The following is a 56,784-nucleotide window of genomic DNA, read 5'->3' as shown; positions in this document are numbered from 1 at the left end:
ACATTGGCGGCCATCTGGCGGCCGGCGTCGAAGGCGTCGCGCGCGCCCTTATAGATGAAGCCGTAGGTCGGATAGACGGTCGTGCCCAGGCCGTTGATCGGATTGTACCAGACCTTGACCTGGGACCAGTCGTTGGCGGGCGAGACGTCCACGACGGTGACGTTTTCCTCGACCTTGCCGCGGCTGCCGCCCCAGTTGGCGTGGGTCACGCGCACCACCCGGTCGGTCAGAATGTCGGAAACGACGGCGACATGGCCGCGGCTCATCCGGCCTTCCGGGCGGAAGACCAGGACCGAACCGGTCTCGGGCGCCTTGCCCGTGCGGAACTTCTCGGCGGCCTGACGCCACCAGGTCCAGGCGTCGCCGAAGATGTTGATGCCCGAGAACATGCGGGCGAAGGTCACGCACTGCCAGTACGGCTCGTCAGCCTTTGCATTGGAGGGAACTGCGCCCAGTGCAAAAAAACCGAGGGTCGCCGCAACCGCGGCGGCTTTGAGCCGTTTTGTCATGCTGAGGCCGTATCCCGACTGCCGATGGTGTTTTTAGAACACAGGCTCTCAGGATTCGACAACCGTTTTCGACATACCGCCGTCAGGCGACGGACGGTCTTCTGTAGCGCTTGACACGGATTTCGGCCGCTCGGCCAACCCCCTCAAAGCCTGTCGCGCCGGGCGTTCGACCAGGTGATAGGAGACCGCCGCCACGACGGGCAAAAGGGCCAGAATCGCCAGCCACACGAAAATTTGAAGTTGCTTGTCAGCGGCGCCCGTCAGCTTCGCCGCCAGGCCGACGGCCAGCAGATTCCACGGCACGCAGACCATATAGACCGAATAGCTGATCTCACCCAGATAGACGGCCGGGCGCGAGGCCAGCCAGCCGGCGCTTGCATTGGGAAGGACAGCCAGGGCGAGGATCAGAGCGCCGGCGCACAGGACAGTGATCCCATCCCACAGCCCCAGGGCCGCACTGCCCATCATCAGGACGAAGGCGATCGCCGCGCCTGCCCCCGCCGCCGGGGCGGACAGCTGCGCCCCGGCCTTGCGATAGACCAGATAGAGGGCGCACCCCAGGGCGAAACAGGGGACGATCCGAAGCGCGCCCCAGCGAATGGTGGCCTCCGTCAGGGGAAAGCCCGCCGTCTGTTCGAACACGAAATAGAGCACCGTCAAAAAGGCCGCCGCCCCAACCACGGCCGCGACCGGCTTGTCGCGCAGACGCCAGAAGACGAAGGCGAACAGGGGAAAGCACAGATAGGCGAACCATTCCGCCGAGATCGACCAGGACGGATGGTTCCAACCGGCCACCGGCGCCAAGCCCCAGGCGTGGAGCATCAGCAGATTGGCGGGAAGCGACGACCAGGACAGGACGTTGGCGTCCACGCTCATTCCCGCGATCAGAGCCGCCGCCGCCAGCCCTCCGACCCCGATCAGGGTGGCGAGATGCAGCGGATAGACCCTGGCGATCCGCGCCCACAGGAAGCCGCGATAGGAAAACCGCTTCTCGCCCGCCGCCTGAAGATAGACGTGGCTCAGAATGAAGCCGGACAGGACGAAGAACAGTTCAACGCCCAGATAGCCTTTGGCGACCACGGCCGTCTGCGGCGCCCCGGCCAGATTGGGCCAGAAGGTGTAGACGGCGACCCACAGGGCTGCGGCGAACCGCAGGGCGGTCAGGGGACGAAGGTCGGCAGGCGTCTGAACCGGGGTCATGGTCTCACCTTGGCACGTCAGGCTTTGCGAACCATGAAGGGCGCAAGAACGGCGCCTGCCGCCTTTTGGCCCGGCCGGGGCACTAACCGACCCATGCCCCGTGGAAGCCGGCGGGCAGGGCGAAGTCCGCAGCCCAGCTGACCACCGGACCCTCCTCGATCCGGGCGGCGTCGAACACATGCAGTTCGGTGCGACCGGCGTCCAGATTGACGGAGGGTCCGATCAGCCAGGCGTCCCGCTCGGCCGTCGCGCCGGGCTTGGGCGCGAACAGCACCTCTTCGACGACCTGATGGCGGCCGAAGGTGAAGCCTTCGGATCGACCCGTCTCCCAGTCCTGCAAGGCCAGGCCGGTGGGCAGAGGCCGACCGCGCGTTTCTCCGCCCGTATGGACGGTCAGGCGGCGCCTCAGCCCCCGACGGCGCGGATCGCTTTGGGGAAACTCCCCGACCGCGTTGGAGCGCGTCATTTCGGCCCGCCCGTCAGGTCGAAGGGTGATCAAGGCCAGGGTCGCCGGATCCCCTGGAACTGTGCCCTGCCCCTCCACCAGCACCCTCGCCCCATCGACGGCGAAGCGCGGATCCTCGCCGGCGGCGACGTCGAAGCGAATGGTCCCGTCCGCCTCCGCCCAGGCGTCGCCCAGGTGGAAGTGGAAGAAGCCGGGCAGTTCATAGATCCTCCGCCGGCTCAGATCGTCCTTGTCCAGCACCATGACCTGGGTTCCCGCCTCAGGCCGCCAGACCAGGCCGTTGATGATCGGCGTCGCCTGGGTCTCGAACAGCCAGGGCTGCATCACCAGGATCAGATGCCGGTCCGTCGCCGTGAAATCGTGCATATAGCTGGCGCGCGGCAGACGCAGGACCTCCGCCTGATTCAGTCCCCCGTCGGGATTTAGCCGCCAGATCACCGCCCGATCGCCTGCCGCGCCGACGTTCCAGATCGAGCCGTCCGGTCCCCGACGCGGGTGGGCCTGGAAGGGCATGCCCTTCAGATCGCTCCGCAGGGTGACGAACGCCTGAGTGGACAGGTCGGCGGCGTCCATGGCCAGGGGCGACCCGCCCTCCCACAGGGCCCAGATCCGATCGCCCGCGGGCATGACCCCTGTATTGGCGGCGTTGGCGTCGTCATTGGAGCCGACGCGCGCGCGGGCGTCGCCGCGCGTGCCGAAGCCGGGAGTGACCACGGCGTCCAGCTCCGTCTCGGTTCGGCGCTTGGGCGTATCGGCGAAACGGGCCTCCAGCGTGGCCTGACCGTCCTGAATCCGAAAGGCCCGCATCAGTCCGTCCCCGTCGAACCAGTGGGTCACCGATCCGCCCGGCCGACGGAAGCGCCCCGGCCCATTGCGATAAAGAACGCCCTCCAGACCCGCCGGCGCGCGGCCGTGGATCAGGCGCAGGGCGTGACGGGGCGCGTCGGCGGCGACGTCGCGCGTCGCCAGGGCCCAGTCGGCCTTCAGCTCGGCGACGGCGTTCAGGGCGGCGGCCGCGCGCGTCATTTCGGGTGTGGCCACGGCGGCGGACAGGGCGGCGGCGCCCATCAGAAAGGCGCGTCGGGAGTGGATCATGATCAGGCTCCTGAATTTGAAACGGAGGAGGGCGGCGGGATCTACTTCAGGGTAATCGTCTGTTCGACCGACCCGGCCGCCGGGAAGCGGGCGCGGTCCCAGGAGGCCGGGCCCATATTGCCGACCGCATTGTTGGAGAAGGCGAAGGGCTCGGTCGGCATGCCGAAGGGATTGGTGTTCATCCGCCCGTCGGCGTTCAGATCGTGGAAGGCGCGCACCGCATAATCGCCGTCGGGCAGATCGTCGAAGGTGATGCGGGTCTCGCCTGCTGCGGCGTCCAGCTGGGCCGCCTTGACCGGTCGGCCCGCCTGATAGGCCTCGGCGCTGTCGAAGACGGCGACCATGATCCGGCCTTCTGCGGCCGCGTCCGGAAAGACGACGGTCAGGTCGGCGGCGAAGGCGGGCGCGGCGGCGAGAGCGGCGACGGCGGCGGAAAGGATGAGGGCGGAGAACTTCACGGCGGCGATCCTGTTGGGTGAGAACCGACGGCCGGCTCTCGATGACCGGACCGTGCCGCCCGTCCGCAGCCGCCGCCAGCGGACTTGCGGCGCTGGACAGTCCGTTTTCGCCAGTGACCGTGCGCCGCCGCCGGCGAAGCGTGAACGCCCGTGTCGGATCCGCCGCGCAAAGAAAAAGGCCCGGAACCTGGGTTCCGGGCCTGTCTCTCTGTGCGCCTGCGAACGCCGGACCTAGTCCAGGGTGCGCTTGATCTCTTCGACCGTGAAGCACTCGATGTAGTCGCCTTCCTTGATGTCCTGGAAGCCCTGGAACTGCATGCCGCACTCCTGGCCCGAGGGCACCTCGTTGACCTCGTCCTTGAAGCGTTTGAGCGTGTTGAGCACGCCCAGCTCCAGCACCACCACGTCGTCGCGGATGATGCGGACGCGGGCGCCCTTGCGCACGACGCCTTCGGTGACGCGGCAGCCGGCGATCTTGCCGACCTTGGAGATGTCGAAGACCTGAAGCACCTGGGCGTTGCCCAGGAAGGTTTCGCGTTGCAGCGGCGCCAGCATGCCCGAGAGCACGCCTTTCATGTCGTCCAAGAGGTCGTAGATGATCGAATAGTAGCGGATCTCGACCCCCTCGCGGTCGGCCAGATCGCGCGCCTGTTTCGAGGCCCGGACGTTGAAGCCGAGGATCGGCGCGCCGGCCGACTTGGCCAGGTTGACGTCGCTCTCGGTGATGCCGCCTGCGCCGGAATAGACGATGCGGGCGCGGACCTCGTCGTTGCCCATCTTCTCCAGCGAGGCGGCGATGGCTTCGCCCGAACCCTGGACGTCGGCCTTGATGACCACCGGCAGCTCGTTGATCTTCTTGGAGCCGAGCTTGGCCATCATGTCGACCAGCGAGACCGAGCCGCCCGAAACCTGGGCCTTTTCGCGCTTCACCCGCTGACGATATTCGGTCAGCTCGCGGGCGCGGGCTTCGGAATCCACCACGGCGAAGACGTCGCCCGGCGACGGCGCCTCGTCCAGACCCAGGATCTCGACCGGGACGGAGGGGCCGGCGTCGGTCAGCTGTTCGTTGCGCTCGTTCAGCAGGGCGCGAACCTTGCCCCAGGCGCCGCCGGCCACGACGATGTCGCCGCGCTTCAGCGTGCCGCGCTTGACCAGGACGGTGCCGACGGGGCCGCGGCCCTTGTCCAGCTTGGCCTCGATGACCACGCCCTCGGCCGATCGGTCGGGGTTGGCGCGCAGGTCCATGACCTCGGCCTGGACCAGGATGGCTTCCAAGAGGCCGTCCAGGTTCATCCGCTCCTTGGCGGAGACCTCGATGATCTGGGTGTCGCCGCCCAGGCTCTCGGCGATCACTTCGTACTGCAGCAGCTCGTTGACGACCTTCTGCGAGGTGGCGCCGGGCTTGTCCATCTTGTTGACGGCGACGATCAGCGGCGCCTCGGCCGCCTTGGCGTGCTGGATCGCCTCGATCGTCTGGGGCATGACGCCGTCGTCGGCGGCCACGACCAGAACCACGATATCGGTCACATTGGCGCCGCGCGCCCGCATGGCCGAAAAGGCGGCGTGGCCCGGGGTGTCAAGGAAGGTGACCTTCTGGCCGTCTTCCAGACGCACCTGATAGGCGCCGATATGCTGGGTGATGCCGCCGGCTTCGCCGCCCGCCACATCGGTGGTGCGCAGCGCGTCCAGCAGCGAGGTCTTGCCGTGGTCGACGTGGCCCATGATGGCCACGACCGGGGCGCGGACTTCGGAGGCATCGGCGTCGTCCGCCTCGCCCAGGAAGCCGGTTTCCACGTCGGACTCGGACACACGCTTGACGGCCATGCCGAATTCCTCGGCCACCAGTTCGGCGGTGTCGGAATCGATCACGTCGTTGATCTTCATCATCATGCCCTGCTTCATCAGGAACTTGATAATGTCGACGCCCCGCACGGCCATCCGGTTGGACAGCTCCTGCACGGTGATGACGTCGGGGATGACCACTTCACGCGGACGGTTCGGCGTATCGGTGGAGCCGCCCTTGCGCTTTTCCTTCTCGCGTTCGCGGGCGCGGCGGACCGAGGCCAGCGAGCGCATCCGCTCGGCGGCGTCGCCGTCGCCGACCACGGACTGGATGGTCATCCGGCCTTCGCGGCGCTTGGGTTCGCCGCGGGTGCGGCTGACCGCCTTGCCGGCGTCGGAGAAACGCTTCTCACGATCGTCGTCGCGACCCACGGGACGGCCGAAGCCGGCGCCGGGCGCGCGGCTGGGGCGCGCCACTTCAGGGGTGGCGGGCGGGGCGTTCGGGGCCGCACGGCCGCCGGGGCCGGTGCGCGGACCGCCGGGACGGGCGGCGCCGGGAGCCGGGCGGGGGTTCAGGGCCGAATAGCGGACCGGCTCGGCCGGCTTGGCGCCCTGGGGACGCTGGCCGCCGGGGCCGGGGCGGCCGCCCTGGGGACGGTCGCCTTGCGGACGCTCGGACGACTGGGGACGATCTGAATAGGACCGGTCGCCGCCGCCCATGGCCTGTTCGCGGGCCGAACGGCCGCCGAAGGCGGGGCGTTCCGGCGCCGCACGCTGCGGATTGCCGGGCTTGGGCGCGCGTTGGCCGAAGTTGACGGTCGGACGCGCCGGGGCGGCGGGACGGGCAGGCGCCGGCGTCGGAGCGACCGGCGCCGGGGCGGGCGCGGACGCAGCCGGCGTCGGAGCTGGGGTCGGCTTGGGCGCAGTCTTGACCGGCTGAGGCGCGGCGGCGGCCAATTTGGCGGCCTCGGCGCGGGCGGCCTCGGCTGCGGCCTTGGCGGCGGCGGCCTCTTCGCGCGCGGCCTGGGCGGCGCGTTCATTGGCGGCGGCGCGCTCACGCTCGGCGGCTTCGCGCGCGGCCTTTTCAGCGGCGGCGGCGCGTTCGCGTTCGGCGTTGGCCTGGGTCGCCAGGGCGATGGCGCGGCGACGGGCCTCCTGCTCCTCAGGCGACAGACCCCCGCCGGCGGGCTGGGCCGGGCGCTGGCCCTGCGGACGCGGCGCCTGTCCCGCCTGCTGCGGGCGAGCGACATCGAAGCCTTGCGGGCGTTGCGGCCCGCCGGCGCCGGGGCGTCGCTTGGTCTCGACCACCACCGTCTTGGATCGGCCATGGCTGAAGCTCTGCTTCACGGTGCCGGTCGAAACCGATCCCGCGGCGCGCGGCTTCAGGCTCAGCGGCGCCCGCGGCCCCGTCTGGGACGGCGTTCCGCCGGTGTTCGAACCCTGGCCTTGGTTGGTCTTGTCGTTTTCGTCGCTCATCCGGTCGCTTTACTTGGGGCGGAAAAGCCCGCCGTCGTCTCAATACCCATAAACGGCCGTGAGCCCGTCTCCGCCCCTGGAGACAGGCCCTCGGCCGCCAAAATCCTCAGCTCGCCCCACCGTGATCAAAATCAGTCGGGGGTGCGCCCGCCGGTCCGTCCTCGACACCGGAAATCTCCCAGTGAGGGGGGCGAAGCGGCCGAAATCCAGCCAGTCGTTCGACCTCTAGGGTCCACCGATCGGCGCGTCCGCCCGCAAGCAGGACGGCGTGTATCGCATTTTCCAGCCCAAGGGCCAAACTCAAATCGTCCGCCGTAAAGGCGCCGCAGACCTTGGCGGTCTGATGGCGGGCCAATGCGAGGATTTTGCCACGGCCGTCGATGGCCCCGTCAGAGGCCTCGATCACCCAGGCGGCCTTGCCGGACCGCAGGGCCGCAGCGGACTTTTCGAAGCCTGAGATAAGCACGCCTTCGCGCCGGGCAAGACCCAGCTGGTCCAAACAACGCCGGACCAGCAGCCGCTCGACCAGATCCGCCAGATCGGCCGGCGCGGTCAGCTTCGTCTTTGCGGCGCGCGTGAAGCCGTTCTTCTTGACCGCCGCCTCGACCGAGGCGCGGCGGGCTTCGACCCACAGGCCGCGACCGGGCAGTTTGCGCCCCAGGTCGGGAACCACCTGACCTTCAGGCCCGGCGACGAAACGGATCAGACGAGATTCGTCCATGACCTGGTGGCTGACCAGGTCCCGGCGTTCCCTATCGATCGTCGCGTCGCGCAAGCTCATGAAGGGCCAGGTCTCCCATCACGTGTTCGACGGTTCGGCGTCGTCGGACGCCTGGCCTTCGCCACCGGCCTCGCCGAACACCTGGTCGGGATCGTACTCGCCCTCGGCGTAGTCGCCCTCGTCCTCATACTCCGGCTCGGGCTGCGGCAGTTCCGAGGCGTCGATCCAGCCGGCGGCCACACGGGCCTGTAGGATCAGCAGTTCGGCCTCTTCCTGGGCCAGGTTGAAGCTTTCCAGAACGCCCGGGACCTTGACCCGTTCGCCGTTCTTCACCTCGTAGCCGCCGCGAATTTCGTCGGTCGCCAGATCGGCCAGATCCTCGACGGTCTTGACCCCGCCTTCGCCCAAGGCGACCGCCATGGCGAGCGTCACGCCCGGCACGTCCAGAACCGCGTCCTCAACGCCGAGTTCAGTGCGCTTGGCGTCCAGTTCGGCGGCCTTCTTGTCCAGATATTCGCGGGCGCGGGTCTGAAGCTCCTCGGCCGTCTCCTCGTCGAAGCCCTCGATTTCCGAGACCTCGTAGGGGTCGACATAGGCCAGGTCTTCCACCGTGGCGAAGCCTTCGGTGACCAGCAGCTGGGCGATGACCTCGTCCACGTCCAGGGCTTCCTGGAACAGGGCGGTGCGCTCGCCGAACTCGCGCTGGCGACGCTCGGAGTCCTGGCTCTCGGTGATGATGTCGATCTGCCAGCCGGTCAGCTGGCTGGCCAGGCGCACGTTCTGGCCGCGACGGCCGATGGCCAGCGACAGCTGTTCGTCGGGCACGACCACTTCCACCCGGCCGGCTTCTTCGTCGAGCACGACCTTGGAGACTTCGGCCGGGGCCAGGGCGTTGACGATGAAGGTGGGCTCGTCCGGGTTCCACTGGATGATGTCGATCTTCTCGCCCTGCAGTTCGGCGACGACCGCCTGAACGCGCGAGCCGCGCATGCCGACGCAGGCGCCCACGGGGTCGATCGAGCTGTCGTTCGACAGGACGGCCATCTTGGCGCGCGAGCCCGAGTCACGGGCGGCGGCGCGGATCTCGATCACCCCGTCATAGACTTCCGGCACTTCCTGGGCGAACAGCTTGGCCATGAAGCCCGGGTGGGCGCGCGACAGCATGACCTGCGGGCCCTTGGCCTCGGGCCGGACGTCGTAGATGTAGGTGCGGATCCGGTCGCCGATGTTGAACACTTCGCGCGGGATGGACTGGTCGCGGCGCATGACGCCCTCGCCCCGGCCCAGGTCGACGATGGTGTTGCCGTATTCGACGCGCTTGACCGTGCCGTTGACGATCTCGCCGACGCGGTCCTTGAACTCTTCGTACTGGTTGGCGCGTTCAGCCTCGCGGACCTTTCCGGTCACGACCTGGCGGGCCATCTGGGTCTGGACGCGGCCGAACTCGAACGGCGGCAGCTGTTCGACATATTCCTTGCCGACCTCGGCCTCGGGGTCGCGCTTCAGGGCGTCGCGCAGACGCACCATGGCGCTGTCGTTGAACTCCTCCAGCTCGTCTTCCGGCTGCCAGTCGTCCTCGACGATGGTGACGTGACGGGTCAGGGACAGTTCGCCGGTCTTGTGGTCGATCTTGGCGCGGATGTCGTGATGGGCGCCGTAGCGCGACTTGGCGCCCTTCTGGATCGCCTCCTCAATCGCCTCGATGACGATTTCGCGGTCGATGTTCTTCTCGCGGGCCACGGCCTCGGCGATCTGCAGCAGTTCGAGGCGGTTGGCGGAAATACCGGTGACGGCCATCAGGCTTTGTCCTCAGAAGGGGTCGTGGTGTCGGTGTCAGCGTCGTCGGCTTCCCCTTCGGGCAGGCCGTCGTCTTCAGGTTCGCCGCGAGCGGCGCGGATGGCGGCGCCCCGCTTCATCAGGGCGTCGGTCAGGACCAGTTTCGCATCGCTCAACCAGTCGAAGGGGATCAGGGCGGTGTCCTCCTCGCCCTCCAGGTCGATCAGGACATTGCCGTCCTCGAACCCGGCCAGCACGCCCTTGAAGCGTTTGCGGCCCTCGATCATCCGGTCCGTCTCCAGCCGCGCCTCCTCGCCCTCGAACAGGTCGAAGTCGATGGGACGGGTCAGGGGCCGGTCGATGCCGGGGGAGGAGACCTCCAGCAGATATTCGCCACTGATCGGATCGGCGGCGTCGAACACCTCCGACACGGCCCGGCTCAGCTTGGCGCATTGCTCCACCGAGATGTCGTGGTCGGACGGGCGTTCGGCCATGATCTGCAGGCGCTGGCGCTTGGAGCCGCTCATCAGACGAACGCGCACGACCTCGAGCCCGAGCGACTCCGCGATCGGGTCGATCAGCTCCAGCAGTTGGCGGTCCTGGGCGGTCTTTGCGCGCAAGCGGCGAATATCCAAAACAAAAGCGGCGGTCCGTCCGGGCCGCCGCTTTGAACGACGCCGTTGGACGCCGGTCTAACGATGTGGAGCGCCATATAGGCCTTTCACATTCGCTTGTCAGCCCCAATCGGCGCCCCCCGACCGCGACAGAGGCGGAAATAGAGGGCGCCGGCCAGAAACCCGCCCGTCAATATGCCGGCCACGCTGGCCGCCAGCATCATGTCGAGGGCGCCGAAAACGCCCTCGGCGCCGGGCGTGAGCCCGGCCCGAAACATCCAAGGCGCCATCAGAAATCCCGCAGTCGGTGCGAAAGAGCGGCAGATCAGCGAAGCGACGACATAGACGCTCGCGCTTGCACTTCCGGCCAGGCCCCAGGCCCACCAGGCTCGCGCTTGCAGGCTCCGCTCCGCGAGCCAGCATCCGACGCCGCCGAACAGGAGGGCGGGGATGAGGCCCCACAGGGTCACAAGAATGAACAGGGCGATGAGGCTGACGACGCCCGAGAAGATTGCGTCGATCGACACGCCGCCGCCTTCGACGCCTCCGGTGAGCGCCTGCGGAATGGAGGCCAGCAAAACACAGGCGAAAAAGGCGATCAGGGAAAGACCCGGCGCGTAGAGGACGCAGGCCGCCAGGTGATGGATGTTTGGTCCGGGACTGCTTCGCTTCATTTCGCATTCCCCGGCGCTCGACACAGCCGACCGAAGAATGCCGTGCTCACCTCAGATTGCAACCTTCCCTACTCGATCAAAGTAAGTCGCCCCAGATAATCCGTCTTGCCCAACGGCACGCCCGCCTTGCGCAGGATGGCGTAGGCGGTCGTGACGTGGAAATGGAAGTTGGGCAGGACGAAACTGGTCAGATAGCCCAGGCCGTCGAAATTCAGTTCGCGGCTGGGCGTCTTCAGGCTGATCGGTCGGGTCTCGGCGTCGGCGAAGGCGGCGGGGTCCACGCCCTCGATGAAGGCCAGGGTCCGCGCGATCCGATCCTTCAGTTCGGCGAAGGTCGTCTCCGTATCGGCCATGGACGGATTGTCGACGCCGGCCAGCCGCGCCACGGCGCCCTTGGCCGTGTCCGAGGCCAGCTGCACCTGGGCGGCCAGGGGGCGCATGTCGTCGTGCAGCCGGGCCTGGATCAGGATGGTTTCGTCGAAGCCCTCCGCCAGGGCCTTGTCCAGGAAACCGGACAGATTGGTGAGGCCGCGCGCCAGAACGGGCGTGGCGAAGTCGTAGATCGAGAGGGTCATTCAAGGGCTCCGGTGAAGACGGCCTAAGCTGGGCGGTTCATCGCCGCCGCGCCAGACCGTCCTCGACGAAGCCGCCTAGAATTCCTCCCAGCCGTCTTCGGCGGGAGCGGCCTGTTGGGCGGGCGCGGCGCCGCCGCGGCCCAGGGTCTTGAGAGCCTGGACCATGCGATGGGCCGGCTTGGCCGGTGCGGAAGACGCAGGCGCGGGCGCAGGGGCGCGGGCGGGGGCGGCGGCGACCTGGGCCGCTGAGCCGACCTTGAACCGGGCCACCGAGGCCTGGAGCGACTGGGCCTCCTGGGCCAGAGAGTGGCTGGCGGCGGTCGACTGTTCGACCATGGCCGCATTCTGCTGGGTGACCTGGTCCATCTGGTTGACGGCGGTGTTGACCTCGGCCAGGCCGATCGCCTGTTCCTGGGCCGAGGCCGCGATTTCCGACACCAGTCCGTCGATCTCGGCCACACGGTCCACGATCCGCTGCAGGGCCTCGCCGGTCTGGCCGACCAGTTTCACCCCCGAACCGACCTGGGTGCTGGAGGTCGAGATCAGGGTCTTGATCTCCTTGGCGGCTTCCGCCGAGCGCTGGGCCAGGGCCCGGACCTCGGAGGCCACGACGGCGAAACCGCGACCGGCCTCGCCCGCCCGGGCCGCCTCGACCCCGGCGTTCAGGGCCAGGAGGTTGGTCTGGAAGGCGATTTCGTCGATGACGCCGATGATCTGGCTGATCTGGTCCGACGAGCCCTCTATGGCCTGCATGGCCTGGACGGCGTCGCGAACGATGACGCCCGAGGTCTCGGCGTCGCCCTTGGCGGCCTGGACCACGTCCGAGGCCTGGCGCGCGCCTGACGCCGTCTTGTTCACCGTGGCGGTGATCTCGTCCAGAGCCGCCGCCGTCTCCTCCAGCCCCGCAGCCTGCTGTTCGGTGCGGCGCGACAGGTCGTCGGCCGCCTGGCTGATCTCGCCGGCGCCGGCGCGGATGCCGGCGATATTGCCCACCACCACCGACAGGGCCTGCTGGAGCTGAGCGATGGCGGCGTTGAAGTCCGTCTTCAGCTGCGCCGCCTTGGGCGCGAATTCGGTCTCGATCCGATAGGTCAGGTCGCCGTCCGCCATGGCCGCCAGACCCCGGCCCAAGGCCTCGATCGTCACCCGGTCGGCCTCGGCCTCCGCCGCCTTCTCGGCCTCGCGGGCGGCCCGCTCCTGCTCGCTCATCGAGCGTTGCGAAAGCGCCTCCGCCGCCAGACGCGCCTTCTCAATGGCGGCGTCGCGGAAGGTCGCGAGCGCCAAGGCCATCTTGCCGATCTCGTCGCCGCGCGCGACGCCCGGAATCTCGGAGGCCGTATCTCCCTCCGCCAGGCCGCGCATCCGCCGCTCGAGCGCCACCACGGGCCCCGACACCGACCGGCCGATGAACCAGCCCGCCGCCCCGACCGCCAGCAACACCAGCAGGGCCATGGAGCCCAGGGCCAGGGCCGACTTGCCCACGGCCGCCGCGATCTGGTCGGTATAGACGCCTGAACCGATCACCCAGCCCCAGGGCGCAAAGCCCTTCACATAGGAGATCTTCGGCGAGGCCCCGTCCTGGTTCGGCTTGGCCCACTGGTAGTGGACGAAGCCCTCGCCGTCCTTCTGCACCACGGCGACGAATTCCTTGAACATCAGCACGCCGTCAGCGTCCTTGTTCTCGCTCAGATCCTTGCCGTTCAGCGCCGGCTTCATCGGGTGCATCACCATGGTGGGATGCATGTCGTTGATCCAGAAATAGTCGTCCTGGCCGTACCGCATGGCCCCGACCGCCGCCTTGGCCGCCGTCTGGGCCTGATCCCGGCTCATCCGTCCGGCCGCCTCCTCGCCCTGGTAATAGGCGACCACGCTGTGGGCGATCTCGACGGACTTTTTAGTGCGGTCGGCGATGTCGTCACGCATGACCGCATCCAGCCGGAAAAGGGCCAAGGCCGTCACCACCAAAAGGCCCACCACCGTCACAAGCGCCAGCAGATTAATCCGCCCGCCGATCGTCAAAGCCTTCATGGTTGTTTCCCTAAGCATCGGACCATGCCTAAAGAACGAGGTTAAACGGGGGGCTATGAGGGGGCTAGGTAGATACCCTTATGCGACAATCAGCCCCGCACAAGTTCCCTCAGGCCGCCTTCTGATATTCCAGGAAGATCGGCGCGGTGTCGCCCAGTCGCTTTTCCTCATAGCGGGTGATCACATGGTCCGACGGGGCGACATGCCAGTCGGCCTCGGCCGCTCCGATCCGCTTCAGCCCCGGCGCCCTCTCCAATCGCTCCAGCGTCCATTCCGCATAGTCGCGCCAATCGGTGACGAACCGCAGCGTCCCGCCGGGCTTCAGAATGCGGGCGAAGGCCTGGGCCGTCTCGTCCTGCAACAGGCGGCGCTTGTTGTGCCGGGCCTTGTGCCAGGGATCGGGAAACAGGATCAGCACCCGATCGACCGAGGCGTCGGGAAGGACCTCGACCAGGTCGCGCGCGTCGTCGGCGTGGATGCGGACGTTCTCCAGCCCGCCTTCCTCGACGTGGCGCAGGGCCGAGGCGACCCCGTTCAGAAAGGGTTCGCAGCCGATCACCAGAACGTCCGGCCGCCGCGCCGCCTGGGCCGCCATATGTTCGCCCCCGCCGAATCCGATCTCCAGCCAGACCTCGGCGGCGTTGGGCATCAGAGTCTGCGGGTTCACCGGTCCCGCCTTCGGGTCCGGCACGGCGATCCGTGGGAGCAGCGTCTCCATCAGGGCGGCCTGACGCGGCTTGATCGGGCGAGCCTTGATGCGGCCGAACGACCGCAGCGGCCGCTCCAGATGCGGATTGTCGTCCTCGGGGGGCAGGTCGGTCTTCATCCGCCTGCCGTTAGCCGTCCGGAACCCCGGCGTCCATAAGCGACGCCTCAGCGCGTGGCGCCCGGCTTCCACTTGACGTCATTGGCGCCGTTAGCGTTGGCGCGGCGCCCGGCGACGAACAGATGGTCCGACAGCCGGTTCAGATAGCGTAGGGCCGCGCCGTTGACCGCCTGCCCCGCCTCGACCAGACGCACGGCGTCCCGCTCGGCGCGACGGCACACGGTGCGCGCCACATGCAGATGGGCCGACAAGGGCGAACCGCCGGGCAGGATGAAACTGTCCAGCGGTTTCAGGCTCTCGTTCATCCAGTCGATCTCCTGTTCCAGCCGCTCGACCTGGCTGTCCAGAATTCGCAGCGCCTCCCAGGCCGGGGGCGGGTCCAGCGGCGTGGCCAGATCGGCCCCCAGGTCGAACAGTTCGTTCTGGATCCGCCCCAGCATGGCGTCGATCCGGTCGTTCTGGCCGCTGCTGAGCCGGGCCACCCCCAGGACGGCGTTCAGTTCATCCACCGCCCCATAGGCCTGGACCCGCAGATCGGTCTTAGACACCGGCGCACCCGAGGCCAGCCGCGTCAGGCCCTCGTCCCCAGTCTTGGTGTAGATCTTGTTCAGCGTCACCATGGACGACCTCCGGTCAAGACGCCGTCGCCTTCCACAGCATGCCGATCACCAGAAGCAGGACCGCCAGGGCCTGAAACCCGACCCGCCAGCGCATCAGCCGGTTGGAATGGCTGCGCGCATAGGCGCCGCCGCGAAACAGGGAATACAGCCCCAGGCCCAGCGTCACCGTCACGGCGGCGATGGCGAGGAGGATCAGAATGTCCAGCATCTGCATGGACATCCTTTTAGGCGTGTCGCGCTTCCGGCGCCAGCATCGGTCGAATTGGCCGCCAGCTAAGCCATTGGTGACGATTTGTGGTGCAAGGTGCCGGGCATGACCGATCGCGCCGTCCGAAATCTCGATCACCTGAGGGGCTCGGCCTCCACCGCCCGCGTGCTGAACCTGCTGAAGGTGTGGGAAGAGAACGGCGACAGCCGGGCAGACGGCGCCCTGCGCAATCCCGACTGGGCCGCACGCCCGATCTTCCGCACCCCGGTGCTGAACCGATCCCTGATCATCAAACACCGGCTCCGACGCAACGAGACGGACCTGTTCACCGGCCGTCGCCATGTGGCGACCAAGGTGATCATTCCGATCGACGACGAGGATCTGAAGACCGGCGGCCGCTATGTCTTCGTCAATCAGATCGGCTTCGAACGGATGATGATGGAATCGTTCGGCGTCCCCGCGACCCACGCGGACATCGTCACCCTGCGCCAGATCGACCGCCTGCCGTCGCTCGACCCCTTTTTGCTTCGCGAACAGCTGCGCCGGTGCGGCCTGGAGCCGGCGCCCTGCTATTTCTCGATCAGCGAGAGCGATCTTCAGCGGATGACCACCTTCGTCCGGGGCGAGATCGAACCCCTGGTCAGCCTCAGCCTGGGCGCAGGCAACAGCGAAGCCGCCGATTCAGCGGCGCGGATGACGGCCAAGATCCTGTCCAACACCCCTGGCGACCAGCTGGAGGCCCTGCGCGAGACCCTGCGTCTGGCCCCGGAACAGTATCAGGAAGGGGTCTTCTGCTGGAAAGGCTTCCTCTACTACAAATGGACCCTGTCGACCCTGCTGGGCGAGGTGGCGGCCGTCGCCGAGGCGGTGCGCACCATCAAGCCGGTCGGTAAGGTCGATCGACAGGCCCGCGAATATCTGGACCGCAGCCGCGCCGTCCTGCGGGGCCGCATCATTCGCACCTGCGACGAGGTCAGCCGCACCCTCAGCGTCTATGACGACGCCTACGCCCGGCTGACGCGCGAGGGCAAACCCATCGCCTTCCGCGACTTCCTGCTGGACGCCCCGTCGATGTTCGCCCGCCTGGGCGACCAGCTGGGCGCGGTCCAGCACATCGTCAGCTATTGGCGTTTCCGCTTCGGCGCCGGCGCCCATCCGGCGGGGGTGGCCGAGCTGCTGGACATTTTCATGGACTTTGAAACCGGCCTTCTGGGGCGCGGCGAAAGCCCCGACGACATCATCGTCCTGGCGGCCTGAACGCCGCCGCGCCGGCGTCTCAGTGCGCCTCGTCCCAGTTGGGGGCGGCGCGGGCGTCGACGACCAGGGGCACGGTCAGGGCGACGGCGGGGTCCGAAGCGGTTTCCATGACCCGCTTGATGACGGGAATGGCGCGCTCAGCCTCCGCTTCTGGAGCCTCGAACACCAGTTCGTCATGGACCTGCAGCAGCATGCGGGTCTTCAGCCCCGCCTGGGCCAGGGCTGCGGGCATGCGGATCATGGCGCGGCGGATGATGTCGGCGGCGGCGCCCTGGATGGGGGCGTTGATGGCGGCGCGCTCGCCGAACTGGCGTTCGGCGCCCGATTTCGAGTGTATGGCGGGGATGTGGATCCGACGCCCGAAGACGGTGGAGACGAAGCCGGCCTGGCGGACCTCGGCCTTGGTCCTGTCCATATAGGTTCGGATGCCGGGGAAGCGGTCGAAATAGGTCTTGATGTATGCGCCGGCCTCGCCCTGATCGATGCCCAGCTGGGCGGCCAGGCCGAAGGCGGAGATGCCGTAGACGATGCCGAAATTGATGGCCTTGGCGCGGCGGCGGGTCTCGGACGGCATGCCCTCGACGGGGACGCCGAACATTTCGCTGGCGGTGGCGGCGTGGATGTCCAGCCCGGCCTTGAAGGCGCGTTTCAGCTCGGGGATGTCGCCGATATGGGCCAGAAGGCGCAGTTCGATCTGGCTGTAGTCGGCGCTGATCAGCAGATGGCCGGGGGCGGCGATGAAGGCCTGGCGGATTTCGCGGCCGGTCTCGGTGCGTATGGGGATGTTCTGGAGGTTGGGATCGCTGGAGGCCAGACGGCCGGTCGAGGCGGCGGCCAGCTGATAGGAGGTGTGGACGCGGTCGGTCCGGGGGTCGGCGGCGGCGATCAGGGCGTCGGTATAGGTGCCTTTCAGCTTGGACAGCTGTCGCCAGTCCAGAAGGACACGCGGCAGGGCGTGGGTCTGGGCCAGGTCCTCCAGAACGCTGGCGTCGGTGCCCCACTGGCCGGAGGCGGTCTTCTTCCCGCCCGGCAGATTCAGCTCGCCGAACAGGATGTCGCCGATCTGGCGGGGAGAGCCGATGTTGAAGGGACGGCCCGCAATCTCATGGGCCTGGGTCTCCAACTCGGCCATGCGCAAGCCGAATTCGCTCGACAAACGCTTGAGGCGGTCGGGATCGATGCGGACGCCGGCGGTCTCCATCTCGGCCAGGACGGCGGGCATGGGCCGTTCAAGGGTCTCATAGACGGTGGACAGGCCCTCGCGCGCCAGCCGGGGCTTTAGAATGCGCCACAGACGCAGGGTGACGTCCGCATCCTCGGCGGCGTAGGTGGTGGCCGACTTCAGAGCGACGTGCTTGAAGGATTTCTGGCTCTTGCCGGTCCCCGCCACGCTCTTGAAGGGTATCGGCTCGTGGCCGAGGTGGAGCCGCGCCAGCTCGTCCATCCCGTGACCGTGCAATCCGCCTTCCAGCACATAGGAGAGCAGCAGGGTGTCGTCATAAGGCGCGACCCGGATTCCGCGCCGCGCCATGACCGCCAGATCATATTTGGCGTTCTGCAGCACCTTCAGGACCGACGGGTCTTCCAGCAGCGACTTCAGCTTCGTCAGGGCCGTCGCCTTGTCCAGTTGCTGAATAGGCTCGCGCGGCTCGCCCGCTTCCCCGAACAGCCCGCCCTCGCCCGCCTGGGGCTCATGCTCATGGGTCAGGGGGATGTAGCAGGCCTGGTTCGGCCCGACCGCCAGGGATACGCCGCACAGGCCCGCATGGGTCGCTGACAGGGCGTCGGTCTCGGTGTCGAAGCCGACCACACCCGCCTCAGTCGCCCGCGCGATCCAGCGGTCCAAAGCCTCTTCGGTCTGGACGCATTCATAAGCGTCGAGATCGAAGGACTGCGCCTCGACCGGCCCGTCCGCCGTCTGGCCATAGCGGGGCGCCGCCACCGGGGCGTTCAGATTGGGCGTGCGTTTGGGCGCGAAGGCGGAGGTTTCGCTGGGCCCCGCCTTGCCGTCTCCGACCCGACGCTGCAGCGACCGGAACTCCATCTTGTCCAGAAAGGCCGACAGGGTCTCAGGATCGGGATCGCGCACGGCGAAATCCTCGATCGGCTCCGGCGCCGGCGCATCGCAGGTCAGGCGGACCAGTTCGCGCGACAGGCGGATCTGGTCGGCGAAATTGATCAGGGTCTCGCGGCGTTTAGGCTGTTTGATCTCCCCAGCCCGCGCCAGCAGGGTGTCCAGGTCGCCGTATTCGTCCAGCAACTGCGCCGCCGTCTTCGGGCCGATGCCGGGCGCGCCCGGCACATTGTCGACGCTGTCGCCGATCAGGGCCTGAAGATCGACCATCTTTCCCGGCCCGACGCCGAACTTTTCGAACACCTCGGGCTCGGCCAGACGCCGATCCTTCATCGGATCCCACATGACTACGCCGCCGCCGATCAGCTGCATCAGATCCTTGTCGGAGCTGACGATCACCGCCTCGCCTCCGGCGTCGCGGGCCTTGCAGGCATAGGTGGCGATCAGATCGTCGGCCTCATAGCCGGGCAGCTCGACGCAATGGACGCCGAAGGCCGCCGTCGCCTCGCGCACCAGAGGAAACTGCGGCACCAGATCCTCGGGCGCCGGCGGGCGGTGGGCCTTGTACTGGTCGTACAGGTCGTTGCGGAAGGTCTTTTCCGAATGGTCGAAGATGGCGACCAGATGGGTGGGGCCGTCGGCGCCCTTCATGTCCTTCAGCAGCTTCCACAACATGTTGCAGTAGCCCTGGACCGCCCCCACGGGCAGGCCGTCCGACTTTCGCGTCAGGGGCGGAAGGGCGTGATAGGCGCGGAAGATATAGGCCGAGGCGTCAATCATCCACAGCCGCAGGGCGGGTCCGTCCTGGGTGAGCGGGCGGTCCTGGGAGGGGGCGGCGTCGGAAGCGGAAGCGTCGGTCATGGCCGGAACATAGGCGGCCCGAGCCGCCGCGTCAGCCGTCAGAATTCCGTCCAGCTCGATCCCGGATCGCGCTGACCCGGCTGCGCCTGTTGCTGGCCCCAGGTCACGATCATGAACAGCTTGTGGCTGCGAATCCGGTACTGTCCGATCATCGGCAGAACCGCGCCCAAGGGCGCTCCGGTCTTGGCCTCATAGAGAAAGCCGGAGAATTCGGCCACGCCCGCCCGGTCGCGATTGCTGTAAACCGACAGCTCCGGCAGCGAGACGACGTTGAAGTTCTCGTTGATCGGAATCCGCATTTCGGGAATGCCGAAGACGCGGCGCATCTGCTCCAGCGCCAGGGCGCCGGTGCGGATTTCGAACACGGCGTCGGCGTCCTCCCGGGTGCGGGTCAGCCGATAACCGGCGTCCGACAGGGCCCCGCGGATTGCGCTGATGGCGTAGCGGGAGTTTTCGGTCTGGAAATAGGTCTCATCGACAAACACGGTCGCGCCGGTCGGAAGCGGCAGGGACAGGCCCTCCACCGCCTTGTCTGCGGCCCGGGCCAGCAGCAGGTTTTCGGTCGCCGTGCGGCCGATGTTGGATTCCGTGGTTGAGGCGCAGGCCGAGGCCAGAAGGGCTGTCATCGAAAGGGCGGCGACGAGGCGCGCCGACGTCGCGCGAAATCCGCCCATCACCAGCTCCCCGTATTGGGCATGGACGCCCAGGGCTCGGCCGGCGTCAGGGGCGGACCGTCCTGAAGCAGTTCGATCGAAATACCGTCCGGTGAGCGGACGAAGGCCATATTGCCGTCGCGCGGCGGTCGGTTGATCACCACGCCCCCGTGCATCAGCCGCTGACAGGCGGCATAGATGTCATCGACCTTATAGGCCAGATGTCCGAAATTGCGGCCGCCCTGATAGGTTTCCGGGTCCCAATTATAGGTCAGTTCCAGCTCAGGCGACCGTTCCGCCGCCGACTGCTCCAGATTCTTGGGCGCCGCCAGAAAGACCAGGGTGAAACGTCCCGCTTCATTCTCGGTGCGACGCACCTCCTGAAGCCCCAGCAGATCGCAGTAGAAATGCAGAGAGGCGTCGAGGTCGCGAACGCGGACCATGGTGTGCAGATAGCGCAACTCTGTCTCTTTTCAGTTCAAAGGCGGGGTCGAGCGTCTCTTACAGCGGCTGAGCGGCCAAACCGCAGCCTCAGTGCGCCTCGGCCGCGCGGGCGGCGGGGCTCAGATATTCGCTTTCGTCATGCGGCTGGGCCGACAGGACGAAGCGACGGTCGCAATAGCCGCATTCGACGAAATCATCCTCGCCCATGTCCATATAGACCAGCGGATGGCCCAGGGCGCCGCCGCCGCCGTCGCAGGCGACACGCTTTGTCGAGACCACGATCTCTTCGGGGGGCGGAATGATCGCATCGGGGTGGCGGGGCGGCATTATTCGGCTCGTGTCTTGGCGAGGAGGCGTCGGACGCATACCTATGCGGCCCATTCGGCGGCGTCAAACCGCCGCGCCCCTTCCTGTCCGATCAAAGCCCGACCGAATGACCGACCCCACCACCCTGCCCGACAACGCCATTGAGGTGCGGGGGCTCAAAAAGACCTACGCCGGCTCCAAGAAGGCCGCCCCCAAGACCGCCCTGCACGGCGTGGACCTGGCGGTGAAACGCGGGTCCGTCTTCGGACTCCTGGGCCCGAACGGCGCCGGCAAATCGACCCTGATCAACATCCTGGCGGGGGTGGTCAAGAAGTCCGAAGGGACCGTTACCATCTGGGGCCGCGACATCGACAAGGAGCCGCGTGACGCCGCCGCCGCCTTGGGCGTGGTGCCTCAGGAGATCGTCGCCGACGTCTTCTTCACCCCGCGCGAGTCGCTGGAGGTTCAGGCGGGCTTCTACGGCGTGCCCAAGAACGAACGCCGTTCCGACGAGCTCCTGGCGGCCCTGGGCCTGTCGGACAAGGCCAACGCCTATGTCCGCGCCCTGTCCGGCGGCATGAAGCGTCGCCTGATGGTGGCCAAGGCCCTGGTCCACAATCCGCCTATTCTGATCCTGGACGAGCCGACGGCGGGGGTGGACGTCGAACTGCGCCGTCAGCTCTGGGCCTATGTGCGCCAGATCAACGCCGAGGGCGTGACCATCGTCCTGACCACCCACTATCTGGAGGAGGCCCAGGAGCTGTGCGACACGATCGCCATCGTCAATCGGGGCCGGGTGGTGGCCTGTGAGCCCACGCCCCAGCTGCTGCGCCGGCTGGACAGCCGCAATGTGGTGGTCACGCCCGAGACGCCGCAGCAGACCCCCCCGGTCCTGAACGGCTTCCAGGTCGCGCCGCGGGCGGGCGGAGCCTTCGCCGTGACCTATAAGAAGGGGCAGTCGTCGGTGGAGCAGGTGATCAATGCGGTCCGCGCCGCAGGCGTCACCATCGCCGACATCACCACCGAGGACCCCGACCTGGAGGACGTCTTCCTAGCCCTGACCTATGGGGACGCCAGTCAGGTCGATCCGACCAGGGACTAGAAGGGGGCGAAGACAATCAGACGACGGCGCCGAACGGCCCGCTCATGAAGGGGGCCGGTTAGAGGTCAAGAACCGGCGGATTCGTGCGACGCGAGCGAGAAAAAGGCGGCTCGCAAAGGGAGTGCGGCGGCCCCCGCCGCCGAGGCGTCGCCAAGGATCGGCGACGCCTCGACCTTCGGGACAGGGCGGCAATGCCCGCGACGTTGCGGGTTGGTGAAGCGCAGCCGTTCGATCAGGCGAAGAGCCAGGGCGTGAGGCAGCCGCCCGCCCAGGACGATCCCGCCGGGATCCAGCACGCCCGATATGGCGGAAAGCACCAGGTTTAGCGGCTGTTCCGCCGCGTCCAGCCACTGGTCGATGATCGGATGATCGGCGGGGAAGTCGGCCAGAAGGTCGCCGAGCGACGCCCACCGGTCGCCGTCGCCAGCCTGCATCATCCGGAGCAGGGCGGTCAGATTGGGTTGGAACCAGTCAACGGGTATGACAGAGGCGAACTCGCCTGCATTGCCGTTGTCGCCGCGCAGGGGTTCGCCTCGCACGACGACGCCACCGCCGAATCCTGCCGAGAAGTACAGATAGGCGAAATTGTCCAACCGGCGCCCGACGCCGAACATGGCCTCGCCGATGGCCGCCGCCGTGCCGTCGTTCTCGATCCACACCGGGCCGTCGAAGGCCTTGGAGAGAATCCCGTCCAACGGTTGAAGGGCCCAGGCGTCCAGCGCAGGCGGCGGGTTGAGGCGGGCCCCGTCACCGATGAAATATCCCGTCACGGCGGCGCCGACGCCGATCCTTTGAGAGGCGGACACGCCCGCCTGGGTTTCCAGATCTCTGACGAGCTTCTGCATCTCGGCGATGGCGGCCGTCAGGGACACGTCGCGGATCGGGATCTGGCGACGGGCCAGGATCGAGCCGCTCAGATCCATGACGGCTGCGGCGACGGCGTCGGTCATGACGGAGACGCCGACCGCGTGAAGCGCCTTTGAATTGAGACTCACGGGAAGACCCGGCTTCCCACGACCTGCCACGACGGGCGCGCCTTCGATCAGCAGGTCGCGCTGCAAAAGAGATTCGACCAACCGAGCGATCGACTGTTCCGTAAGCTCAGTGGCGCGCGCCAGTTGCGCGCGCGTCATCGGCCCGTCCCGGCGCAGCAGGGACAGCAGCCGACGTTCGTTGGCCGTCGCCGTGCGTACGCCGTCCTCACGCAGGAAACGCGGCGCGATTGATCCGTAACCGACTCCCACCATAGAGGGATGCATAGCGGAAACGGCCAGCCAAGCACCTACCTTATGGTCGGGGCGGCGCAGGAATCCACCGCACCTTGTACAAATGCATGTCGTTGATCGGGACACGGACGACGCGGCCGTCTTGCATGACCGAGAAGCCGAACGCCCACCAACGTTCCTCAGCCTTGACCCAGGCCAGACGACCCTCGGCGTCGACGTCGACGGATTTGACCTGCAGCGCAGGATTCAGCGGCTCCAGAGCCTTGAAGGCGTTGGCTTCGGGATCGAAGCGCCAGGCTCCGTCGTGGGTCGTGACCAGATAATCCGATCCGTCGGCTGCCCTGGACAGATCATGTCCGTCGCGGGCGCCGGGCAGCGTCCACCGCGCCGTCTCCTGAAGTCGCGGCTCGTCACCCTCCCAATCCACCAGGGCGAAGGCCTGGATGGTGTCGTGCGATAGGGCGAAGAGACGTTGACGCTCTGCGTCCCAAACCGCCCCATGACCCGACGGCAATGGCAGGCTGAGAACCGGCTTTTCGCCGTCCGTGAGATCGTAAACGTTCAGTCGATCACCCCTGTCGTGAATCGAGAGCGCCACGGCGATGCGATCGCCGGGCAGGACGGCGGCCGAATGCGCCATGGGCGCTTCAGCGCGAAAAAGCACGTCTCCAGACGCACCGTCCAGCAGTACCACGCCCCCCGTTGAGGCTGTGATCAGCACACGACCATCGGCGACGGGCTTGCACTCATCGATCTTTTCCAAGAGCCCCGCGCGAAACCCCTGCGGCAGGTTTTCGGCCTCCGAGGCGTCCCAGCGCCAGGTCTCGCGCGGTCCTTCGGCGGCGAGTTCATAGCGCCGGACCTGATCATCTCCACAGGCCAGAAGGGCGGGCGAAGCGGAGAGCGCCGATGCGAGGGTGAAGAGGGCGGAGAGGATCATGGAGGCTCCTGAAAGTGACCCGGAACCTATAACGACGGATCATGTCATAAATATCTCACTATGAGTGAGTAAATGGAGCGCATCCCGATCACGGAGGCCCACATGTCGGTTCGCCACTCTTCGCTTCGTCAACTCTGGTTGGCGTCCACCGTTCTCTTCGCAACGCCGACGGTGGCCCAGACGGTCCCGACCGCTCCCGCCGCCCAGTTGGATGAGATCGTCGTCACCGGGGTTCGACTACAGGCGCAGAACGAAATCTCGATGAAGCGCACGGCCGCGATCATCTCGGATTCGATCAGTTCGGACGAAATCGGCAGCTTGCCGGACTTTGGTCTGGGCGAGGCGCTCGAACGGGTTCCAGGGGTCTCGACGGTTCAGAACAATGACCGCGGCGAAGCGCAGTTCTTGTCCATTCGCGGCTTGAACGCCGATTACAATCTGGTCCAGGTCGATGGGGTCGCCCTTCCGGCCAACGAACTCGGGCGCCGCAACGTTTCGCTCGACGTCATCCCCTCGTCGCTGGCGCGGCGGGTCGATGTCTCCAAGTCCGTGACCCCGAACATGAACGGAAACGCCATCGGCGGCGCGGCCGACCTCGTGACCCGCAGCGCCTTTGACGGACGCGGCGATCTGTTCATCGCTGGACGGTTCGATATTGGCGTTTGGGACAACGAACGGCATTTCAGAGACGGCGGACCGTCCGGTCAAGGCGAGGTCGTGGTCTCCAACACCTTCGGGCCCAACAACCGATTTGGCTTCGTCGTGTCGGCGAGCCGCTATATCCGCGATTCTTCGTCACTGAACTCGGCCGTCGACAACTATAGTTTCTTTGATCCGGTCACCCATGCGCGACTGGCTGTGACGGCGCCGGGTCTGGATACGGCGGACGTCGCGCCTCAGCGTCGTCGTTGGCTGGCCTACGACAACGTGCGTAAGCGAGAGGGCGTGTTCGGCAAGTTCGAATACCGTCACGGCGGCCTGGAGGCGCGCCTCACGGCGGCGGACTTCACCCATACCAACGATGAGGACCGCCAGAGCAACATCCTGATCGCGAACGGCAATCCGGTATCGGCCAGCATTTCCGCCACGGGGGGAAGCGTGACTTCCGCCAACGCCCAAGTCGATCTGGTCCAATATGACCAGGCGCGCGGCATCCGATATGTCGATTTCCGGGTGCGCTGGGCGCCCGGCGCGCGTCAGTTCGTCGACTTCGGCTTGAACGACGCCGTGGCCACCTACCGCCAGGACGCGCATCTGGCGACTTATCGCATCGCCAATACGACGAACCTCGCCTTCACCTATGAGATCGAGCGGGGCGCGTTTCCTTATTTCGACGTGGCCAACCCGGCCTTCGCCTTCGATCCCGCCAACTACCGGCAGTTTGAATACGGCACGACGCTGGACGACGCCCGCGAACAGGCCAAAACCGCGCATCTCGACTGGGGGTTCAACGTCGATCGAAGCGACCGCGGCCTGGGTCTGCAGATAGGCGCCTATGCGCGTCGCCTTGAGCGCAGCTACGATAGGGGCGTTGACAACCACCGGCCGCTGAGCTCCAGCGACTATCGCCTGTCCGCAGTAGGCCGGTTGTCCGACTACTCGCCCTTCAATGCGCGGGGGACACGAATTCTGATCGTTGATCCAGGCTTGGCCCGGGCGTTCTTCGAAGCCAACCGAGCGGGTTTCGCGGCGACCCCGACGAATGCGGCCGGCAGCATCTCCGCCGACTATGACATCGACGAGGATATTGACGCGGGCTACGCCATGGCGCGGTTCGGCGCCGATCGCCTCACCGTCTCAGGCGGCCTGCGCTACGAGCACACGAAACTCCGGTCCGGTTCCGCCGCCCTGACCGCCGGCGCCTACCTTTATGGCGTTCAGGAGACAGACTATGACGACTGGCTTCCGTCATTCCAGGCCAACTACGATCTGACCGAAAACCTGAAAGTCCGCGCCGCCTGGAGCCGGACCATTGGGCGGGCCAACTATGACGACCTCGCTGCGCGCGAAGTGCGGACGGTCAACACCGAGGGCGACTACACCATTCAGGGCGGCAATCCCTTTCTCAAACCGCGCCGGTCGAATAACGCGGATCTGAGCCTGGAATATTACGCGGGCCGTGACACCATGGCCTCGGTCGGCGTTTTCGAGAAGGATGTTTCGGACGAGATCATCGTCCTGCGGTCCACGGCAGACGAAATCATCGACGGCTCGCTGGAATCCGTCACTCGCGTACGTCCCGTCAACGCTGGCGACTTCAAGGTCCAGGGGATCGAGTTCAACCTGGTGGTTTCGCGCATGGACTTCCTGCCGACCCCGTTCCAAGGGTTAGGGGTGTCCGCCAATCTGACGTTGTTGGACGGGACGCCGCCCAGTGTCGCCATGAGCGACTTCACGCAACGTCGCCTGCCGGGGCTGTTTGAAAGCGCCGACCGGGTCGGCAACCTCAAGGTCTTCTACATCTCAGGCCCCTTCACGGTGCAGGGCGCCTGGAATCATGTCGGCGACATGCTCTATTCGGTGTCCAGCAGCGACCCGCTGCAGGACCGGATCGTTGAAGCCAATGACAGGTTCGACGCCCAGGCCCGGTATCGCCTGAGCCGGAACCTCACGCTCGTCGCCCAGGCCAAGAACCTGACCAACGAACGCCGCCGCAGAATGTTCGGCCCCGGCTTCGGCCTCTTGCGCGAGGAGCTCGACAACGGCCGCGCCTTCTACGCCGGCGCATTGTTCAGGTACTAGTCCAGCTCAGCCAGAAATTCGAAAATGGCCGCCTTGGCCTCCGGCTCGTCCAGCATGGGGGCGTGGCCGATCTGGGGAACCTCGACATAGGCCATGTCCGGCGCCGCCTTACGCATGCGCGCGGCGATGTCGGCGCTGAGCAGGTCCGAGACGCCGCCGCGCACCAGCAGGGTCGGCCGGTTGCGGGCCAGCCGCCGGAACATGGGCCACAGATTGGGAACCAGGGCCTTGGCGCCCGCCGCCCGGATGGGCACGGAGATGTCGGGATCATAGTCCAGGCCGATCTCGCCGTCCGGCCCCTGGCGGAAGATGCGTCGCGCGAAGGCGTCCCAGTCCGCATCCGAATAGTGGGGGAAGGCGACGGCGTTGATCCGCTTCGCATAGGCCGCCGCGTCCGCCCAGCTGTCGATCTCGACCGGCTGTCCGCTGTAGGCGGCGATGCGCGACAGACCCTCGGGCGCCACTTCCGGGCCGATGTCGTTCAATATGGCGGCGACCACCGCCTTCGGCCGCAGGGCGGTCAGGGCCATGGTGATCAGCCCGCCCATGGAGGTGCCCATGAAGACCGCCCGGCCCACGGCCGCCTGGTCCATCAGCGCCAGCACGTCGGCCGCATAGACGTCCGGTCGATAGGTCATCGGATCGGGCGCGCGGTCCGACAGTCCGCGTCCGCGCACATCGACCGCCAGGACCCGCCGCCCGCTCTGGGCCAGAAGCGGGGCTATCGCTTCGAAGTCGGCGCTGTTTCGCGTCAGCCCGTGGATGGCGATGACCGGCGGCCGCGCCGGGCCGGGGCCGGGCGCATAGTCGCGGGCGAACAGATCCAGGCCGTCCGGCGATTTCCAGCGACGTTCGACATAGGCGGCGGCCATAGTCACGGGCGGTCTCCTTGAACCGAGAAGCCGCCACAGTAATTCACCGCGCGACGAATTGCGATGGCGTCAGCCGCCGAGCAACTCCTTCACAAAGACGTCCAGGTCGCCGCCCTCGAACAGAAAACCCGAGACCCCGGCGGCTCGGGCCGCCGCCATGTCGGTCTGCTGGTCGCCGATCATGAAGGACCGCGCCGGATCGATCTGGTGATCCGCGATCGCCCTCAGCAGCATGCCGGGGTTGGGCTTTCGGTCAGGGTGATCCGGATGGCGATAGCGTTCGTCCTGGGCGTCGGCATGGAAGGGACAGGCGTAGACGGCGTGGATCACCGCCCCGTCCTGGGCCAGCCGTCTGGTCAGCAGACCGTTGAACGCATGCATCTGATCTTCGCTGAACAGACCGCGCGCGACGCCCGACTGGTTGGTGACGATCACCGCCAGATAGCCCAGTCGATTCAGCCGGCGCACCGCGGCCGAGGCGCCGGGAATCAGTCTCAGATGTTCAGGCAGATGCGGATAGCCCGAATCCTCGATCAGAACCCCGTCGCGATCCAGAAAAACCGCGGGAACACCAGTCATGCGTCTTGTCTCGAACGTAGCCGTATCGACGCCGCAAGGCGCGGCGCAAAGGGACGGTTAGAAAAGGAACCTGGCTTAGGATGAGGACAGGCCGGCGCCAAGAGCGGTCGAACGCCGCCCTAGAGCATGATCGTTTCAGGCGGAACCGCGTAGCGGTTCCTCCTCGACGGATCAGGCTCTAACGTTGCAAAGGGCAACGCGAAGTGACGCAGCCCCGTTTGGCCCCTGGGACCGATCTTGCTAGGAGGGCGGCCACCCTCGCGGCCGATCCGTCGGTCCGCCGCCCCCGAATCACGTGGAGAGCGCCCGCATGATCCCCTTCATCGACCTCCAGGCCCAGCGCCTGCGCCTCGCCGGCAAGATCGAGGCCGCCGTCCAGGAGGCCGTCGTCGGCGGCGCCTGGGTCATGGGGCCCCAGGTCCGTCAGTTCGAGGCCGACCTCGCCGTCTTCGGCCAGGCCAAGCACGCCCTGGGCTGCGCCAACGGCACGGACGCCCTGGCCCTGCCGCTGATGGCCTGGGGCGTCGGACGCGGCGACGCGGTCTTCGTGCCCAGCTTCACCTTCGCCGCCACCGCCGAGGTCGTGCCCTGGTTCGACGCCGAGCCGGTCTTCGTCGATGTGGACGCCAACACCTACAACATGGATCCGGCCGCCCTGGAGCGCGCCGTCGAAGCAATCAAGGCCGAGGGCCGCCTGACCCCGCGTGTGGTCATCGCCGTCGATCTGTTCGGCCAGCCGGCGGACTATCCGGCGATCAGGGCGATCTGCGACAGGCACGGGCTGAAGCTGATCTCGGATTCGGCCCAGGGTTTCGGCTGCACCGTCGGCGGCGAGCATCCGCTGAAATGGGCCGACATCACGACCACCAGCTTCTTCCCGGCCAAGCCCCTGGGCTGCTACGGCGACGGCGGGGCGGTTCTGACCAATGACGACGAACTGGCCCAGCTGATCGATTCCGTCCGGGTGCACGGCAAGGCCGTGGCGGTGGACCTGAAGGACCGCGTCTTCGATCACGACCCCAAATATCTGAACATGCGCATCGGCCTGAACAGCCGTCTGGACACGATCCAGGCCGCAGTCCTGATCGAAAAGCTGAAGGTCTTCGGCGAGGAGATCGAATGGCGCAACCGCATCGCCGCCCGCTACAATGAAGGCCTGCGCCCCCACGTCGCCAAGGTTCCCGACGTCCCGGCGGGCAATGTCTCCAACTGGGCGCAGTACACGATCGAACACCCCGACCGCGACGGCCTGATCGCCCATCTGAAGGCCCATGACGTGCCGACCGCCGTCTATTATCCGATCCCGCTGCACCTGCAGCCGGCCTATGAGCGCTTCCCCCAAGGCGCCGGGGGCCTGCCCGTCACCGAGCGGCTGAAGGACGTCGTCGTCAGCCTGCCCATGCACTCGGACCTGGACGAGGCGACCCAGGACCGGATCATCGCCGCCGTCGCCGGCTACAAGGGCTGAACCATGCCGAACACCCCTGCCCTCAAATTCGGCGTCGCCGGCGTCGGCGTCATGGGCCGCAACCATGCGCGTGTCGCGGCCGAGATGCGCGAGTTCGACCTGACCACGGTCTTCGATCCCGACGCCGTCGTCGCCGAGGGCGTTGCGGCCGCCTATGAGGCGACCCCGGTCACGACGGCCCAGGCCTTCGTCGACGCCGGCCTGGACGCCGCCGTCGTGGCCACCCCCAACCGCTTCCACGCCGAGGTCGGCGTGGCCCTGCTGGAAAAGGGCGTCCACGTTCTGGTCGAAAAGCCCATCGCCGCCACCGTGGCCGACGCCCAGCGGATGATCGACGCCGCCCGCGCCAATGACCGCGTCCTGATGGTCGGCCAGGTCGAGCGGTTCAACCCGGCCGTCGAGACGGTCAAGCGGGCCGTCGCCGACGACGAGATCATCTCCATCCAGATCACCCGCGTCGGCCCCTTCCCGCCCCGCATGGGCGAGGTCGGGGTGGTCATCGACCTGGCGGTTCACGACATCGACATCATCCGTCACCTGACCGGCTCGGAAATCACCGAGGTCCAGCCGCAACTGGCCCGCACCCGCGCCGAGCGCGAGGACACGGCCCTGCTGCAGTTCCGGCTGGACAATGGGGTGATCGCCCACATCACCACCAACTGGGTCACCCCCTACAAGACCCGCACCCTGCAGGTGGCCACCAAGACCAAGTTCGTCGTCGCCGACCTGATCACCCGCCAAGTCACCGAATATTTCGGCCAGCAGCCTGACGGTTCCTATTCGACCAAGATGCTGAACAGCTGGCCCGCCGAACCGCTGAAAAAGGAGCTTGAGGCCTTCGCTCGCGCCATCCACACGGGCGAGACCCCGGCGGTCACGGGCGAAGACGGCCTGCGCAATCTCGAGGTCGCGCTGCGCTGCCTGGGCGAACACTGATCGGGACGAGGCCTAAAGTCGCCGCAATGGAGAGGAAGGAAGGAGGCATGCGCACGCCCCTCGCCGCCCTTTCCGTCGCCCTGCTGACCCTGTCGGCGGCCGCCCCTGCCCATGCCGACACCCGCTATTTCTCCTACAACGCCACAGATCGGATCACCCAGGCCCTCACCAAGGGGATCACCCTTCAGGTGCGGCGCGGCCTGTTCGGCGCCGTCGCCATAGAGCGGCTGTTCTCGACCACCGCCCGTGGCTCGGCCGACCTGGCGCGCGGCGGCCCCGATGCAGCCCGGCGGATCCTGCCGGAGGACGCCCGAGGCGCGGACCTCTATGAAGTGCAGCAGGTCGGCGACGGGCGCGGTCTGGCCCGCGCCCTGTGTCCGGGGGCCGACCAGGTCTGGCTGGCGGCAAGCCGCATCCGCGCGCCACGCCCCCTGACCTTGAACGCAGTCGGTCGCTGGGCCGACGGGACCCACCGTCATTGCGTGACCCTGACCTATGAATGGCGTGGAGAGTGGCAGACGGCGCCGGCCTCCCCCTTCGCCGACGCCCCCGGCGCCTGATCCGGCGAACCCGCCTTCCAACCGCACCGCTTGATCGCCTAGTCTGGCGATCGACCGAACCTTCGGAGATGACGGCGATGCGATGGGCCCTGCCCCTGGTTGTTTTAGTCGGCCTTGTCGCCGCCCTTCTGACTTGGACCCGCCTCGGTCCGGCCGCGCCGCCGGCGACCGAGGCCCCGATCGTGATCTATTTGCTGGACAACGGCTTCCATTCCGATCTGGCCCTGCCCCGCGCCGCGCTTGAACGACGAGGCGGCGCCCTGGGACGGGCGGTTGAGACCCTGGCGCCGGGTGACTGGATTCTGGTCGGCTGGGGCGACGCCCGATTCTATGTCGATCAGAGCCCGATCTCCGACCGCCTGCCCGACGGCGCGCGCGCCTTCTTCCGGCCCGGCAATCCGTCCGTCGTCATGTTGGACCCGGAGGCGGACGACCCGCGCGCGCGACACGCCCCCGATCGGCGGGCCGCCCTTCATCTGACGCCCGTCGCCTTCGACCGGATGGCGGATCGGATCGAGGCGTCGCTGGACCTGTCGAGCGGCGCGCCCCGCGTCGCCGCCGCCCGCCCCGGCGACGACGCCCGCTTCTTCGCCAGCCGCGAAACCTTTTCCATCCTGCATCTTTGCAACCACTGGACGGCCGGCGTCCTGAACGCCGGCGGCGTGACGATCCGCCCCGCGCGGTCGATCTTTTCCAGCGAGGTGATGCGGTCCGTCCGGGCCGCAGAACTGGACACGGCGGTCCCACACGCCTAGACCGCCCGCCTTTCGCTTATCCGGCCGGGTCCGAACCCCGGCGGGCGATGAAGAAGGAGCGGCCGATGGCCCGTAAGCAACACACCCGAAATTCATCCGGCCTTGCCGGTCCCAGCCAGCGCCAGCTGCGCGCCGGCGAACTGATCCGCCACGCCCTGGTCGACATCCTGCGCGAGGAGGACATCCACGACGAGGCCCTGTCCGGGGTCTCGGTCACCGTGACCGAGGTCCGCCTGTCGCCGGACCTGAAACACGCCACCTGTTTCGTCGAGCCCCTGGGCGCGGGCGTGGAGACCGCCCCGGTCGCCGGCCATGAGAGCGAGATCATCAAGGCGCTGAACGTCCACGCCAAGTTCCTGCGCGGCCAGCTGGGCCGCCGGCTGGACATGAAGTTTACTCCCGACCTGAAGTTCCGCCACGACGAGAGCTTCGACGCCGCCAGCCACATTGACCGTCTGTTCGACGACCCCCGCGTCCGCGCCGACCTGGAACGCCGGGACGAGGACGAGGGCCAATGATCGTGTGGTGCGCCCGGTTCTCCACCTTAGCGCTTGCGGCTTTGGTGTCAGGATGCGGAAGCATCAAGGAAGGAAACCCTTTGCTACTGCCTCTCGCTATACCCGTGATCGTCGGGGCCGAGGCGGCGATGATGCTCGGCAACCCGAACAACGGTGCGTCCCGCATAGAATTTCTTCCCCCAACCTGGGATCCCTTCGTCGGCGATGGTGCTTGGACAGACTCTCGTGGGCAGCGCCTGATCGTCGGCGATGGTCGCGTTCGCGCTGAATTCAAGAAGTGCATCTTAACCGCGCGCCTCGCTGGAGCACGCACAGCGACCGACCGATCCGGACTTCAGTATCCTCTCGAAGAAGTCGTCCTCACGTCCAATGCTCAGGATGGATGTCAAAATTGGCCGGTTCCCGCAAAGGTCGATATCGAGATGTGGCGGACTCCGGGCTATCAAGACGAAATCCAGGTGAGTTTTTCTAACCTGGGGCTGACAATGATCTATTATCCGAAGGGCAAGTGATGGGCCGTCGGAAGAAGGGCGACGTCGTCGACGGCTGGGTCTGCCTGGACAAGCCGTTCGAGATGGGATCGACCGAGGCGGTCAGTCGCATCCGCCGCCTGTTCAACGCCCAGAAGGCCGGTCACGCCGGGACGCTGGATCCCCTGGCCAGCGGCATCCTGCCCATTGCCCTGGGCGAGGCGACCAAGACCGTGCCGATGATGATGGAGGCGAAGAAGGTCTATCGCTTCACGATCAATTGGGGCGTCTCGACCGACAGCGTGGACCGGGAGGGCGAGATCATCGCCCGCTCCGACGTGCGCCCGCCCCTCGACCAGGTGAAGGCCGCCTTGCCGGCCTTCGTCGGCGAGATCGACCAGACCCCGCCGCGTTTCTCGGCCATCAAGGTGGACGGCGCCCGCGCCTATGATCTGGCCCGCGACGGAGTGGATTTCGAACTGCCGTCCCGGCGGGTGGTCATCCATTCGGCCGAGGCGACGGCCGCGCCGGACGCCGATCATGTCGAGATCCGCATCCTGACGGGCAAGGGCGTCTATGTCCGTTCGCTGGCGCGCGACCTGGCCCTGGCCCTGGGCGCGGAGGGTCATGTGTCAGCCCTGCGGCGCGAGCGGGTCGGGCCCTTCAGCACGGAAAACGCCGTCACTCTGGATTCTCTGGAGGAAATGGTGCATAGGGGCGCCGCCTCGGAAGGCTTGCTTCCCGTCGCGACCGCTCTGGACGACATCCCGGATCTGGCCGTGACGGAACAGGACGCCTTCTCGCTTCGGCAGGGACGACCGATCGTTCTGCTCCCCCGTCAGGTGGAAACCCTCAAGACCCGTCTGTCGGACGGCTCGCGAACGGTTTCAGCCTTCCAGGGCCAGACCCTCGTCGCCCTCTGTCAGTTGCGGGCCGGCCGGTTAGAACCCGACCGCGTTTTCAACCTCTAGGCCCGGGCCATTCGGCAAGGGCCGAGACCCCACGGCCTCAAGCAGCGCGAAGCGCGATAGGCCAAGAAAGGACTCCTTCGATGTCGATCACTGCTGAACGCAAGAACGAAATCATCGCCGACAACGCCCGCACCGCCGGCGACACCGGCTCGGCCGAGGTTCAGGTCGCGATCCTGTCGGAGCGCATCGCCAACCTCACCGAACACTTCAAGACGCACAAGAAGGACAACCACTCTCGCCGTGGCCTTCTGAAGATGGTGTCGCAACGCCGCCGTCTGCTCGACCACCTGAACAAGGTCGACGCCGACCGTTATCAGGCGCTCATCGCCAAGCTGGGCCTGCGTCGCTAAGGGCGCGGCTCCGTGTAAGACTGTATGACGAGGCGCGGGCGGTCACGTCCGCGCCTCGTTGTGCGATTAGAACCGACCTGCGCGCCGCAGGACTTTAACGGCGCAGACGCGAGGGCCGAGCCGGTCCTCACCCGGGTCTCCGCGATGGCGCGGCGACCTTTGGATCGAAGGACTGAACGCCGACGCATCCGCCCAATGATGGGACCCCGCACGGAATACGCCGTCCGGGATACGAAAGACGAAATATGTTCGATATCAAACGCAAGACGATCGAGTGGGCCGGACGCCCGCTGACTCTGGAGACGGGCCGCATCGCTCGCCAGGCCGACGGCGCCGTGCTGGCGACCTACGGTGAGACCGTGGTTCTGGCCACCGTCGTCTACGGCCGTTCGCCCAAGCCGGGCCTGGATTTCTTCCCCCTGACGGTCAACTACCAGGAAAAGACCTTCGCCGCCGGCAAGATCCCGGGCGGCTACTTCAAGCGTGAAGGCCGTCCGACCGAGAAGGAAACCCTGGTTTCCCGCCTGATCGACCGCCCGATCCGCCCCCTGTTCGTCAAGGGCTTCAAGAACGAGACCCAGGTCGTCGTCACCGTGTTGCAGCACGACCTGGAGAATGATCCGGACGTCCTCGGCATGGTCGCCGCCTCCGCCGCCCTGACCATTTCCGGCGTGCCCTTCATGGGTCCGATCGGCGCCGCCCGCGTGGGCTTCATCGACGGCGAACTGGTGCTGAACCCGACCCTGGACCAGATGGAAGGCTCCGACCTGGATCTGGTGGTCGCCGGCACCCAGGACGCCCTGATGATGGTGGAATCCGAGGCCAAGGAGCTGTCGGAAGAGACCATGCTGAAGGCCCTGATGTTCGCCCACGCCGGCATGCAGCCGGTGATCGACGCCATCATCGATTTGGCCGAACACGCCGCCAAGGAGCCGTTCGACTTCCAGGCCGAAGACCATTCCGACGTCGTCGCCGCGATCAAGAAATTGGTCGGCGAGGAGATCAAGGCCGCCTACGCCCATCCGGGCAAGTACGAGCGCCGCTCGGGCGTCGACGCCGCCAAGAAGAAGGCCGCCGAAGCCCTGGTCAAGACCGACGACAAGCCCGAGGGCGTCGACAGCTCCAAATTCTCGGCCGCCTTCAAGGAATGCGAAGCCGACGTCCTGCGTCGCGACATCATCGAGAACGCTCACCGCGTCGACGGCCGCGCCCTGGACAAGGTCCGCGCCATCGTGTCGGAAGTCGGCGTCCTGCCGCGCACCCACGGTTCGGCCCTGTTCACCCGCGGCGAAACCCAGGCCCTGGTCGTCGCCACCCTGGGCACCGGCGAGGACGAGCAGTACATCGACAGCCTGCAGGGCACCTATAAGGAAAGCTTCCTGCTGCACTACAACTTCCCCCCCTATTCGGTGGGTGAAGCCGGCCGCATGGGTTCGCCCGGTCGTCGCGAAATCGGTCACGGCAAGCTGGCCTGGCGCGCCATCCGTCCGATGCTGCCCAAGAAGGAAGACTTCCCCTACACCATCCGCCTGGTCTCCGAGATCACCGAGTCGAACGGCTCGTCCTCGATGGCCACGGTCTGCGGTTCGTCCCTGGCCCTGATGGACGCCGGCGTTCCGCTGGTCCGTCCGGTCTCGGGCATCGCCATGGGTCTAATCCTGGAGCCGTCGGGCGAGTTCGCCATCCTGTCGGACATCCTGGGCGACGAAGACCACCTGGGCGACATGGACTTCAAGGTCGCCGGCACCTCGGAAGGCATCACCAGCCTTCAGATGGACATCAAGGTCCCCGGCATCACCGAGGAGATCATGAAACAGGCCCTGACCCAGGCCTCGGCCGGCCGCCTGCACATCCTCGACGAGATGTCCAAGGCCATGGACGCCCCGCGCGCCTCGCTGGGCGAGCATGCGCCCAAGATCGAAACCATCAAGATCGCGGTCGACAAGATCCGTGAAGTGATCGGTTCGGGCGGCAAGGTGATCCGCGAGATCGTCGAGAAGACCGGCGCCAAGGTCGACATCGCCGACGACGGCACGATCAAGATCGCCGCCAACGACCAGGAGAAGATCGACGCCGCCAAGGCCTGGATCCAGTCCATCGCCTCGGAACCGGAAGTGGGCGCCATCTACTCCGGCAAGGTGGTCAAGGTCGTCGACTTCGGCGCCTTCGTGAACTTCTTCGGCGCCAAGGACGGCCTGGTCCACGTGTCCCAGATTGCTCTGGAACGCGTCGCCAACCCGGCCGACGTCCTGTCGGAAGGCCAGGAGGTCAAGGTCAAGTTCCTGGGCTTCGACGACCGCGGCAAGACCAAGCTGTCGATGAAGGTCGTGGACCAGACCACCGGCGAAGACATCACCGACAAGATCAACGCCGAACGCGCCGAACGCGGCGAGGAGCCGCTGTCGGAAGACACCGGCGGCCGTCCCAAGCGCGAAGGCGGCGATCGCGGCCGTCGCCGTCGCGACTGAGCCTCGGCCTGAGGTTTGAGTGACGAAGGCCCCGCCGGCGACGGCGGGGCCTTTTTCATAACAGCCGTCTCAAGAGCGGCATTCGGCGGGCGGATCCTTGTCCCACAGCTTGCAGGACCGGTCGATCTCGCCCCGGATCAGGGCGCAGGGATTGTCGGCGTGGCAGGGCGGATGGGTGGCCGGGCTGACCTTGATGCAGCGCTCGACCAGACGCGCCGCCGCCGCCTCGCCGATATCCGCGCGGCATGCGGTCTGGGCTGCGAGGCCTCGTTCAGCGCCCGTATCGGGCTGATCCGAAGACGCCGGACCCGGAGCCGTCTCTGCTATGGTCTGCGCGCCCGAACCGGGGGCCGCAGCGGGCGCGGTCCTGTCCTCCCCGGACTGGCAGGCGGCGACCGCGAGGACGGCCGACAGGGCGAAACAGGCGGACAGGAAAGGGCGCATCGACATCTCCGGGCTGAGGGTCATAGCCACGATGACCCGCCTGTTGAACGCGCGAAACCCCTTAAGAGCGCACCGCCTCCAGCGCGGCCTTCTGCAGGGCGAACAGTTCGGCGCAGCCGGTCTCGGCCAGGGCGAACAGACGGTCGAACTCGGCGCGGGTGAAGCCGCGCTTTTCGCCCGTGGCCTGGATTTCGACGATCTGGCCCGAACCGGTCAGGACGAAGTTGGAATCGGCCTCGGCCTCGGAATCCTCTTCATAGTCCAGGTCCAGCACCGGAACCCCGTCGCAGACGCCGCAGGAGACGGCGGCCACCTGGTCCAGGATCGGGTCGGCCTTCAGCACGCCTTCGTCGCGCAGATAGTTCAGGGCCGAGGCCATGGCGACCCAGGCGCCGGTGATGGCGGCGGTGCGGGTGCCGCCGTCGGCCTGGATCACGTCGCAGTCCAGCACCACCTGACGCTCGCCCAACGCCTTCAGATCGACGACGGCGCGCAAGCTGCGACCGATCAGGCGCTGGATCTCCTGGGTGCGGCCCGTCTGTTTGCCGGCGGCGGCCTCGCGGCGGCCGCGGGTGTGGGTGGCGCGAGGCAACATGCCGTATTCGGCCGTGACCCAGCCCTGGCCCTTGCCGCGCATCCAGCCGGGGATGGTCTCCTCGACCGAGGCCGTCACCAGAACCTTGGTATGGCCGAAGCTGATCAGGCACGAGCCCTCGGCGTAGCGATTGACGCCGGTCTCGATGGTCACGGGACGCAGCTGGGCGTCGGTGCGTTGCGAATGGCGCATGAGATGAGTCCTTGGAAGCTGGGGCGGCGGTGATTATCCTGAAAACGTGAGCCTGTATGCCCCCAAAACCCCGCCGTTCGACGGCGGTCCGGCGACGGGCCAGTCTCTGGCGGGGCTGGCCGGGCTGGACGCGCGCGCGCGCGACATCTTCCGGCGCATCGTCGAGAGCTATCTCGAGACGGGCGAACCGGTCGGGTCGCGGACCCTGTCGCTGGGCGGCATCGCCCTGTCGCCGGCCTCGATCCGCAATACGATGCAGGACCTGACCCTGGCGGGCCTTCTGGCCTCGCCCCACGCCTCGGCGGGGCGGATTCCCACCCATGCGGGTCTGCGCCTGTTCGTCGACGGCCTCTTGGAGATCGGCGACCTCACCAAGGAGGAGCGGCGCGAGATCGACGCCCGCCTGGCCGGCCGGGGCCGCAATTTCGAGGCCGCCCTGGACGAGGCGTCCAATCTGCTGTCGGGCCTGGCGGGGGGCGCAGGCGTGGTCTCCAGCCCGGTGCGCGACGCCGGGGTCAAACATGTCGAGTTCGTGGCGCTTGGCGGCGATCAGGCCCTGGCGGTCATCGTCGCCGACGACGGCACGGTGGAGAACCGGATCATGACCCTGGCGGCGGGGGTCACCCCCTCGACCCTGACGGAGGCCTCCAACTTCCTGAACGCGCGGCTGCGCGGCCGGCCCTTCGCCGAGGCCAAGCGGGAAATGACCCAGGAGCTGGAGATCGCCCGGCGCGAGCTGGACCAGGCCGCCGCGCGACTGGTCGAGGACGGTCTTGCCGCCTGGTCCGGCGGGCCGGACCGCGAGCGGGCCCTGATCGTGCGGGGTCGGGCCAATCTGCTGCAGGACGGCGAAGGCCTGGCCGATCTGGAGCGGGTGCGGGTCCTGTTCGACGATCTGGAGCAGAAGGAACAGCTGATCGGCCTGCTGGACGGGGTGGATGCGGCCCAAGGGGTGCGGATTTTCATCGGCGCCGAAACCCGTCTGTTTTCACTTTCGGGTTCCGCCGTGATCGCGGCGCCCTATATGAGCGGCCGACAGCGGGTTCTGGGCGCCATAGGCGTCATAGGACCGGCGCGACTGAACTACGCCCGTGTCATTCCGTTGGTGGACTATACCGCCCGGGTGCTGGGCCGGATGCTGGACGGGAAAGAAACGTGAGCGACAAACCCCAGAACGACGATTTCAACGAACTGGACGCCGACATGGCCCAGGCCAACGCCGAACACGGGCTGGACGCCGATCCGTCCGACGCTCTGGCGCCGCTGGACGCCGTGATCGCCGAGCGCGACGAATGGAAGGACCGCGCCCTGCGCGTCGCCGCCGAGATGGAGAATCTGAAGCGCCGTTCGGAGGCCCAGCAGAACGACGCCCGCGCCTACGCCATCCAGCGCTTCGCCAAGGATCTGCTGGGCGTGGCCGACAATCTGGAGCGCGCCCTGATGGCCGCGCCCAAGGACGCCGAGGGCGCCACGGCCGGTCTGGTGACCGGTCTGGAAATGACCCAGAAGGCCCTGCTGCAGGCGTTCGAGACCAACGGTCTGAAACGGGTCGCCCCCGAGGCCGGCGAGGCCTTCAACCCCCATCTGCACCAGGCCATGATCGAACAGCCGTCGGACACGGTGCCGGGCGGGGCGGTGATCCAGACGATGCAGTCCGGTTTCGAACTCTTCGGCCGCACGATCCGCCCGGCCATGGTGGTGGTGGCCGCCAAGGGATCGGGCGCCCAGCCGTCAAACCCCTATGGCGGCGGCGGCGGCGAACCCCAGACTCACGCCTTCGACGGCAAGGCTTGATCACCGCCCTCCTCTGAGGGGGTTTGTGCTAGTGAATAGTGCTGGTGAGCGGCAGGTGAGCGAGGCGTTCGGCACGACGTTCGAGGCCGCACAATTCTCGCTCACCTTCACCAGCGCCGACACCCCCTCAGAACCGGCGTCGCCAGCCCCCGATCAGGGCGAACTCGGGCGCGGCGTCGGCGGTGTGGCGCGGCTCGCGGCTGGCCACGGCTTGCAGCGACAGGCTGGAGCCGTCCCTCAGACTGCGTTCGCCGCCCAGGATGAAGTCGATCTGACGCCCGCTGGGCGCCGCCGAGAAGCGGCGACGCGAATAGGTCAGGGGGTCGAAATAATCGACCGGCACGTCCGCCAGCCAGGCCGAGAAGGTCCCCCGCTCCATCCGGAGCGGCTGTGAGACGGTGAAGCTGATCCGATCGCACAGGGCGGTGCAACCCGTCAGCAGGGCCAGCCGCCAGTTGGAGCTGATCGCCGCCCCGTCCGTCGACAGGAAACGGCCTTCGGTCTCGGTGGCGCCCACGCCGACCTCGCCGAGCAGGGCCAGACCCGGTCGCAGGGCCCAGTCCCCGCCGACCGCATAGAAGCGGGTCCGCGACGGCAGGGCGAAGTCCGAACCGCCCGGGATGAAGGCCCCCAAGGGCCCCAGCCGTTCGTCCAGGGCGCCCAGGCTCAGCGACAGGCCGCCGTCGGCGCCGCGCCAGGCCAGGGTGGCGCGGCTGTAGGTCGAGGCCGCTTCCTCGACCCGACGCAGCGGCATGCGACGGTCCCCCCCGCCGCTCTCGGCCGCCAGGGTGAAGGCGCCGAGCCGAACCTGACCGCGCGCCGCATGATCGGCCTGGGCCAGGGCGGCGAAACCGTCGCCGGCCGCGCCCTTGAACGGAGAGACGGCGCCGCCGCGACCTTGCCAGGTGGCGAAGTTCAGGCGGCCGATCTCCAGATCCAGCAGGGCCTCCTGGCGGGGTTCGTCGCCCAGCCAGGGCGCGTCGGTCAGGTCGTGGCGGGCCGTCACCGCCTCGACCGGTTCGTCAAGCTGGGCCGCCGTCAGGCTCAGCCGCCCGCCGCGGGGCAGGCTGAGGCTGGTCGTGGCGGTGCGGCTGGGTTCGAACGGCGCAGCCTGGTACGAACGGCTGGGCGCCGTCGGATAGGCGCCGCCCAGCTGGACCGCGAACATTCGATCATAGCCGTCGAACAGCACGGTCTCGAGCGCCGTCTGGCGTGCAAAGGCGTCGCCGAAGGCCGAGCCGACAAAACTGCCGGGCTCCGTCGCGGCGACCAGGGTCGCGCCGTCCGCCAGGGGCACAGAAGTGGTCCCCGCCGGCTGGAAGGCGCGCGCCAGGTCCAGAAGACCGCGGCCATAGACGACGTCGGTCCCGGCGTCTCCGGCGTCCCGCGCAGTCTCTATCAGCAGGGACAGGGCTTGGCGGCCGGTCAGATTGGGAAAGGCGTCCATCAACAGGGCCAGGGCGCCGGCGACGTGCGGGGCCGAGAAGGACGTGCCGCTGACCCGCCAGCAGCTGGTCGTATCGCAGCCTGTGACGATCGCCTCGCCCGGCGCCGAGATATAGCCCGCCGCCGCCACCCCGGCCCTGTTCGAAAAGCTGGACATGGCGTTGGAGGCGTTGTGCGATCCCACCGCGATCACGGCCCCGGCGAAGCGCGGATCGACGGCGTAGCGCGCCGGCCAGCCGGGATTGGCCTCGCCGTCATTGCCGGAGGAGGCGACGATCACCGCCCCCGAATTGACCGCCCGGAGCAGCGCGGCCTCAAAGGCCGAACCCAGACGGTCGTCGCCGCCCAGGGACATGTTGATGATCTTGACCCCATTGGCCACGGCGTAGTCCAGGGCCCGGACCAGGTCCGAACTGCTGAAACAGACGTCGGTGTTCTTCTCCTCGCAGTCGGAGATGTCGGTGCGGATCGACAAGATCGTGGATTCATAGGCGACGCCGATCGTGCCCTGGCCGTTGAAGTTGGAGGCGATCACCCCGGAGACCCGTGTCCCGTGGCTGCTGTCGGCGACATAGGGCGCATTACGGCCGGGAACCACGTCGGTCGAGGCGGCGGAAATCCGCCCCACCAAATCCGCCGTGTCTCGGCTGACGCCGGAATCGACCACGGCGACCGTCACACCGCTCCCGGTGGCGCCCGCCCGCCACGCCGCCTCAGCCTTCACATTGGCCACGCCATAGTTGCGCTCATATTCGGCGGACGTGGTGGACGGCGGCGCAGGGGGAGGTGGCGGCGGTGGAGGCGGGGGAGGGGGAGGAGGAGGAGGAGGAGGAGGAGGGGGAATCACCGGCGTGACCGAACCGGAACCGCCTCCTCCGCCGCCACCCCCGCCGCAGGCCGCCAGCGGCAGGGCCAGAAGACCGACGCTCAGCAGAATCGTCCGCTTCAACCGTTTTCCGACCACGTCGTTCCTCCCGAGCGGCGCGGTCGGTCGCCGCGCCTTCACCCAGTAACCGCCTAATTCTTTAACGCTTTATCGAAAACCGCGAGCAGTTTGGCCCAACCGTCCTTGGCCTCCGCCTCGGCGTAGCTGGCGCGGTAGTCGGCGTGGAAGCCGTGCGGGGCGTCGGGATAGACGTCGATCCGGCTCTGGGTCTGACCGGCGCGCGCCAGGGCTTGGCGCATCCGTTCGACGCTGGCCAGGGGAATGCCTTGGTCCTGACCGCCGTAGAGGCCGAGCACCGGCGCCTTCAGGTCGTCGGCCAGATCGACCGGCCAGGGCTGGCCGGACGAGACCTGGGCCGGGGTCGCGTCCGCCGCCGGCGCCAGACGGCCGTACCAGGCCACGCCCGCGCCGATGGCGGCGAAGCGCGCCGCCGCCTGCCACACCACCTTGCCGCCCCAGCAGAAGCCGGTGATCCCGACCTTGCCGTCGCGCGCCCACAGCTGCTGGCTGGCCCATTCCAGGGTGGCCGACAGGTCGCCCATCACCTGTTCATAGTTCGCCGCGCCCACGATCTGCATGATCCGGCCCATGTCGGACAGGGGCGCCGGATCCTCGACCCGGACGAAGAAGGCCGGGGCGATGGCGGCGTAGCCCTGTTTGGCCAGGCGGCGGCAGACGTCCTTGATATAGTCGTGAACCCCGAAGATCTCGGACACGACGATCACGACGGGGAAGGGGCCGTCTCCGGCCGGACGCGCCACATAGGCCGGCAGTTGAAACCCGTCCGGCGCCGGATAGGCGACCTCCGCCGTCTCCAGTCCAACGGCGTCGGTGGTGATCGGCTTGGCCTCCCTGGCCAGGGCGGCGACTGCATAGCCGGAAAAGAACAGCCCCCCCAGCGCCCCCACCGCCCTGCGGCTGAGCTTCAGATCATCGGCGGTCTGGCCTTCGGGACGGATCAGGGTGGTCATGGGACGGCTCCAGAAACGGGGGAGCCGCCAGACCATCACGGCGCGCGGGGAGCGTCCAGTCACGAACGCGAGGACGCCGACTATGGGAAGAAGGGCGCTCAAGCAGCGAGCGACCGCGTCGCGAGCGATAGCGCCCTTCTTCCCCAAGAGGTCAGTGCCGGAAGACCCGCACGCCCGTGAAGGCCATGGCGATGCCCTTCTCGTCGGCGGCGGCGATGACCTCGTCGTCGCGGATCGAGCCGCCGGGCTGGATCACCGCCGTGGCCCCGGCCGCAACGGCTTCCAAGAGGCCGTCGGCGAAGGGGAAGAAGGCTTCCGAGGCGCAGGCCGACCCCTCGGCCAGCGAATGAGCCAGGCCCTTCGCCTCGCCGGCCTCCTTGGCGCGGATGGCGGCGATGCGGGCGCTGTCGCGGCGGTTCATCTGGCCGGCGCCGATGCCGGCCGTCTGGCCGTCCTTGGCGTAGACGATGGCGTTGGACTTGACGTGTTTGGCCACGGTGAAGGCGAACAGCATGTCCTGGATCTCGGTCGGGGTCGGCTGGCGCTTCGTCACGATCTTCAGGTCCGACGGCTTGATCAGCGACCGGTCGCGGCTCTGCACCAGGAAGCCGCCGGCGACCGAACGGAACACCTCGCCCGGCCCGTGCGGATCCGGCAGGCCGTCGGTGATCAAAAGGCGCAGGTTCTTCTTGGCTGCGAAGACGGCCTTGGCCTCGTCGTCGGCGCCGGGGGCGATGACCACTTCGGTGAAGATTCCAGTGATGGCGCGGGCGTCGTCGCCGTTCAGCGGCCGGTTGACGGCGATCACGCCGCCGAAGGCCGAGACGGCGTCGCATTCCAGCGCGCGGGCATAGGCTTCCGACAGATCCTTGCCCACGGCCACGCCGCAGGGGTTGGCGTGTTTGACGATGACCACGGCGGGCTGTTCGAACTCGGCGACCAGCTCATAGGCGGCGTCGGCGTCGGCGATATTGTTGTAGCCCAGCTCCTTGCCCTGGACCTGGGTCGCATAGGCCACGCCCGGCCGGCGCTCGCCGGTGCGGTAGAAGGCGCCGGTCTGGTGCGGGTTCTCGCCATAGCGCAGGGTCTGGGCCAGAGAACCGGCGATCGACTTGCGGGCCGGGGCGGCGTCCTCGACCTGCTGGGCGAACCAGGCGGAGACGGCGGCGTCATAGGCGGCGGTGCGGGCGAAGGCGCGGGCGGCCAGCCGCTTGCGCAGGGCCAGATCGGTCGAGCCTTCCGCCTTCAGCGCCTCAAGGATCAGGCCGATGCTCTCGCCGTCGACGGCGACGGCGACATAGCCGTGGTTCTTGGCGCCCGAACGGATCATGGCCGGGCCGCCGATGTCGATGTTCTCGACCGCCGCCTCGAACGAACCGCCCGCCGCAACGGTTGATTCAAACGGATAGAGGTCGATCCAGACGATATCGATGGCGCCGATGCCGTGGTCGGTCATGGCCTGGGCGTGGTCGGCCGCGTCGCGCACGCCCAGCAGGCCCCCGTGGACCACGGGGTGCAGGGTCTTGACCCGGCCGTCCATCATCTCGGGGAAGCCGGTCAGATCGGCCACGTCCTTGACCGGCAGGCCCAGTTTGGCGATCGCCGCCTTGGTGCCCCCGGTCGAGACCAGTTCGACGCCCAGGTCGTTCAGGGTGCGGGCGACCTCTTCCAGCCCGGCCTTGTCGGACAGGGAGATCAGGGCGCGTTGCGGCTTGACCCGATCAGGGGCGGGGGGAAAGTCGGGAGCGGCGGGCATGGCGGCGTCCGTGAAGGCTGGGGGAGGATGGGGCGCCCTCTAGCGCCAAACGGCCGCCTCGTCACCCCACGGACGGTTTCTGACGAGGATCAACTCGGATCGCCGCTCGCGCCTGCCGGGCTCAGCTTCCAGCGGATCCGGCTCTCGCTGTCGGTGCGGGCCGAGCCGCGCACGACGATCTGCAAGCTGCGGCGGGTCAGCCCGGCGTCGATATGGACGCTGGGCTCTATGGCCACGTCGGGGCCGTCGGTGCGGAACCACCAGCCCCGGCCCGAGGCGCCGCGCAGCAGGATCGAGCGACGGTCCCGCGCCAGCGAGGCCTGAACCCCCGGCTCCAGATGGAAGCGGATGGCGTAGGGGGCCGCGATCTGGCGGATCACCTCCTTGCGGCCGGGCGTCGGGAAAAGCTTCTCCTCCGCCCGCAACTCGTCCAGCCTCTGGTCCAGATACAGGCGCCGCTGATGGTTCAGGCCGAAGGCTTCGTTCCAGCCGTCATGCTCCATCTCCAGCCAGACCGCGCCCTCGGCTTCCCTCTGGTCGGTTGTCACATGGATCGGCGGCCCGACCAGGCGCGGTCCCAGAAGCTCGCCCTTCCAGCCGCCCAAGGGTTCGTTCAGCGACCGCTCGCCTAGGGTCAGGGTCGAATGGCCGGGGGTCAGGCGAAGGGCCTGACGATCGGTGGCGGCGGGGGTCCAGCCGGAGCCGGTGACCAGACGGTCCTTGCCGCAGGCGATCTCCAGCGCCAGCGGCTGGGCGCAGGCCGTGGCGCCCCAGGCGCCGCGCGCGGGCGAGGCGGCGTCAGCGATGATGGACAACAGGGGGCTGGCGATCCGCACCAAGCCGCCGATCCGGCCGACGGGGGGATGGGTCCGATCGGCTGCGCGCGCCGTGGCGGCGGCCTCGTCATGGGCTCGGGCGGCGGCCACACGGGCGGCCGATGAGGGACCGCCGCCTTGAAAACCGGCCAGCCGCCCGTCGGGGAGGGTCAGAAGGCGCAAGCCCTGGGTCAGGCGGTCGATCGCCTCCGACACCGGCTGCGGCGTCGGTTCGGACAGCTGGGCCAGGGCGTCGTCGAGGGTCAGGAGGTCCAAGAGCAGCTCCAGCCCCGCCTCGGGACTGCGTGACGCATGCGAACCGTCGTCGTGAACCGTGACGCGCAGCGCCCCCGCCAGACCGCCCAGGGCGCGGCGACGCAGGCCCTGCCCCGGCGCGCCGGCCAGGACGCAGCCCCCGATGGCGGCGGCGGTCAGACGCTCCGCCCGCGTGGCCAGGCCGCCCGGCGGACGCAACAGCTGGCGCGTCTGGCGCGCCAGACTGTCGGCCAGCCTCAACCGTTCCGCCTCGGTCGCCACCGCCCCCATGCGGCGGGCGGCGCAGGCCAGGTTGATCACCCGGCGCGGCAGAATCTCCGGCCCCCAGGCGAAGGGCGACCAGCGGGCGAAGGCGTCAGCCCAGGCCAGGGCCAGGCGCAGGGCCTCGCGCGCGCCGCGCTCGCCCTGGGCCATCAGGGCCGGCAGCCAGTTGAAGGCGTGCAATTCGACGGCGAAGGGCCGCGACGGACTGGGTCGGTTCCATGGATCGGACGGGGGCTCCACCTCCATGGAGGCGCCGGCCAGGATAAAGCGCCCGACCAGCAGGTTCTTGCCCGGGGCGGGATCGTGCGGCCGGAAATCCCGCGGCGTCGCGGCGAAGGCCGTGACCTTGCCCCCGCTCAGCACGGGGCTCAGGGTCAGACCATAGCCGGGAAGGCCGTAAAGCTCGATCCACAGTTGACGGGTGATCAGACGCCCGGCGATGGCGGGCCAAAGACCGGCGCTGGTCGCCGCCTGCCCCGCCCGGACGGGCGTGCGGACCGGCGCGCCCGGAAGGCCCGGGATCTGGCCCGAGGCGACGTCCGGCGTCTCGGCCTCGCGCCGCGGAGCGAAGGGACCCAAGGGGCTCACCCGGCGGTCGAAGCGTTCGGGGCGGACTTCAGGGCGGCGATATTGGCCGCATAATCGCCCTTGAAGACGAAGGAGCCCGCGACCAGGGCGTCGGCCCCTGCGCCGACGCAGGCGCCCGCATTGGCCGAGGTCACGCCGCCGTCCACCTGTAGATGGGCCGGCGATCCGGCGCGATCCAGAATGGCGCGCGCCCTTTCGATCTTACGCAGCGAACCGTCGATGAACTTCTGCCCGCCGAAGCCGGGATTGACCGACATGATCAGCACCAGGTCCACCAGATCGACCACCTCCTCCAGGATCGACAGGGGCGTGCCCGGATTGAAGACCAGGCCCGCCTTGGCGCCCAGCTGGCGGATCCGGCCCAGGGTGCGGTGGACGTGCGGCCCGCTTTCGGGATGGACCGTCAGCAGATCGGCCCCGGCCTCGCGATAGGCCTCCAGCCACGGATCGACCGGCGCGACCATCAGATGGACGTCGAACGGCAGACGGGTGTGCGGTCGGAGCGCCTTCACGATGTCGGGACCCAGGGTGATGTTGGGCACGAAATGGCCGTCCATCACATCGATGTGGATCCAGTCGGCGCCGGCGGCTTCCAGAGCGCGGACTTCTTCACCCAGGCGCGCGAAATCGCTGGCGAGGATGGATGGGCAGATCAGGGGTGCGGCCATGGCCCCTCGGATAGGACGGCTTGCCCACGGGGGCAAGCCGCCGACCGTCAGGAAATCCGCTCCAGCCGTGCGGCGAAGAAGCCGTCCAGGCCGCCGCGTTCGGCCCATTGGGACGGCAGAATGCGCAGCCAGCCTTCCGGCGTCAGGGCCTCGGCCGGGGCGCCGACGGCGGCGGGGTCGGCCGGAACCGTGCGGAAACCGGGGTTGCGGCGCAGGAAGGCGATCACCTGGGTCTCGCCCTCCTCGCGCTCCAGCGAACAGGTGCAATAGACCAGACGGCCGCCCGCCTTGACCCGTTCGGCGGCGGCGTCGAGCAGCCGGTGCTGGACGTCGGCCAGTTTGGCGACCTCGGCCGGCTTGGTGGCGCGCAGGACTTCCGGATTGCGGCGGAAGGTGCCGGTGGCCGTGCAGGGGGCGTCCAGCAGCACGGCGTCGAATGTGCGGTCGTCCTCCCAGTCCTCGGCCGGGACGGCGACCACCTCGGCGGCGAGGCCGGTGCGCTCCAGGTTCTGGGTCAGACGTTTCAGGCGCGGGGCCGACCGGTCCAGGGCGACCACCGAAGCGCCGGCGGCGGCCAGTTGCAGGGTCTTGCCGCCGGGGGCGGCGCACATATCCAGGGCGGTCTCGCCGGGCTTGACGTCCAGCAGGCGGCCGGGGACGGCGGCGGCGGCGTCCTGAACCCACCAATCGCCGGTCTCGAAGCCGGGCCAGGTGGCGACATCGCCGCGCCGGCCGGTGCGGACCGTACCCCCGTCCAGAACCTCGCCCTCAACCGCCTGAGCGACGGCGGCGGGATCGACGCCGGGCTTGAGGCTGAGATCGGTCGGCGGCTCCTCGCGCGCGGCCAGGGCCAGGCCGGTCAGGGCCGCCTCGCCATAGGTCGCACGCCAGCGGGCGGCGATCCAGTCGGGCAGATTGCTCTCGGCCGTGGTCAGGCCGGGGCCGTCGCGCCCCACCCCGCGCAGCACGGCGTTGACCAGGTTCTTGTACGGCCGGGTCTTGGGGTCCCGCTCGGCCAGTTTCACGGCCGTGGAGACGGCGGCGAAGGCCGGGGTCTCCAGCACCAGGGTCTGAGCCAGGGCGATGCGCATCAGGGTGCGGACGGCCTCGGGCGGAGACTTCTGCAGGCGGCGATCCAGTATCTGGTCGATCTCGCCCAGGCGACGGAGCGCCGCCATGGCCACGGCGCGGGCGAAGGCGCGATCGACCGGCGCCAGGGCGCGGGCGGGCGGCTGGGCCAGGGCCTCGTCCAGTCCGTTGCGTCGCTCCAGCGCCGCGTTCAGCAACAGGCCGGCGACGAGGCGGGCCTCCACCCCGATATCGTCCTGGTGCGGGGTTTCAGACGAGGCTTCCGACGCAGAAGCTGGACGCGGCCTGCCCTTGGTCGCCATCCGGCGGCCCCGCGCCTCGGAGTTCTGGCCCGGCCGGGCGCCCGGCCTCAAACCGCCACCTGGGCGCCCAGCTCGACCACGCGGCCGGGCGGGATGTGGAAGAAGTCGGTCGGATTGGCGGCGTTGCGCATCAGGAAGATGAACAGCCGGTCCTGCCACAGGGGCATGCCCTGGCGCGCCGACGGGATAAGCGACCGGCGGCCCAGGAAGAAGCTGGTCGACATGATGTCGAACTTCAGTCCCTGTTTGCGGCACAGACCCAGGGCGCGCGGCACGTTCGGCGTCTCCATGAAGCCATAGGTGATGGTCAGCTTCTTGAAGTCGTCATTGATCGGCTCCATCCGCACCCGATCCGCCTCCTTGACGCGGGGCCGCTCGGAGGTGCGCACGGTCAGGATGACGTTCTTCTCGTGCAGGACCTTGTTGTGCTTGAGATTGTGCATCAGGGCGACCGGGGCGACGTCGGGATCGCTGGTCAGGAAGATGGCCGTGCCGGGCGCGCGGTGCGGCGGCCGGGCCTGAAGCATCTCGATCAGGTCGGTCAGAGGCAGGCTATCCTTGCGGGTCTTGGTCGTCAGTATCTGAGTGCCGCGCACCCAGGTCCACATGATCAGGACCAGCATCGCCCCCAGAACCAGAGGCATCCAGGCGCCGTCGGGAATCTTCAGCAGGTTGGAGGTCAGGAAGACGCTGTCGATGAAGGCGAAGGGGATCAGGGTTCCGGCGACCGCCCACATCGGCCATTTCCAGCCCTTGGTGATCACCGAATAGCTCATCAGGGTGTTGACCAGCATGGTCCCGGTGACGGCCACACCATAGGCGGCGGTCAGATTGTGCGAGCTCTGGAAGACCACCAGCAGCAGCAGGACCCCGATCATCAGGAAGGTGTTGACCGCCGGCACGAAGATCTGGCCCGCCTGGGTTTCGGAGGTGTTGCGAATGTCGATCCGGGGCAGCAGGCCCAGCTGCACCGCCTGCTGGGTGACCGAGAAGGCTCCGGTGATCACGGCCTGGGAGGCGATGACGGTGGCGGCGGTGGCCAGGATCAGCATCGGCCAATAGGCCATCTCCGGCACCATGTTCCAGAAGGGGTTCTCCGACGCGGCCGGATTGTCCAGGATCAGGGCGCCCTGGCCCAGATAGTTCAGGGTCAGGCAGGGCAGGACGAAGGCCAGCCATCCCATGCGGATCGGCGCCTTTCCGAAATGGCCCATGTCCGCATACAGGGCCTCGGCGCCGGTCACGGCCAGGAAGACGCTGCCCAGGATGACGAAACCCAGGAAGCCGTCATTGATCAGCAGCATGACGCCGTAGTGGGGCGACAGGGCCCGCAAAATGCTGACGTCGTCGAAGATGTGATAAAGACCCAGCCCGCCGAGGCTGAGGAACCAGACGGCGGTGATCGGGCCGAAATATTTGGCCAGGCTGGCGGTGCCGCCCGACTGGGCCATGAACAGGGCCACCAGAATCCCGGCGGAGATCGGCACGATGAAGGGATCCAGACGTCCAGCCAGGCCCGGCGCGTCCTGAAGGCCCTCGACGGCCGACAGCACCGAAATGGCCGGGGTGATGATGCCGTCGCCATAGAAGAGGGCCGCGCCGCAGACGCCCAGGATGAAGATCCAGGCGCTGCGCCGTCCGACCGCGTGCTGGGCCAGGGCCATCAGGGACAGGGTGCCGCCTTCGCCCTTGTTGTCGGCCCGCATCAGGAAGAAGACGTATTTGAACGTCACCACCACCATCAGGGCCCAGAAGGCCAGGGAGACCACGCCGACCACGGCCAGGTCGCCGCCCACGCCCGACCGGGCATGGTCGATCGCCTCGCGCAGGGCGTAGAGCGGGCTGGTGCCGATGTCGCCGAACACCACGCCGATCGCGCCGACCGTCAGGGCCCAGAAGCCGCCGTGTTTGGCGATCTGGCCTGCTGGAGCTTGGGACTCGGGTCCCGTGGCGTGGGTGGACTTGTTCGGCGGGTTCGACGCGGCGGGGAGAGCGCCCGCGTCGTGGGGAGTGTCCCCGGCCATGCGTATCCTCCGGGTCGTCGACGACAGGTCGAGCCCTTCAAAGCGGCGAGCCTTTAGGCTCATTCCGCGTCCGCTTCAATCGCGGCGCGCGGGATTCGGTTTCTCCGGACAGGCGGAGATTTGTGATTCGGCGCGCGAGCGCCTATTTTCCCTTCAGGAACACGATCATGTCAGACAGCCAGCGCTTCCCCGTCGCCGCCCACGCCCTGGCCTATATGGCCCACAAGGGGGCGTTTTCGCCTGATCGGGCGGCGCCCAGCGGCGTTCTGGCCTCCTCCATACCGACCAATCCTGTTGTGGTGCGCCGGGTCACGGCCCTGCTGGCCAAGGCCGGTCTGATCGCCACCCGCCCCGGCGCGACCGGCGGCTCCTGGCTGCTGCGCCAGCCGCAGGACATCCGGCTGGACGAGGTGTTGAAGGCCGTCAACGGTTGCGCCCACATCGGCTCCCCACCGTCCGGCGCCAAGGGCTGCCCGATCAGCGAACATATCCCGCGCCAGGTGGCCAAGGCCCTGACCGCCGCCGACGAGGCCGCGACCGAGGCCCTGTCCAAGATCACCATCGCCGATCTGCTGGCGGAAAATCCTACGTCCCTGGCGGCCTTTACGCCGCACAAGTCCTGCCCTGTCGCGGCTTGACGCCCCGATGAGCCGAACGGTCCTGATCACCGGCGCCTCGGCTGGCATCGGCGCCGCCCTGGCCCGGACCTATGCGGCCAAGGGCTGGAACCTGATCCTGACCGCGCGACGCGAGGGGCCGCTGCAGACCCAGGCCGATGAACTGACCGCCGCCCATGGGGTGACCGCGACCGTGATCCCCGAGGATCTGTCCGATCCAACGGCCCCGCAACGATTGATCGCCGCCGTCGCGGCGCGGGGCCTGACGGTTGACGGCCTCGTCAACAATGCGGGCTTCAGCCGCGTCACCGGTTTTCTCGACACCGACCTCGCCGCCCACCGGGCCATGATCCAGGTCATGCTGACCGCGCCGGTGGAGCTGTCTCGCCTGGTCCTGCCCGGCATGGTCGGGCGGGGCTTCGGCCGGGTGCTGAACGTCGCCTCGCTGGCGGGCCAGATGCCGGCGACGGGCGGCGACACCCTGTATGGTCCGATCAAGAGCTTCCTGATCAAGGCCTCCCAGGGCCTGCATCTGGAGACCCTAGGGACGGGGGTCCATGTGACGGTGCTGAACCCCGGCTACACCCTGACCGAGTTCCACGACGTCAATGGGTCTCGCGATCAGGTGTCGCGCGCCTATCCGGCCTGGATGTGGATGGACGCCGGCCGCGTGGCGCAGATCGGCTACGACGCCTGCGAGGCGAACCGGGCCAGCGTGACGCCCGGCGTCATGAACAATGTCATGGCGGGCCTGGCGCGCGTCCTGCCCGACGGTCTGGCCCTGAAGATGGTGGCGAACCACGCCAGGCGGCTGGAGCGGCTGTAGGGCCGCTCCAGGTCGAGGTCAGATATGGATCGCGTGGCCCAGGGCCCGCAGGGACGCCTCGTGGAAGGCTTCGCCCAGGGTCGGGTGGACGTGAATGGTCCCGGCCACGTCTTCCAGCACCCCCCCCATCTCCAGCATCTGGGCGAAGCTGTTGGACAGTTCCGACACATGCTGGCCCACGGCCTGGATCCCCAGCAGCCGGTGGTCGGCCTTGGAGGCGATCACTCGCACGAAGCCGCCGTCCTCGCCGGCCTCGATGGCCAGGGCCCGGCCGATGGCGGCGAAGGGGAAGACGGCGGTGATCACATCGTCGCGGCCCTCGACATCGCTGGGACCCAGACCCGCCGAAACAATCTCCGGCTCGGTGAAACAGACGGCGGCGATCGTCGTGGGATCGAACACCCGGTCGTGGCCGGCGATGATCTCGGCGACCACCTCGCCCTGGGCCGAACCCTTGTGCGCCAGCATCGGTTCGCCCGTCAGGTCGCCGACGGCCCAGACGTTCTTCATGCTGGTGGCGCAGCGGTTGTCGATCTTCACGAACGGACCGGCCATGGCCACGCCCATATTCTCCAGACCCCAGCCCTGGGTGCGCGGACGACGGCCGACCGTGACCAGCACCTTGTCGGCCTCCAGCTGCAGCGGCTCGCCGTCCTTGGTCGTGATCGACAGTTTTCCGTCGCCGAAGCCGCCGGCCCGCGCGCCCAGATGAAGCTCGACCCCGTGCTTCTCCAGCCATTTGGCGACCGGATCGGTCAGGGCCTTGTCATACAGGGGCAGGATCCGGTCGGCCATTTCGACGATGGCGACTTCGGCGCCCAGCTTCCGATAGGCGATGCCCAACTCCAGCCCGATATAGCCGCCGCCGACGACGACCAGCTTCTTCGGGACATCCGACAGGCTCAGCGCCTCGGTCGAGGAGATGACGTCGCCGCCGAACGGCAGGAAGGGCAGTTCGACAGGCTCCGATCCCGTCGCCAGAATGACGTGTTCGGCGGTGATGCGGATGTCGCCGTCTTCCGTCTTCACCATGCAGGTCTTGGCGTCCTCGAAGGCCGCCCAGCCCTTGATCACCTTGACCTTGGCCTTCTTCAGCAGGGCCGCGACCCCGGCGTTCAGCTTACGGACGATGCCGTCCTTCCACGCGACCGTCTGTTTCAGGTCGATCGCCGGCTTGGCCGCCGTGATGCCCAGGGTCCCGCCCCCGGCCGCCTTGGCCACGGTCTCGAACTTGCCCGCCGCATGGATGATGGCCTTGGACGGAATACAGCCGACGTTCAGGCAGGTCCCGCCCAGCCCATCGCCGCCGTCCACCAGCACGGTGTCGAGGCCCAGTTGGCCGCAACGGATGCCGGCGACATAGCCTCCCGTGCCCGCGCCGATGATCAGGACTTTGGTCTTCAGGGTCTGGGTCATTTGGGTCCCGGTAGAGGCTGGCCAGCTATTGCCGCACGCCAGTCGCTCATAAAGCTTTCGATATATTCGGCGTCAGCCTTCACGATGTAGAGCCAAGTCTTGTCCGTTTCGGCTTCAGGGCTCGCGAAAACCAATACCCTCGAGCCATTCCGCGGCTCACCTTCGTCATCCATGAGAAAAAGCCAATTCGTGCAGGCTCCCGCTCTGTATGACAGACGGAAAGATCGCGGCGATACTGGTCCCCAGACAGCCAAGGTCGGCCTTACTGTGAAGTCGACGTTGTTCCCGTATTGATCTAGCCAAGCCGTGTTTTCGATCCTCGCTTCGTAGACGCCGGTCACGGCGCGAAGGTCGCGAGCTCGGACTTCGACCTGGTCCCCAAGCGCCAGCGAGCAGGCCAAAACTGGGCCGCCCATCATCACAGTTGCCAAGGCTAAGGCGCCGGTGAGCCGGAGCATCACTTCACCCCATCCACAAGGTCGCGGGCTGCTCCAGCAGGCCCTTGATCCGCTGCACGAACACCGCCGCATCATGCCCATCCACGATCCGGTGATCGAACGACGACGACAGGTTCATCATCTTGCGCACCACCATCTGGCCGTCGCGGACCACGACCCGTTCGGCGATCTTGTTAGGGCCGACGATGGCGACCTCGGGGTGGTTGATGATCGGGGTGTGGACCACCCCGCCCAGGGTTCCCAGGGAGGTGATGGTGATGGTCGAGCCCGACAGCTCCTCACGCTTGGCCGAACCGTCCTTGGCCGCGCCCGAGACGCGGGCGATCTCCAGCGCCGTATCCCAGGCGTCGCGCGCCTCGGCGTGGCGGACCACAGGCACCATCAGGCCGTTCGGCGTCTGGGCGGCGATGCCCAGATGGACCGGGGCGTGCTGGATCAGGACGCCCGCCTCGTCGTCATAATGGGCGTTGATCTGCGGCTGATCGCGCAGGGCCACCACGATGGCGCGGGCGATGAAGGGCAGCAGGTTCAGCTTGGGCTGATCCTTCGCCTTGGTCGCGTTCAGATGGGCCCGCAGCTCCTCCAGCGCCGTCATGTCGATTTCCTCGACATAGGTGATGTGCGGAATGCGGCGCACGCTCTCGGCCATCTTCTCCGCGATCTTGCGGCGCAGGCCGATGATCTTGACCTCGGTGGTCCCTTCGGCGCGGGCGAAGGGCGAGCCGCCGGCCGGAGCGGCGGACGTCGGAACCTGGCCGCCGCGGGCGATGAAGCCGTCCAGATCCTCGTGGGTGATCCGTCCGGCCGGGCCGGAGCCGGGCACGAAGGTCAGATCGACGCCCAGGTCGCGCGCGCGGTTGCGCACGGCGGGCGAGGCCAGGGGGCGTTCGCCGGGGGCCCGGCCGGTCAGGGCGGGGGCCGGTTTGCCCCCCTCCCCCGCTGCGCGGGTGCTCCCCCCAGGGGGGGGAGATTTTGGTGGGGCTGCCGGCGTCGATCCTCCCCCCTTGGGGGAAGCAGCGCCGGAGGCGACGGAGGGGGCCTGAACGGGGCTCTTGGCGACATTGCCGGCCCCGGCCACATCGAAGGCCACCAGCGGCCCGCCGACCGGCACGGCCTTGCCCGCCTCGCCGTACAGGGCGACGACCGTTCCGGCGACCGGCGAGGTGATCTCGACCGTGGCCTTGTCGGTCATGACGTCGGCCAGGATCTGGTCTTCCTCGACCGCATCCCCGACCTGGACATGCCAGCCGACCAGCTCGGCCTCGGCCGTGCCTTCGCCGACGTCGGGCAGTTTGAAGACATAGTTGCCGGTGGAGGCCTGGGGGGCGTCAAGAGCCCCTCCACCACGCTTCGCGCGGTCCCCCTCCCCACTGGCGTGGGGAGGAGACGATGCCGCTACTGTCTCCTCCCCGCGCGAAGCGGGGGGAGGTGGCTCGGAGCGCAGCGGAGAGACGGAGGGGCTCTCTTCCGCATTCCCCGCTCCCTCGACCTCGAACTCGACCAAGGGCCCGCGCACCGGCACCATGGCGCCGGGTTCGCCGTGCAGGGCAACGACCTTGCCGCTGACCGGGGCGGTGATCTCGACGGTGGCCTTGTCGGTCATGACATCGGCGACGATCTGGTCCTCAGCGACCGTGTCCCCGACCTTGACGTGCCAGCCGACCAGTTCGGCCTCGGCGGTGCCTTCGCCCACGTCGGGCAGTTTGAAGACGAAACGACCCATCTTAACGACCTCCCGACATGACGCTCTTCACGGCGTCTGAAACCCGTTGCGGTCCGGGGAAATATTCCCATTCGAAAGCATGGGGATAGGGCGTGTCCCAGCCGGTGACGCGGGCGATGGGCGCCTCCAGGTGATAGAAGCAGCGCTCCTGAACCAGGGCCGACAGTTCGCCGCCGAAGCCCGAGGTCTTGGGCGCCTCGTGCACGATGACGCATCGGCCGGTCTTTTTCACGCTGGCCTCGATGGCCTCGATGTCCAGCGGCACGAGCGAGCGCAGGTCGATCACCTCGGCGTCCACGCCGGCGTGTTCGGCTCCCGCCAGCGCCACCCAGACCATTGTGCCATAGGCCAGGATGGTGACGTCGTTTCCTTCGCGCATCACGCGCGCCTTGCCGATCGGCTCGACATATTTGCCCGTCGGAACCTGCGCCAATTCTTGCGCCTTCCACGGCGAGACCGGCTTCTCGTGCCAGCCGTCGAACGGGCCGTTGTACAGACGTTTCGGCTCGAAGAAGACGACCGGGTCGTCATCCTCGACGGCGGCGATCAACAGGCCCTTGGCGTCATAGGGGTTGGACGGAATGACGACCTTCAGCCCCGCGATATGGGTGAACAGGCTTTCCGGCGACTGGCTGTGGGTCTGACCGCCGAAGATGCCGCCGCCGTAGGGGCTGCGAATCGTAATCGGGCTGGTGAACTGACCGCCCGAGCGATAGCGCATCTTGGCCGCTTCGGAGACGATCTGGTCATAGGCCGGATAGATGTAGTCGGCGAACTGGATCTCGACGACCGGGCGCAGGCCATAGGCGCCCATGCCGATGGCGGCGGCGACGATGCCGCATTCGCTGATCGGGGCGTCGAAGCTGCGGGTCAGGCCGTGCTTCTGCTGCAGCTTGTCGGTGACGCGGAAGACCCCGCCGAAATAGCCGGCGTCCTCGCCGAACGACAGGACGTTCGGATCCTCGGCCATCTTGACGTCCAGGGCCGAGTTCAG

50 protein-coding genes (2 of these 50 only partly in view) are annotated in these 56,784 nt (G+C 67.8%); 16 read left to right on the top strand and 34 right to left on the bottom strand.

The window, feature by feature from the left end; all coding sequences use genetic code 11:
- The 14 genes from BSP_RS03535 to BSP_RS03470 form a co-directional block, all read right to left on the bottom strand.
- Positions 1-509, bottom strand: the 5' portion of a protein-coding gene (locus tag BSP_RS03535) for a CHAP domain-containing protein (protein WP_054764489.1). 22 nt of this gene lie to the left of the window's left edge; 509 of the gene's 531 nt are visible here — the first part of the coding sequence; the start codon lies at positions 507-509; its stop codon lies off the left edge, out of view.
- A 48-nt stretch (positions 510-557) separates the two neighbouring features.
- The gene (locus tag BSP_RS03530; RefSeq protein ID WP_152949319.1) at positions 558-1,709 is read right to left on the bottom strand and encodes an acyltransferase; all 1,152 of its coding nucleotides are present in this window, start codon (positions 1,707-1,709) and stop codon (positions 558-560) included.
- 82 nt (positions 1,710-1,791) lie between these two features.
- Positions 1,792-3,270 carry a carotenoid oxygenase family protein gene (locus BSP_RS03525; RefSeq protein ID WP_152949318.1) on the bottom strand — a complete coding sequence of 493 codons (1,479 nt, stop codon included), beginning with the start codon at positions 3,268-3,270 and terminating at the stop codon, positions 1,792-1,794.
- Between the two features lie 41 nt (positions 3,271-3,311).
- Positions 3,312-3,728 carry a DUF2141 domain-containing protein gene (locus tag BSP_RS03520; protein WP_224761152.1) on the bottom strand — a complete coding sequence of 139 codons (417 nt, stop codon included), beginning with the start codon at positions 3,726-3,728 and terminating at the stop codon, positions 3,312-3,314.
- Between the two features lie 231 nt (positions 3,729-3,959).
- On the bottom strand, positions 3,960-6,986 hold the full coding sequence (gene infB / locus BSP_RS03515) for a translation initiation factor IF-2 (RefSeq protein ID WP_054764485.1): 3,027 nt from the start codon (positions 6,984-6,986) through the stop codon (positions 3,960-3,962).
- 106 nt (positions 6,987-7,092) lie between these two features.
- Positions 7,093-7,767 carry an RNA-binding protein gene (locus BSP_RS03510; protein ID WP_152949316.1) on the bottom strand — a complete coding sequence of 225 codons (675 nt, stop codon included), beginning with the start codon at positions 7,765-7,767 and terminating at the stop codon, positions 7,093-7,095.
- A gap of 18 nt (positions 7,768-7,785) precedes the next feature.
- Positions 7,786-9,504 carry a transcription termination factor NusA gene (gene nusA / locus BSP_RS03505; RefSeq protein ID WP_054764483.1) on the bottom strand — a complete coding sequence of 573 codons (1,719 nt, stop codon included), beginning with the start codon at positions 9,502-9,504 and terminating at the stop codon, positions 7,786-7,788.
- Positions 9,504-10,103 carry a ribosome maturation factor RimP gene (gene rimP, locus BSP_RS03500; protein WP_054764482.1) on the bottom strand — a complete coding sequence of 200 codons (600 nt, stop codon included), beginning with the start codon at positions 10,101-10,103 and terminating at the stop codon, positions 9,504-9,506. The genes nusA and rimP overlap by 1 nt, the downstream gene beginning before the upstream one ends.
- A 101-nt stretch (positions 10,104-10,204) precedes the next feature.
- Entirely contained in the window at positions 10,205-10,771 is a 567-nt protein-coding gene (locus BSP_RS03495; protein ID WP_152949315.1) for a hypothetical protein, read from the bottom strand.
- A 68-nt stretch (positions 10,772-10,839) separates the two neighbouring features.
- A complete protein-coding gene (locus BSP_RS03490; RefSeq protein ID WP_152949314.1) occupies positions 10,840-11,346 on the bottom strand; it encodes a DUF1993 family protein in 507 nt (168 codons plus the stop codon).
- Between the two features lie 75 nt (positions 11,347-11,421).
- Positions 11,422-13,374: a methyl-accepting chemotaxis protein gene (locus tag BSP_RS03485; protein ID WP_152949313.1), complete on the bottom strand. Its 1,953-nt coding sequence runs from the start codon at positions 13,372-13,374 to the stop codon at positions 11,422-11,424.
- Between the two features lie 109 nt (positions 13,375-13,483).
- Positions 13,484-14,200: a tRNA (guanosine(46)-N7)-methyltransferase TrmB gene (trmB, locus tag BSP_RS03480; RefSeq protein WP_054764480.1), complete on the bottom strand. Its 717-nt coding sequence runs from the start codon at positions 14,198-14,200 to the stop codon at positions 13,484-13,486.
- 47 nt (positions 14,201-14,247) lie between these two features.
- Positions 14,248-14,820, bottom strand: a complete 573-nt coding sequence (locus BSP_RS03475) for a cob(I)yrinic acid a,c-diamide adenosyltransferase (protein ID WP_054764479.1) — start codon at positions 14,818-14,820, stop codon at positions 14,248-14,250.
- Positions 14,821-14,833: 13 nt separating this feature from the next.
- The gene (locus BSP_RS03470; RefSeq protein ID WP_152949312.1) at positions 14,834-15,034 is read right to left on the bottom strand and encodes a twin transmembrane helix small protein; all 201 of its coding nucleotides are present in this window, start codon (positions 15,032-15,034) and stop codon (positions 14,834-14,836) included.
- A gap of 99 nt (positions 15,035-15,133) precedes the next feature.
- Here BSP_RS03470 and BSP_RS03465 point away from each other — a divergent pair, with 99 nt between their 5' ends.
- Complete coding sequence (locus BSP_RS03465) at positions 15,134-16,285, top strand: hypothetical protein (RefSeq protein WP_152949311.1); 1,152 nt, start codon at positions 15,134-15,136, stop codon at positions 16,283-16,285.
- Positions 16,286-16,304: 19 nt separating this feature from the next.
- On the opposite strand, the gene polA is transcribed toward BSP_RS03465, so the two are convergent.
- From polA to BSP_RS03445, 4 genes are all read right to left on the bottom strand, one after another.
- On the bottom strand, positions 16,305-19,220 hold the full coding sequence (gene polA, locus BSP_RS03460) for a DNA polymerase I (protein WP_152949310.1): 2,916 nt from the start codon (positions 19,218-19,220) through the stop codon (positions 16,305-16,307).
- A gap of 38 nt (positions 19,221-19,258) precedes the next feature.
- Positions 19,259-19,894, bottom strand: a complete 636-nt coding sequence (locus BSP_RS03455; protein WP_054764475.1) for a DUF6655 family protein — start codon at positions 19,892-19,894, stop codon at positions 19,259-19,261.
- Positions 19,894-20,334, bottom strand: coding sequence for a VOC family protein (locus BSP_RS03450; protein ID WP_152949309.1), 441 nt, complete (start codon positions 20,332-20,334; stop codon positions 19,894-19,896). The genes BSP_RS03455 and BSP_RS03450 overlap by 1 nt, the downstream gene beginning before the upstream one ends.
- A 70-nt stretch (positions 20,335-20,404) precedes the next feature.
- The gene (locus tag BSP_RS03445) at positions 20,405-20,644 is read right to left on the bottom strand and encodes a zinc-finger domain-containing protein (protein WP_054764473.1); all 240 of its coding nucleotides are present in this window, start codon (positions 20,642-20,644) and stop codon (positions 20,405-20,407) included.
- A 106-nt stretch (positions 20,645-20,750) separates the two neighbouring features.
- Here BSP_RS03445 and BSP_RS03440 point away from each other — a divergent pair, with 106 nt between their 5' ends.
- A complete protein-coding gene (locus tag BSP_RS03440) occupies positions 20,751-21,725 on the top strand; it encodes an ABC transporter ATP-binding protein (protein ID WP_152949308.1) in 975 nt (324 codons plus the stop codon).
- A gap of 65 nt (positions 21,726-21,790) precedes the next feature.
- Here BSP_RS03440 and BSP_RS03435 read toward each other — a convergent pair whose 3' ends face one another.
- Together BSP_RS03435 and BSP_RS03430 are read right to left on the bottom strand one after the other, a co-directional pair.
- The gene (locus BSP_RS03435; RefSeq protein ID WP_054764471.1) at positions 21,791-22,972 is read right to left on the bottom strand and encodes an ROK family protein; all 1,182 of its coding nucleotides are present in this window, start codon (positions 22,970-22,972) and stop codon (positions 21,791-21,793) included.
- A gap of 40 nt (positions 22,973-23,012) precedes the next feature.
- The gene (locus BSP_RS03430; RefSeq protein WP_054764470.1) at positions 23,013-23,891 is read right to left on the bottom strand and encodes a DUF6528 family protein; all 879 of its coding nucleotides are present in this window, start codon (positions 23,889-23,891) and stop codon (positions 23,013-23,015) included.
- 72 nt (positions 23,892-23,963) lie between these two features.
- On the opposite strand from BSP_RS03430, the gene BSP_RS03425 reads away from it, so the two are divergent.
- Positions 23,964-26,633, top strand: a complete 2,670-nt coding sequence (locus tag BSP_RS03425; protein WP_054764469.1) for a TonB-dependent receptor — start codon at positions 23,964-23,966, stop codon at positions 26,631-26,633.
- On the opposite strand, the gene BSP_RS03420 is transcribed toward BSP_RS03425, so the two are convergent.
- Both BSP_RS03420 and BSP_RS03415 read right to left on the bottom strand, forming a co-directional pair.
- Complete coding sequence (locus BSP_RS03420) at positions 26,630-27,505, bottom strand: alpha/beta fold hydrolase (RefSeq protein WP_054764468.1); 876 nt, start codon at positions 27,503-27,505, stop codon at positions 26,630-26,632. The genes BSP_RS03425 and BSP_RS03420 overlap by 4 nt on opposite strands.
- A 69-nt stretch (positions 27,506-27,574) precedes the next feature.
- Positions 27,575-28,084 carry an HAD-IIIA family hydrolase gene (locus tag BSP_RS03415; RefSeq protein ID WP_054764467.1) on the bottom strand — a complete coding sequence of 170 codons (510 nt, stop codon included), beginning with the start codon at positions 28,082-28,084 and terminating at the stop codon, positions 27,575-27,577.
- 310 nt (positions 28,085-28,394) lie between these two features.
- On the opposite strand from BSP_RS03415, the gene BSP_RS03410 reads away from it, so the two are divergent.
- The 9 genes from BSP_RS03410 to pnp all read left to right on the top strand — a co-directional run bounded on the left by BSP_RS03410 (position 28,395) and on the right by pnp (position 36,580).
- On the top strand, positions 28,395-29,552 hold the full coding sequence (locus BSP_RS03410; RefSeq protein ID WP_152949307.1) for a DegT/DnrJ/EryC1/StrS aminotransferase family protein: 1,158 nt from the start codon (positions 28,395-28,397) through the stop codon (positions 29,550-29,552).
- A 3-nt stretch (positions 29,553-29,555) separates the two neighbouring features.
- Complete coding sequence (locus BSP_RS03405; protein ID WP_152949306.1) at positions 29,556-30,488, top strand: Gfo/Idh/MocA family protein; 933 nt, start codon at positions 29,556-29,558, stop codon at positions 30,486-30,488.
- Positions 30,489-30,535: 47 nt separating this feature from the next.
- Entirely contained in the window at positions 30,536-31,048 is a 513-nt protein-coding gene (locus BSP_RS03400) for a hypothetical protein (protein ID WP_152949305.1), read from the top strand.
- Positions 31,049-31,125: 77 nt separating this feature from the next.
- A complete protein-coding gene (locus BSP_RS03395) occupies positions 31,126-31,803 on the top strand; it encodes a DUF2459 domain-containing protein (RefSeq protein ID WP_152949304.1) in 678 nt (225 codons plus the stop codon).
- A gap of 65 nt (positions 31,804-31,868) precedes the next feature.
- Positions 31,869-32,321, top strand: coding sequence for a 30S ribosome-binding factor RbfA (rbfA, locus tag BSP_RS03390; RefSeq protein WP_152949303.1), 453 nt, complete (start codon positions 31,869-31,871; stop codon positions 32,319-32,321).
- The gene (locus BSP_RS03385; RefSeq protein ID WP_152949302.1) at positions 32,318-32,833 is read left to right on the top strand and encodes a hypothetical protein; all 516 of its coding nucleotides are present in this window, start codon (positions 32,318-32,320) and stop codon (positions 32,831-32,833) included. Before rbfA ends, BSP_RS03385 begins: the two co-directional genes overlap by 4 nt.
- Complete coding sequence (gene truB / locus BSP_RS03380) at positions 32,833-33,762, top strand: tRNA pseudouridine(55) synthase TruB (protein WP_152949301.1); 930 nt, start codon at positions 32,833-32,835, stop codon at positions 33,760-33,762. The genes BSP_RS03385 and truB overlap by 1 nt, the downstream gene beginning before the upstream one ends.
- A gap of 80 nt (positions 33,763-33,842) precedes the next feature.
- On the top strand, positions 33,843-34,112 hold the full coding sequence (rpsO, locus tag BSP_RS03375; protein ID WP_152949300.1) for a 30S ribosomal protein S15: 270 nt from the start codon (positions 33,843-33,845) through the stop codon (positions 34,110-34,112).
- Positions 34,113-34,357: 245 nt separating this feature from the next.
- Complete coding sequence (gene pnp, locus BSP_RS03370) at positions 34,358-36,580, top strand: polyribonucleotide nucleotidyltransferase (RefSeq protein WP_152949299.1); 2,223 nt, start codon at positions 34,358-34,360, stop codon at positions 36,578-36,580.
- Between the two features lie 69 nt (positions 36,581-36,649).
- Here the strand turns inward: pnp and BSP_RS03365 are convergent, their stop codons facing one another.
- Positions 36,650-37,024, bottom strand: a complete 375-nt coding sequence (locus tag BSP_RS03365; protein ID WP_152949298.1) for a hypothetical protein — start codon at positions 37,022-37,024, stop codon at positions 36,650-36,652.
- A gap of 61 nt (positions 37,025-37,085) precedes the next feature.
- A complete protein-coding gene (gene rph, locus BSP_RS03360; protein ID WP_152949297.1) occupies positions 37,086-37,811 on the bottom strand; it encodes a ribonuclease PH in 726 nt (241 codons plus the stop codon).
- A gap of 106 nt (positions 37,812-37,917) precedes the next feature.
- Between rph and hrcA the strand changes: the two genes are divergently transcribed.
- The gene (gene hrcA / locus BSP_RS03355; RefSeq protein ID WP_054766799.1) at positions 37,918-38,970 is read left to right on the top strand and encodes a heat-inducible transcriptional repressor HrcA; all 1,053 of its coding nucleotides are present in this window, start codon (positions 37,918-37,920) and stop codon (positions 38,968-38,970) included.
- On the top strand, positions 38,967-39,605 hold the full coding sequence (gene grpE / locus BSP_RS03350) for a nucleotide exchange factor GrpE (RefSeq protein WP_152949296.1): 639 nt from the start codon (positions 38,967-38,969) through the stop codon (positions 39,603-39,605). Before hrcA ends, grpE begins: the two co-directional genes overlap by 4 nt.
- Before the next feature lie 127 nt (positions 39,606-39,732).
- Here grpE and BSP_RS03345 read toward each other — a convergent pair whose 3' ends face one another.
- From BSP_RS03345 to BSP_RS03315, 7 genes are all read right to left on the bottom strand, one after another.
- Positions 39,733-41,784, bottom strand: coding sequence for a S8 family peptidase (locus tag BSP_RS03345; protein WP_227976099.1), 2,052 nt, complete (start codon positions 41,782-41,784; stop codon positions 39,733-39,735).
- Positions 41,785-42,068: 284 nt separating this feature from the next.
- Positions 42,069-42,968 (bottom strand): dienelactone hydrolase family protein, encoded by a 900-nt coding sequence (locus BSP_RS03340; RefSeq protein ID WP_152949295.1) that lies wholly within the window; start codon positions 42,966-42,968, stop codon positions 42,069-42,071.
- A gap of 151 nt (positions 42,969-43,119) precedes the next feature.
- Positions 43,120-44,724, bottom strand: a complete 1,605-nt coding sequence (purH, locus tag BSP_RS03335) for a bifunctional phosphoribosylaminoimidazolecarboxamide formyltransferase/IMP cyclohydrolase (protein ID WP_152949294.1) — start codon at positions 44,722-44,724, stop codon at positions 43,120-43,122.
- A gap of 89 nt (positions 44,725-44,813) precedes the next feature.
- Complete coding sequence (locus tag BSP_RS03330; RefSeq protein WP_152949293.1) at positions 44,814-46,667, bottom strand: heparinase II/III family protein; 1,854 nt, start codon at positions 46,665-46,667, stop codon at positions 44,814-44,816.
- A complete protein-coding gene (rpe, locus tag BSP_RS03325) occupies positions 46,664-47,335 on the bottom strand; it encodes a ribulose-phosphate 3-epimerase (protein ID WP_152949292.1) in 672 nt (223 codons plus the stop codon). The genes BSP_RS03330 and rpe overlap by 4 nt, the downstream gene beginning before the upstream one ends.
- 47 nt (positions 47,336-47,382) lie before the next feature.
- Entirely contained in the window at positions 47,383-48,726 is a 1,344-nt protein-coding gene (locus BSP_RS03320; protein WP_152949291.1) for an RsmB/NOP family class I SAM-dependent RNA methyltransferase, read from the bottom strand.
- A 47-nt stretch (positions 48,727-48,773) separates the two neighbouring features.
- Positions 48,774-50,750, bottom strand: coding sequence for a potassium transporter Kup (locus BSP_RS03315; RefSeq protein ID WP_054764453.1), 1,977 nt, complete (start codon positions 50,748-50,750; stop codon positions 48,774-48,776).
- A 167-nt stretch (positions 50,751-50,917) separates the two neighbouring features.
- Between BSP_RS03315 and BSP_RS03310 the strand changes: the two genes are divergently transcribed.
- Complete coding sequence (locus tag BSP_RS03310; RefSeq protein WP_152949290.1) at positions 50,918-51,388, top strand: Rrf2 family transcriptional regulator; 471 nt, start codon at positions 50,918-50,920, stop codon at positions 51,386-51,388.
- 7 nt (positions 51,389-51,395) lie between these two features.
- The gene (locus BSP_RS03305) at positions 51,396-52,193 is read left to right on the top strand and encodes an SDR family oxidoreductase (protein ID WP_152949289.1); all 798 of its coding nucleotides are present in this window, start codon (positions 51,396-51,398) and stop codon (positions 52,191-52,193) included.
- An 18-nt stretch (positions 52,194-52,211) separates the two neighbouring features.
- Here BSP_RS03305 and lpdA read toward each other — a convergent pair whose 3' ends face one another.
- The 3 genes from lpdA to BSP_RS03285 form a co-directional block, all read right to left on the bottom strand.
- Entirely contained in the window at positions 52,212-53,609 is a 1,398-nt protein-coding gene (lpdA, locus tag BSP_RS03300; protein ID WP_152949288.1) for a dihydrolipoyl dehydrogenase, read from the bottom strand.
- A 462-nt stretch (positions 53,610-54,071) separates the two neighbouring features.
- Entirely contained in the window at positions 54,072-55,790 is a 1,719-nt protein-coding gene (locus tag BSP_RS03290) for a 2-oxo acid dehydrogenase subunit E2 (RefSeq protein WP_152949286.1), read from the bottom strand.
- A gap of 1 nt (position 55,791) precedes the next feature.
- Positions 55,792-56,784, bottom strand: the 3' portion of a protein-coding gene (locus BSP_RS03285; protein ID WP_082382758.1) for an alpha-ketoacid dehydrogenase subunit beta. It continues 75 nt past the right edge of the window; the window shows 993 of its 1,068 coding nt (coding positions 76-1,068); its start codon lies off the right edge, out of view; the stop codon is at positions 55,792-55,794.

The sequence above is a fragment of the Brevundimonas sp. Bb-A genome (assembly GCF_009394735.1).
GTDB lineage: Bacteria > Pseudomonadota > Alphaproteobacteria > Caulobacterales > Caulobacteraceae > Brevundimonas > Brevundimonas aurantiaca.
This window is presented reverse-complemented; position numbering and strand designations above follow the sequence as displayed.

Bases quoted from the DNA above. Each gene is read 5' to 3' on its own strand.
- rbfA (WP_152949303.1), top strand. From the start codon at position 31,869: ATGGCCCGTAAGCAACACACCCGAAATTCATCCGGCCTTGCCGGTCCC.
- BSP_RS03340 (WP_152949295.1), bottom strand. From the start codon at position 42,968: ATGACCACCCTGATCCGTCCCGAAGGCCAGACCGCCGATGATCTGAAG.
- BSP_RS03290 (WP_152949286.1), bottom strand. From the start codon at position 55,790: ATGGGTCGTTTCGTCTTCAAACTGCCCGACGTGGGCGAAGGCACCGCC.
- BSP_RS03395 (WP_152949304.1), top strand. From the start codon at position 31,126: ATGCGATGGGCCCTGCCCCTGGTTGTTTTAGTCGGCCTTGTCGCCGCC.
- BSP_RS03425 (WP_054764469.1), top strand. From the start codon at position 23,964: ATGGAGCGCATCCCGATCACGGAGGCCCACATGTCGGTTCGCCACTCT.
- BSP_RS03320 (WP_152949291.1), bottom strand. From the start codon at position 48,726: ATGGCGACCAAGGGCAGGCCGCGTCCAGCTTCTGCGTCGGAAGCCTCG.
- BSP_RS03475 (WP_054764479.1), bottom strand. From the start codon at position 14,820: ATGGTGACGCTGAACAAGATCTACACCAAGACTGGGGACGAGGGCCTG.
- BSP_RS03420 (WP_054764468.1), bottom strand. From the start codon at position 27,505: ATGGCCGCCGCCTATGTCGAACGTCGCTGGAAATCGCCGGACGGCCTG.
- BSP_RS03310 (WP_152949290.1), top strand. From the start codon at position 50,918: ATGTCAGACAGCCAGCGCTTCCCCGTCGCCGCCCACGCCCTGGCCTAT.
- BSP_RS03385 (WP_152949302.1), top strand. From the start codon at position 32,318: ATGATCGTGTGGTGCGCCCGGTTCTCCACCTTAGCGCTTGCGGCTTTG.
- BSP_RS03510 (WP_152949316.1), bottom strand. From the start codon at position 7,767: ATGAGCTTGCGCGACGCGACGATCGATAGGGAACGCCGGGACCTGGTC.
- polA (WP_152949310.1), bottom strand. From the start codon at position 19,220: ATGACCGACGCTTCCGCTTCCGACGCCGCCCCCTCCCAGGACCGCCCG.
- purH (WP_152949294.1), bottom strand. From the start codon at position 44,724: ATGCCCGCCGCTCCCGACTTTCCCCCCGCCCCTGATCGGGTCAAGCCG.
- BSP_RS03305 (WP_152949289.1), top strand. From the start codon at position 51,396: ATGAGCCGAACGGTCCTGATCACCGGCGCCTCGGCTGGCATCGGCGCC.
- rpe (WP_152949292.1), bottom strand. From the start codon at position 47,335: ATGGCCGCACCCCTGATCTGCCCATCCATCCTCGCCAGCGATTTCGCG.
- BSP_RS03435 (WP_054764471.1), bottom strand. From the start codon at position 22,972: ATGGTGGGAGTCGGTTACGGATCAATCGCGCCGCGTTTCCTGCGTGAG.
- BSP_RS03365 (WP_152949298.1), bottom strand. From the start codon at position 37,024: ATGCGCCCTTTCCTGTCCGCCTGTTTCGCCCTGTCGGCCGTCCTCGCG.
- rpsO (WP_152949300.1), top strand. From the start codon at position 33,843: ATGTCGATCACTGCTGAACGCAAGAACGAAATCATCGCCGACAACGCC.
- BSP_RS03455 (WP_054764475.1), bottom strand. From the start codon at position 19,894: ATGGGCGGATTTCGCGCGACGTCGGCGCGCCTCGTCGCCGCCCTTTCG.
- rph (WP_152949297.1), bottom strand. From the start codon at position 37,811: ATGCGCCATTCGCAACGCACCGACGCCCAGCTGCGTCCCGTGACCATC.
- BSP_RS03530 (WP_152949319.1), bottom strand. From the start codon at position 1,709: ATGACCCCGGTTCAGACGCCTGCCGACCTTCGTCCCCTGACCGCCCTG.
- pnp (WP_152949299.1), top strand. From the start codon at position 34,358: ATGTTCGATATCAAACGCAAGACGATCGAGTGGGCCGGACGCCCGCTG.
- BSP_RS03410 (WP_152949307.1), top strand. From the start codon at position 28,395: ATGATCCCCTTCATCGACCTCCAGGCCCAGCGCCTGCGCCTCGCCGGC.
- BSP_RS03465 (WP_152949311.1), top strand. From the start codon at position 15,134: ATGACCGATCGCGCCGTCCGAAATCTCGATCACCTGAGGGGCTCGGCC.
- infB (WP_054764485.1), bottom strand. From the start codon at position 6,986: ATGAGCGACGAAAACGACAAGACCAACCAAGGCCAGGGTTCGAACACC.
- BSP_RS03485 (WP_152949313.1), bottom strand. From the start codon at position 13,374: ATGAAGGCTTTGACGATCGGCGGGCGGATTAATCTGCTGGCGCTTGTG.
- BSP_RS03525 (WP_152949318.1), bottom strand. From the start codon at position 3,270: ATGATCCACTCCCGACGCGCCTTTCTGATGGGCGCCGCCGCCCTGTCC.
- BSP_RS03405 (WP_152949306.1), top strand. From the start codon at position 29,556: ATGCCGAACACCCCTGCCCTCAAATTCGGCGTCGCCGGCGTCGGCGTC.
- truB (WP_152949301.1), top strand. From the start codon at position 32,833: ATGGGCCGTCGGAAGAAGGGCGACGTCGTCGACGGCTGGGTCTGCCTG.
- trmB (WP_054764480.1), bottom strand. From the start codon at position 14,200: ATGAAGACCGACCTGCCCCCCGAGGACGACAATCCGCATCTGGAGCGG.
- BSP_RS03440 (WP_152949308.1), top strand. From the start codon at position 20,751: ATGACCGACCCCACCACCCTGCCCGACAACGCCATTGAGGTGCGGGGG.
- BSP_RS03430 (WP_054764470.1), bottom strand. From the start codon at position 23,891: ATGATCCTCTCCGCCCTCTTCACCCTCGCATCGGCGCTCTCCGCTTCG.
- BSP_RS03470 (WP_152949312.1), bottom strand. From the start codon at position 15,034: ATGCAGATGCTGGACATTCTGATCCTCCTCGCCATCGCCGCCGTGACG.
- BSP_RS03495 (WP_152949315.1), bottom strand. From the start codon at position 10,771: ATGAAGCGAAGCAGTCCCGGACCAAACATCCATCACCTGGCGGCCTGC.
- nusA (WP_054764483.1), bottom strand. From the start codon at position 9,504: ATGGCCGTCACCGGTATTTCCGCCAACCGCCTCGAACTGCTGCAGATC.
- BSP_RS03400 (WP_152949305.1), top strand. From the start codon at position 30,536: ATGCGCACGCCCCTCGCCGCCCTTTCCGTCGCCCTGCTGACCCTGTCG.
- BSP_RS03445 (WP_054764473.1), bottom strand. From the start codon at position 20,644: ATGCCGCCCCGCCACCCCGATGCGATCATTCCGCCCCCCGAAGAGATC.
- BSP_RS03490 (WP_152949314.1), bottom strand. From the start codon at position 11,346: ATGACCCTCTCGATCTACGACTTCGCCACGCCCGTTCTGGCGCGCGGC.
- lpdA (WP_152949288.1), bottom strand. From the start codon at position 53,609: ATGACCCAGACCCTGAAGACCAAAGTCCTGATCATCGGCGCGGGCACG.
- BSP_RS03315 (WP_054764453.1), bottom strand. From the start codon at position 50,750: ATGGCCGGGGACACTCCCCACGACGCGGGCGCTCTCCCCGCCGCGTCG.
- BSP_RS03415 (WP_054764467.1), bottom strand. From the start codon at position 28,084: ATGACTGGTGTTCCCGCGGTTTTTCTGGATCGCGACGGGGTTCTGATC.